Raw genomic sequence first — 57671 nt, 5'->3', positions numbered from 1 at the left:
GGCCAGCTCGGCCAGCTCGTGCTGCCCGAGCATGAAGCGGGTGCCCGCCGCGTCGACCAGGTGCGCGCCCTCGCCGCGGACCGCCTCGGAGACCAGTGGCTGCTGACCCTCGGCCTCCGGCCCGAGCCAGAGCACGGTCGGGTGGAACTGGACGAACTCCAGGTCGGTGACCTCGGCGCCGGCCCGCAGCGCGAGCGCCACGCCGTCGCCGGTGGAGACCGCCGGGTTGGTGGTGGCGGAGAAGACCTGGCCCATGCCGCCGGTGGCGAGGACCACCGCGCGGGCCCGGATGGCGCCGACGCCGTCCCGCTGGCCCTCGCCCATCACGTGCAGGGTGAGTCCGGCGGCGTGCCCGTCGGCGTCGGTGAGCAGGTCGAGGACGAGGGCGTGCTCGATCAGCTCCAGGCCCGGGTCGGACCGGACGGCGGTGACCAGGGCGCGCGATATCTCGGCGCCGGTGGCGTCCCCGCCGGCGTGCGCGATCCGGCGGCGGTGGTGGCCGCCCTCGCGGGTGAGCAGGATCTCGCCGTCCTCGCCGCGGTCGAAGGCGGCGCCGGTGGCGATCAGGTGGCGGACGGCCTCCGGGCCCTCGGTGACGAGGGTGCGTACGGCGTCCTCGTCGCAGAGCCCGGCACCGGCCACCAGGGTGTCGTCCAGGTGCTGCTCGGGGGTGTCGCCCTCGCCCAGGGCGGCGGCGATGCCGCCCTGGGCCCAGCGGGTGGACCCGTCGTCGAGCATCGCCTTGGTGACCACCACGGCCCGCAGGCCGGCCTTGCGGACGTTGAGCGCGACGGTGAGTCCGGCCACGCCGGAACCGACCACGACGACGTCGGTGGTGGTCGTCCAGCCGGGGGCGGGGGCGGTGAGGCGGTGCGTGGCGGGCATGGCGTTCAGTGGCTCCTTCAGCGCGCGGCGGTCGGGGCCGCGCCGTTGCCGTCACCGTACGCCGCGTCGCCGCGGAGCAGTCCGGTGCCCTCCCCGGCCTCGGCCGGGTCGCCGCCGAGGCCGGTGATCCGGTTGTCGGCGTCCACGAAGACCACCTTCGGCAGGTAGCCCTTGGCCTCGGCGGTGTCCATCTGCCCGTAGGCGATGAGTATGACGAGGTCGCCGGGGTGGACCAGGCGCGCGGCGGCGCCGTTGATGCCGATCACGCCGGTGCCGCGCGGGCCGGCGATGGTGTACGTCTCCAGCCGGGCGCCGTTGTTGATGTCGACGATGTGGACGAGCTCGCCGGGGAGCAGGTCGGCGGCGTCGAGCAGGTCCTCGTCCACCGTGACGGAGCCGACGTAGTGCAGGTCGGCCTGGGTCACGGTGGCCCGGTGGATCTTGGACTTGAGCATGGTGCGGAGCATGGGGTCACGCCTCCTGTGAGTGCATGCCTGAAATGGGGACTGCTACCGGTTACCGAGAATTACCGAATCACCGAGTTACCGGACGATGATGCGGACGTTGTCGATCAGGCGGGTCGAGCCCACCTTCGCGGCGACGGCCAGCACCGCCTCGCCCTGGAAGTCGTCCGCCGCCTCGGTGAAGGCGTCCGGGTCGATCAGGGCGAGGTAGTCGAGGGTGACGCCTTCGGACGCGTCCAGGGCGGCCGCGGCGGCCTCGCGCACGGCCTTCGGGCCCTGCGCGGCCACGTCGCGGCCGGCGAACAGGGCCTTGGACAGGGCGAGCGCGTGCTCGCGGTCCTCGGCGGAGAGGAAGCGGTTGCGGGAGGAGAGCGCCAGCCCGTCCTCCTCGCGGACGGTCGGTACCCCGACGATCTCGACGTCGAAGTCCAGGTCGGCCACCATCCGCTGGATGACCGCCAGCTGCTGGGCGTCCTTCTCCCCGAAGAAGGCGAAGTCCGGGTCGGTGATGTGCAGCAGCTTGGCCACCACGGTCAGCACCCCGTCGAAGTGGCCGGGCCGGGTGGCACCCTCGAACCGCTCGCCCATCGGGCCGGCCGCCAGGCGCACCTGCGGCTCGCCGTTCGGGTAGACCTCCTCGACGGACGGCGCGAAGACGACGTCGGCGCCGTTCTCCTCGGCCAGCCGCACGTCCGCGTCCAGGTCGCGCGGGTAGCGGTCGAGGTCCTCGCCGGCGCCGAACTGCAACGGGTTGACGAAGACGGTGACGGCGACCCGGCCGTCCCGGCCGACCTGCTTGCGGGCGGCCCGGATCAGCGCGGCGTGGCCCTCGTGCAGCGCGCCCATGGTCATCACGACCGCGTTGTCCACCGGCTGCTCGTCCGGCCAGAAGGCCGCCTCGAAGTCGGTGACGGTCCGGGTGACGACGGCCCGGTGGACCTTCGGGGCCCGCTGTGCCTTGCCGGGCTGCTTGCCGCGTGCCATCAGTGCTTCTCCTCGTTCAGTACGTCCAGCAGCGCCGCCGCCGACGCTTCGTCGATCGTCCCGTGGGCGAGCGCCCGCTGGGCGGTGGCGCGGGCCATCGCCCGGTAGGCGGCCAGGATGTCCGGGGACACCGTACTGAGCTGCGCCAGGTGGCGCCGAACGGTGCCCGCGTCACCCCGCGCGACCGGGCCGGTGAGGGCCGCGTCGCCGGAGCGCAGGCTGTTGTCCAGGGCGGCGCCCAGCAGCGGGCCGAGCAGCCGGCCGGGCTCGGCGACGCCCGCCGTGCGCAGCAGCTCCAGCGCCTGCGAGACCAGGGTGACCAGGTGGTTGGCGCCGTGCGCGAGGGCCGTGTGGTAGAGCGGGCGGACGCCCTCCGGCACCCACTCGGGATCGCCGCCCATCTCGACCACCAGGGCCTCGGCGACGGGGCGCAGCTCGTCGGGGGCGGTCACCCCGAACGGGCAGCCGGCCAGCCGGGCGAGGTCGACCGGGGTGCCGGTGAAGGTCATCGCGGGGTGCAGCGCCAGCGGCAGCGCCCCGGCCCGGGTGGCGGGCTCCAGGACGGCGACGCCGTGCGCGCCCGAGGTGTGCACCACCAGTTGGCCGGGGCGCACCGAACCGGTCGCGACGAGGCCGGCCACCAGGTCGGCCAGCGCGTCGTCGGGAACGGTGAGCAGCACCAGGTCGGCGGCCGCGAGCACCTGCGGCGGGGAGACGATCCGCACGCCCGGCAGCAGCTGCTCGGCGCGGCGCCGGGAGGCGGCGGACACCCCGGAGGCGGCGACCACCCGGTGCCCGGCGAGCTGCAGGGCGGCGCCCAGCGCCGGGCCGACCCGGCCGGTGCCGACGACCCCGACGGCGAGGCGGGCGGGGCGGTTGCCGGGGTCGGCGGGGTCGCCGAAACCGTCGGCGAGGGGGGTGAAGTCGGCGTTGTCGGACGTGCTCACGCGCGCACCTCCGCGCCGTTCCCGGGCCGGGGGCGGCCCCGGCGCTCGGCGGGGGCAGTCGCCATGGCGCACCTCTCGACGGTGAGCCCGGTTCGCTCGCTCACAGCTCGGCCCTGGTCCTCACTCTTACCGTTCCGGTCCTCTGCGGGTACCGGACGCACCGGCCCATTCTACGGGCCGGTGCCGGGGGTGTCTCAATCCCCCGAGCCGGCCCGGATCAGGCCCGCCTCGTAGGCGAGGACGACGGCCTGCACCCGGTCGCGCAGGCCGAGCTTGGCCAGGATCCGGCCGACGTGGGTCTTCACGGTGGCCTCGGAGAGGACCAGCCGGGCGGCGACCTCGCTGTTCGACAGGCCCTGGGCGACCAGCAGGAACACCTCGCGCTCGCGCTCGGTGAGCGGGCCCAGGGTGTCCGGGCCGGGGGTGCTCGCGGCGGTGGGCAGCACCTCGGCGAACCGGTCGATCATCCGGCGGGTGGTGGTCGGCGCGACCACCGCGTCGCCGCCGTGCACCGCGCGGATCGCGGCCACCAGCTCGGTCGGCGGCACGTCCTTGAGCAGGAAGCCGCTGGCGCCCGCCTTGAGCGCGGCGAAGGCGTACTCGTCCAGGTCGAAGGTGGTGAGGATGAGGACGTGCGGGGCGTTCGGCAGCGGGCTGCCGTCCTCGGCGAGGCAGATCCGGCGGGTGGTCTGCACGCCGTCCAGGCGGGGCATCCGGACGTCCATCAGGATCACGTCCACCTGCGTGTGCCGCAGCCTCTCCAGGGCCTGCGCGCCGTCGCCGGCCTCGGCGACGATCTCGATGTCGCCCTGTGACTGCAGGATCATCCGGAAGCCGGTGCGCAGCAGCTCCTGGTCGTCGACGAGCATCACGCGGATGGTCAAGGTGGCTCCTAGTTCGTGGGCGGCAACGTGGTCAGTGGGCTGCCTTGAGCGGCAGGACGGCGCGGATCCGGAAGCCGCCGCCGGGCCGTGGCCCGACGTCGAGGCTGCCGCTGACCATGCCGACCCGCTCGCGCATGCCGATCAGGCCGTGGCCCTGGCCGTCCGTCCCGCCGGAGGCCAGCTGCTCGTCGGTCGAGCCGCGGCCGTCGTCCTCGATCAGGACGGCCAGCTCGCGCTCGCCGAAGTCGACCGCGACCCGGGCGTGCACATCGGGGCCGCCGTGCTTGCGGACGTTGGTCAGCGCCTCCTGGACGATCCGGTAGACGGTCAGCTCGACGCCGCGGGGCAGTTCGCGCGGGTCGCCCGAGGTGGCGAAGTCCACCTGGAGGCCGGCGGTGCGGACCTGGTCCAGCAGCTCGGGCAGCTCCTCGACGCCGGGCTGCGGCACGTACTCCTCGACGGTGTCCGCGGTGCGCAGGACGCCCAGCAGCCGGCGCATCTCGACGAGCGCCTGGCGCCCGGTGGAGGCGATCGTGCTCAGCGCCTCCTTGGCCTGCTGGGGCGAGTTGTCCAGCACGTAGGCGGCGCCGTCGGCCTGGACGATCATGACGGAGACGTTGTGCGCGACCACGTCGTGCAGCTCGCGGGCGATCCGGGCCCGCTCGGCGGCGACCGCCACCTTGGCCTGGGCGTCGCGCTCGCGCTCCAGCCGGGCGGCGCGGTCCTCCAGCTCGACCAGATAGGCCCGGCGCACCCGGGTGAGCCGGCCCCACGCCCAGCAGAGGATGAAGGGGCTGGTCATCAGCCCCATGATCAGGAGCGTTTCGCCGATGCCGTAGGAGTGGAAGGTGGTCGTGCCGGTCTCCGGGTGGTACTGGCTCTTGAGGAGCTTCTGCTCCCAGAAGACCAGTGGTCCGGCGGACAGGCCGGCGGCGAGCGCGAGCCGGGAGATCCAGGTGGAGCCGAAGGCGGCTCCGGTGTACGCGAAGACCAGGTAGGCGATGCTGGATCCGCCCGGGTCGACGTTCAGCGCGACCTGGGTGAGTCCGACCACGACGGCGGCGGCCACCGTGAGGTCGGGCAGGCGCCGCCGGAAGACCATCAGCAGCGGCAGGATGATCGCGACCGCGAACTGGACGCCCCCGTGCCATCCGACCTCGCCGGCGTCGCTGGGGAGCAACCCGAGGAACAGCACGATCGCCGCCCAGGCGGAGTCGACCACCATGGGGTGACGGCGGAGCCAGGCGTTGAGTCGTTGCACGTCTCAAGCGTAGGCAGTCGCGGAGCGTGGTCAGGTCCGCCGGGAGGGCGATCCGTCCTACTCCCTAGGTCGGAGAAGCCCCGGCTCCGGTTGGGAGGGGCGCCGCGCCGCGGGTAGCGTCCCGCCGCATGACTTGGATGCGGTGGCGGCCCGCCATGGAACAGGCCCTCTACGCCCCGGAGGGCGGCTTCTACCGCAGGCCGGAGGGGCCGGCCGGGCACTTCCGCACCTCGGTGCACGCCTCCCCGCTGTTCGCCCGTGCGGTGGCCCGGTTGCTGCTGGAGGTGGACACGGCCCTCGGCCGTCCGGATGAGCTGGCCCTCGTGGACGTCGGGGCCGGCCGGGGTGAGCTGCTGGCCGGCGTGCTGGCCGCGCTGCCGGACGACGTGCTGGCCCGGCTGCGGCCGTACGGGGTGGAGATCGCGGCGGACCGCCCCGCGGGACTTCCGTCCACAGCCCTGTGGACGGACGAGGTGCCGCGCGGCGTCAGCGGCCTGCTGTTCGCCAACGAGTGGTTGGACAACGTGCCGCTGGACCTCGGCGCGGTGGACGAGGACGGGGCGCTGCGCTACGTCGAGGTGGACACCGCGACCGGCGACGAGCGCCTCGGCGACGCGGTGGACGAGGGCGACGCCGCCTGGGCCGCCCGCTGGTGGCCGGCCTCCGCGCCGGGCGACCTCGTGGAGTTCGGCGCACCGCGCGACGCGGCCTGGGCCTCGGCCGTCGCCGGGCTGGAGCGCGGTCTCGCGGTCGCGGCGGACTACGGGCACACCGCCGCCCGCCGCCCGCTCCTCACCACCCTGACCGGCTTCCGGGCGGGCCGCGAGGTGCGCCCGGTGCCGGACGGCACCTGCGACCTCACCGCGCACGTGGCGCTGGACGCGGTGGCCGCGCCCGCCCTCCACAGCCTGTGGACAACCCAGCGGGAGGCGCTGCGGGCGCTCGGCGTGAGCGGTGCCCGCCCGCCGCTGGCGCTGGCCTCCTCCGACCCGGCGGGTTACCTGCGGGCGCTCGGCGGCGCCGGGGAGGGCGCCGAGCTGACCGATCCGGCGGGCCTGGGCGCGTTCGGCTGGCTCGCGCAGGCCGTCCGCATGCCGGTACCGGAGACCCTCGCCGGCCTCGGGGGATGGCAGACTCTCGGGTCATGAGGGAGACCACGGTCGGCATCGGGGCGGGAGCCGAGAACTTCACCGGCGGGGCGGACAGCACCGACATGGTGCTCAACATCGGCCCGCAGCACCCGGCGACCCACGGCGTGCTGCGGCTGAAGCTGGTGCTGGACGGCGAGCGGATCGTCACCGCCGAGCCGGTGATCGGCTACATGCACCGCGGCGCGGAGAAGCTCTTCGAAGCCCGCGACTACCGGCAGATCATCATGCTGGCCAACCGGCACGACTGGCTCTCCGCGTTCGCCAACGAGCTGGGCGTGGTGCTCGGCGTCGAGCGGATGCTCGGCATGGAGGTGCCCGAGCGCGCGGTCTGGATCCGCACCATGCTCGCGGAGCTGAACCGCGTCCTCAACCACCTGATGTTCCTCGGCTCCTACCCGCTGGAGCTGGGCGGGATCACCCCGATCTTCCACGCCTTCTCCGGCCGCGAGGACCTCCAGCACGTGCTGGAGGAGGCCTCCGGCGGCCGGATGCACTACATGTTCAACCGGGTCGGCGGCCTCAAGGAGGACCTGCCGGCCGGCTGGCTCGGCCGGGTCCGGGCGGCGATCGCCACCGTCCGCTCGCAGCTGCCGGTCTTCGAGGAGCTCGTCCTCGGCAACGAGATCTTCCGGGCCCGCACCGCCGGCGTCGGCATCCTCACCAAGGCGCAGGCCGAGGCGTACGGGGTCAGCGGCCCGATCGCGCGGGCCAGCGGGCTCGACTTCGACCTGCGCCGCGACGAGCCCTACCTGGCGTACGGCTCGGACGAGCTGCGCGCGGTGCTGACCGTGGTCACCCGCGAGGAGGGCGACTGCCTGGCCCGGTTCGAGTGCCTGCTGGAGCAGACGGTCAACTCGCTGGACCTCGCGGACGCCTGCCTGGACAAGCTGGCCACGCTGGCGCCCGGGCCGGTCAACCTGCGGCTGCCCAAGGTGCTCAAGGCCCCCGAGGGCAGCACCTACGCCTGGACGGAGAACCCGCTCGGCGTCAACGGCTACTACCTGGTCTCGCGCGGCGACAAGACGCCGTGGCGGCTGAAGCTGCGCTCGGCGTCCTTCAACAACATCCAGGCGCTGACCGAGCTGCTGCCCGGCACCCTGGTCGCCGACATGGTGGCCATCCTGGGCTCGATGTTCTTCGTCGTCGGCGACATCGACAAGTAGTGCGGGCGGGCCCGGCTACTTCTTGCCGGCCTTCTTCGCCGGGTCGGCCGGGTGCGGGGCCACCTTGCGGTCGCCCTTGGTGGCGATCCGCTGCTCGCAGAGGCCGGCCAGCACCTCGTAGCCGGCCCTGCCCATCAGCTCGGTGAGTTCGGGGCGGTAGCTGATGTAGACCGGGTCCGGGCCGGTGTGGGCGTCCGGGCTCCCGGTGCACCACCAGTGCAGGTCGTGGCCGCCCGGGCCCCAGCCCCGGCGGTCGTACTCGCCGATGGTGACCTGGAGGTAGCGGGTGTCGTCCGGGCGGTCGATCCAGTCGTAGGTGCGGCGCACCGGGAGCTGCCAGCAGACGTCCGGCTTGGTCTCCAGCGGCTCCTTGCCCTCCTTGAGGGCGAGGGTGTGCAGGGCGCAGCCGGCCCCGCCGGGGAAGCCGGGGCTGTTGAGGAAGAGGCAGGCGCCGTCGACCCGGCGGGTCTGCCGGTCGCCGTCCTCGTCGAACATGGTGATGCCGCCGTCGAGCCTGATCCGGCCCTTGTCGTCGGTGCCGTGCGCGAAGTTCTCCCAGATCTCGGGCGTCAGCCGGGCCGCGTGGCCGGCCACGCGCTTCTCGTCGTCCTCGTCCGAGTAGTGCGCGCCGAGCGTGCAGCAGCCGTCCGACTCGCCCCGGCCCTCGCGGATGCCCTGGCAGCCGCGGCCGAAGATGCACGTCCAGCGGGAGGTCAGCCAGGTGAGGTCGCAGCGGAAGACCTGCTCCTCGTCGTCGGGGTCGGCGAACTCGACCCAGGCCCGCGGGAAGTCGAGCGGGACCTCGGGGCGCGGGTCGAGCGGGACCTCGGTGCGCAGGGTCGGCATCGCGAGGTCGACCGGGGTCGCGCCGGACTTGGGCTTCTTCTTGGACGTCTCTGCTGCCACCCGGCAAGGGTAGAGCCTTCACAGCGGTGCGAACCGCCTGCGGCCGGGGCATTTGCGGCGATTTCGCCGAGCGGTGGCGGCCGGAGCCGCCGGCGGGCGAGGTGAAGGCGGGGTGAAGAGGTCCCCGGCGCGCTGCGGCCCGGCCCGGCGGCACCCCTAGGATGGCGGCCGGTCCGCTACGGGGAGGTACGGGGATGGCCAGCGGCAGCAGCAGCGGCGACGCCGGAAGCGGCAGGTTCGCCATCAAGCCGTGGGAACTGCACGGCGAAGGGCGCGAGTTCGAGAAGATCTCGGAGGACTTCGGGAAGGCCGCCGCCACCCTGGAGCAGTCGCTCGCCGGGCTCGGCAGCCCGTGGGGGCTGGACAAGCCGGGCAGCGGTTTCGCCGCCGTCTACAAGGACGCGCGCGGCGGGCTGCTCGGCGGGCTGCGCGGCCTGGCCGGGCAGCTCGGGCAGGTCGGCTCCGGGCTGCACACCATGGCCGAGCGCACCGTCGACGCCGAGACGACGGCCGCCGCCGGCTTCGGCGCCACCGCGGCCCCGGGCGCTCCCGGCGCCGCGGCACCGGGCGGGAAGCCCGGGAAACCGGCAACCCCGGTGGCCGCGGCGAGCGTCCCCAAGGACAGATCGGCCTGACGGCCCGGCCGTCCGCGCCGCCGAACCCGGCGGCGGGGTCAGTCCGGCGATGCCGGAACGTCGCGGCCGGCGCGCCGCCGTCCGTCCGTCGCGGTCCGCACGCGGGCCGTCCGTGCGACGCGGTCCGCCGTCCGCACGGCGAAGTCCGCATGCCGTGATCCGCACGCCGTGATCCGCATGCCGAAGTCCGTACGTCGAAGGGGGAAGCGCATGTCCCGGAAGCTGCCCGAGGAGCTGGCGCCGGTGCTGGCCAGGACCGGCCACCAGTGGCCGCAGGCCGACGAGGACGGGCTGCGCAGGGCGGCCGGCCACTGGCGCGAGTTCGGCACCGAGGCCGAGCGCCTGGGCAAGCGCGGCGGGGACTCCGCCAAGCGCGTCACCGGGGAGAACTCCGGCCGCGCGGTGGAGGCCTTCGGCGAGTACTGGCGGGCGTTCAGCGGCAGCGGCACGGGCCACCTGGACGACGCGCACGCCGCCACCGCCCTGGTGGCCGGCGCCTTCGACAAGGCCGCCCGGGCCGTCGACAGCTGCAAGGCCGACCTCGTCGCCACCCTCACCGAGCTGGCCGCCGAACTGAAGAAGGCCGAGGAACAGGCGGCCCACGCCAAGGCGGCCGCGGCCGAGGTCGCCGCCGCCACCCGCGGCGGCGAGGCCGCGTCCGGCGGGGTCTTCGGGGGGCTGCGGCAGAGCGTCGGCGCGGTGGCGAGCGGAGTGCAGAACGCCGCCACCGAGCAGGTCGCCGAGGCGATGGCGGCGATCGCCGTCGAGACCGCCGGGCTGAAGATCGGCGGCCTGCTGGACGAGCTCGGCCGGGCCATGAAGGACGCGCTGAACGGCACGCTCAAGGAGCCCGCCGTCGTCGCGCTGCTGCGCCTCGCGCCGGGCGGCGGCCCGGGCGTGCGCCCGGCGTCGTTCACCGGCGGCGTCTTCGACCCGCTCGCCGCCGGGCTGCCCGCGGCGCTCGGCGAGCCGGGCGTGCTGGGGGCGGACGGCGCCGGCCTGGCGGTGGTGCTCGGCCAGGACGGCAGGCCCGTGGTCGGGGTGCCGGGTCTGACGGTCAAGCTCGACGAGGCCGGCCGGCCGGTGCTGGACGAGCACGGCGAACCGGTCATCGTCCGGGCCGACGGCACGCCGGTGGCGGACGCGAGCGGGCTGCTCGTCGTGCGCGGCCCGGACGGCCGACCCCTGGTCGGGGTCGAGGACCTCGCCGTGAAGCTGGACGAGCAGGGGCGGCCGGTGCTGGGCAAGGACGGCCAACCGGTGCTGACCGACAAGGACGGCAAGGTGGTCCGCGGCGTACCGCTGACCGACCTCGCGGCGGGAGGCGACCGGAACGGCCACGGGCTGGACGGCAGGCCGGGCGGCCCGCTCGCCGACGGCCCGGGCGCCGTGCTGCCCGGGACACCCGGGACACCCGGGGCGCCCGGCGTGCCCGGGGCCGGTACGCCCGGGGTCGGGCCGGACAGCGTGGTCGTGATGGCCGGGTCGGACTCCGCCGGACACCCGGGCGCGGGCGGTCCGGCGGGTCGCCCGGACGCGGACGGCGGCGGCGCGGGGCCGGTGCGGACCGGTTCGGCGGGCGGGGGCGGCGGGGACTGGGCGCCGTCCGGCCACCCGGACGGCGCGGGCCGTCCGGTCGCCGCGGCCGCTCCGGCGCACAACGGCGGTGGCGGTGGAGGGGGCGGCGTGGCCGGTTCCGGCGGTCCGGCGGACGGCGACTACCACCTGCCGCCCGCCCACCCAGGGGGCGGCGGCGAGCCCGTGACCGTGCGGACCGACTCCGTACTCGCCCCGCCCGCACCGTCGGCCCCCGCCGCGCCCGCGCACCACCCGACGGCGCCCGACGGACCGTCCGGCGGCGGATCCGCCCAGGGCAACCCGTACGGCAGCTCCTACGGCACCCCGTTCGCCGTGCCGGTCGGCACCGGGCCGACCGGCCCCGGCCCGCTCGCGGGCCTGCCCGGCAGCTCCTACACCGGTCCGGTGGCGGTCGGGCACGGCCCGGCGCCGTTCGGCAGCGGGATCGGTGCCGGTCCGCCCGCCGGGGGTGGCGCCGGCCCGGTCGCCGTCCCCGGCCCGGGCGCCCCGGCGGCCGGTGCGCCGGGCACGCCGGGTGTGCCGGGTACCGCCGTCCCCGGACAGCAGGCCCCGGCCGAGACCCGGCCGGGCCTCGGCGCGGGCGGACCGCGGGCGGCCACCGGCACCCCGCACCCCGTCACCGCGCCCGTCCCGCTGCCCGTCCCGGCGCCGCCGTCGGCCCCGCCGGTGGTCGGCCCCGGCGCCGGCCGCCCCGAATCCCACCAGGACGACCACCGGCGCCGCCCCGACGGCCCTCCGGCCGAGGGCGGGAACACCCTCGCCTGGGCCGCCGTCCCGGTCGCCACCGCACACGCCCTGGCGCTCCAGCTCGCCCGGCGCGCCCTGCGCGGCAGCGGTCCCGAGGAGCACGCGGTCCGGCTGCGGACCATCGCCGACAGCCGCCCGTACGGTCTGCCCGGCGGGCTGGCCCCGGTCGACCCCGAGCACCAGCGCGAGGTCGAACGCCGGGCACCCCGGGACGGCGACGGCCTGCCCGTCCGTCACCCCGACCCGGCGGCCGGCGGCTGGGCGGAGGTCGTCAACGCCGACGGCCCGCAGGCCCCGGGCCGGGCCAACAGCAGCCTGGAGATCGCGCTCTCCGCCGTCGACACCTTCACCGGCCGCCCGACCTGCGCCGCGCCCCGCATCCCCACCGAGGGCGACGCCGGGGAACGCGGCGGCCGCGACCGCGCCGAGCGCGAACTCGGCGCCCCGTTCCGCGACCTCGGCGACGGCGAGCCGGCCTTCGGCCGCCTGACCGGCGAACTGCGGCGGGCCGGCCACGGCGCCCAGGCCGTGCTGATCACCCTGGACGGCTTCGGCCGCCCGCACGCCTGGAACGCCGTCAACCACCAGGACACCGTCAGCTACCTCGACCACCAGGTCGGCCGCCGGGGGGAGGACCCCCTGCACGACGCCGGCCGCGGCCTCTGGGCCATCGCCCTCGATCCGGACGGCCGGCCGCTCGACCTCGCCGCCCGCCGCCCCGAACCCGCGGCGAGCGGCGCCCGGTGACACCCCGCCCGCCCGCGCGACCCACCGGCCGGTCCGCCGCCCGCGCGCCGTTCTCCACCCGCGCCCATGCAAGGAGCACCCCCCTGTGACCACCCGCGCGCAGGCGATCGAGGCCGCCCACCGCTGGATCAACGGCGAGCTGCCGAGGGCCTCGGCCGACGGCTCGACCGGGAGCCGGCGGGTGCACTCGCACGAGTTCGACCTCGGGTGGGTGGTCTGGGCGGAGCCCTCGCCGGTGGGGGTGGACCCCCTGACGGGGGAGCGGCGCGCGCCCGAGGAGGTGGGGGCGGCCTGCGCCGTGGTGGACCGGGCGACCGGGCGGTTCACCGTCTGGCCGTCCGTGCCGGTGGACGAAGTGACCGTGCTCTACCGGGACTTCCTCGGTGCCGGCGCCCACGACCCCGCCGCGCCGCCGACCACCGGGCGGGGCACCCGGGCCGAGCTGACCTACCGCGACGAGTTCGGCGAGGTGCGGTCGCTGGTGCTGCGCTCGGCGCCCGGCCTGCCGCACCCGGCGCTGCGCGGCTGGTGGTGGCTGCGCGAGCGGGGCGTCCGGGCGCAGGACGTGCTGGCCGTCCACACCGATCTACGGCTGAGCGCGCTGCCCGGCGGCTACTGGGCGTACGCGCTGGCCGCCGAGCTGCCGGGCGCCCGGGTGGACTCCGACCTGCCGTACGGGCCGCGCTTCGACCACCGGGCGGCGGCCGTCCGCGCGCTGCCGGCCGAACCCGGCGGGCCGGCCCGCAACCGGCTGCCCTTCCCGCGCCCCGCCCCGGCCCCGGCCGCCGAGCCGGACCGGGAACTGCCGGCCCTGCTGGTGGAACGGTTCGGCGCCGCCGGCGTCAAGCGCTTCGACCCGGCCGACGTCGCCCGGGCCGACCTGCCGGAGGCCACCGCCCGGGTACTGGTGGCGGTCGGCGTGCCGGTCGCCGTCGAGGGGTTCTTCGCACTGCACCACCCGCAGCCGGACGCCATCGCCGACGGCACCCGGCCCGGCACGGTGCTGCCGCCGCTCGCCGCCCACCTGGCGGAGATCGGCCGCGGCACCCGGGTGGCCGAGCGGGAGCGCCTCGCGATGGCCCCGCAGCTGGTGCTGGGCACCGACGGCTGGGCGCTGATCACCCTGGACACCGCCTGCGGCGCCGTCCGAGCCGTCGACCCCGACTACGCCACCGCCCGGCACTGCAACGCCGGGCCGGAGGCCTTCGTCCGCGGCCTGGCCCTGTTCGCCCGGTGGCTGCCCGGCCTGCCAGGGCTCGACCCGCGGGCCGCCGGCGCCGCCGTCGCCGAGCTCCAGAACGGCCTGGCGGCGCTCGACCCGACGGTCTTCGACGATCCGGAGAACTGGTGGGCCGTCATCGTCGAGCAGCTGTGGGACGGTCTGCTGTGACGGCGCGCCGGCCGGGCGTCCGGGTGACCCGCGGTGCGCCGCGGCCGGGACGCGCCGGGCGGCGGGCGCACGCTGGGGGGAGTCGACGCCACGGTCGGGTGGTCGGACCGGTGCGTTGATCCGTCGCCGCCCCGTCGAGGATTCCCCGGACACCCCCACCCTCCCGGGGACCCGCACCCTCCCGGCGTCCGAACCAGAGCTGGAGCCCGAGCCGTGACCGCCTCGCCCCGCGCCGCCCACGCGGCCGTCCTCGCCGCCCTCGCGGTCCTGGCCGCCGGCTGCGCCGCCGCATCGGGACTCCGCGCCGGCCCGGTCGCGGCCCAGCGGGTCTGCGACGCACCGGTGGTGATCGGCCATCGGGGCTCGCCGCTCGACGCCCCCGAGAACACCATGGCCTCCTTCGAGAAGGCCCTGGAACAGGGCGCCGACTGGCTGGAGACCGACGTCCAGACCACCCGGGACGGCGTTCCGGTGCTGATGCACGACCCCACCGTGGACCGCACCACCGACGGCAGGGGCGCCGTCGCCGACCTGACCGCCGCTCAGCTCGCCGGCCTGCGGGTGACCGTCGGCCCCGGACCGGCCGAGCCCGTGCCGACGCTGGACCAGCTGCTGGGGCGGCTCGCCGGCAGCCCCGTCACGCTGCTGATGGAGATCAAGTGGCAGCGCGCCGAGGACGTCGCCCGGATCGCCCGGGCCGCGGCCGGCAGCGGCGCCCGGGTCTTCCTCTACTCCTTCTCCGCCGAGCACCTGCGCCAGGCCCACGCGGCCGCCCCCGCCCTGCCGGTCGTCCTCATCCAGGGCGCCTCGCTCGCCGACGACCCCGGTGACCTGCCGCTGCACGGCATCGCGCTGGACGCGACACTGGCCACCGCCGCCCGGATCGCCGCCGAACGCTCGGCCGGCCGCGAGGTCTACGTCTGGACGCTGGACGACGAGGAGTCCTGGCAGCTGATGACCGACCGGAACGCCGACGGCCTGATCACCGACGCCCCCGGCAGGGCCCGCCGCCGGGTCGACGCCGGCTGCCGCACCCCTCGCCCGGCCGCTCCGGGCGCCGCCCACGGGCGCTGAGTCACGGGTGGTCCGGACCAACCCGCCGGACCAGCACGAATACCGACGTGCCAGGTCTGCCGCGAGGCGGCATCGCGTAGCGTGGAGAGTTATGCGACTCGGTGTTCTCGACGTAGGTTCCAACACGGTCCACTTCCTCGTGGTGGACGCCCACCCCGGGGCCGCCCCGGTGCCCGCCTACTCCCACAAGGCCGAGCTGCGGCTCGCCGAACTCCTCGACGACCAGGGCGCGATAAGCGAGCCGGGGGTGGCGAAGCTGGTCGGCATGGTCGCCTCCTCGCTGCGGGTCGCCGAGGACAAGGGCGTGCTCGACATCCTGCCGTTCGCCACCTCCGCCGTCCGGGAGGCCGCCAACGGCGAGGAGGTGCTGCGCCGGGTCGCCGCGGAGACCGGCGTCGAACTGCGGGTGCTCTCGGGGCAGGACGAGGCGCGGCTCACCTTCCTCGCCGTCCGCCGCTGGTTCGGCTGGTCCTCCGGCCGGCTGCTCAACCTGGACATCGGCGGCGGATCGCTGGAGATCGCCTGCGGCCTGGACGAACAGCCCGACGTCGCCTGCTCGCTGCCGCTCGGCGCCGGCCGGCTGACCGGCCGCTGGCTGCCCGGGGACGTGGCCGACCCGGACGGCCTGCGGGAGCTCAGACGCCACATCCGGGCCGAGATGGCCACCGTCGTCGGCGAGATCGCCCGGCTCGGCACCCCGGACCACGCGGTCGCCACCTCCAAGACCTTCAAGCAGCTCGCCCGGATGACCGGCGCCGCCCCCGCCGACGCCGGCCCGTACGCAGACCGCCGGCTCACCCGCAGCAACCTCTCCGCCTGGCTGCCTCGGCTCTCCACGATGACCGTCGCCGAACGGGCCCGGATCCCCGGCGTCTCCGAAGGGCGCGCCAAGCAGCTGCTGGCCGGAGCCCTGGTCGCCGACGCCGCGATGGACCTCTTCGGCCTGGACGAGCTCGACGTCTGTCCGTGGGCGCTGCGCGAGGGCATCATCCTGCGCCGCCTGGACACCATGGACGGCACGGTCGACCGCCGCCGGCCGGCTCTCGCCACCTGAGGCCCGTCCCGGGGGCGGTCCGGCCGGGCGCGATCGATCGACCTGACCGAGCCCGGGGTCGGTCCGGCCGGGCGCACCGGGAGGGCCGCTCCCCGTTCCGGGCGCGGTCCGCTTACGCTGTCTCCCGTGGCGCAACCAGCGGGCGAGGACGGGACGCAGGAGGGCCGCGCTCCCGGGGACGGGCAGCCGCGGCCGGACGCCCCGCGTCGCACGGACCGGCCGCCCGTGGCGGTCGGAGGCGAGCCGGCGCCGGCCGCCGGGACCGGCCGCACCCGCAAGCTCGGCAAGGCCGTGAAGGGCGCGAAGAGCGTCAAGGCGGCCGAGACGGCCAAGGCGGCCACCGCCGCGAAGACCACCCGGTCGGCCCGGAAGGCCACCGGTGGCACGGCGAAGGCGGCCGCGACGAAGGCGGAGAAGAAGCCCGCGACGAAGGCGGCGAAGAAGGCGGCCAAGACGCCCGCCAAGACGCCCACCAAGGCGCCCGCCGCAGCGGCGCCCCGCGACACCCGGACGGCGCGCGCCGCCGGCGCCGCCAAGGCCGCCGTCCAGTCGGTGAAGTCCGTCAAGGCCGCCCGACAGGCCGCCGCCCGCCCGGCCCCGCTGCTGCGCACCACTGACCGCCTCGTCCTGCCCCCGCACCCCGGCCTGCACATCCCCGACACCAAGGTCGCCCTCTCGACCGCCTCGGTCTACCCGGCCAACACCGCGATCGCCTTCGAACTGGCCGAGCGGCTCGGCTACGACGGCGTGGAGGTGATGGTCTGGAACGACCCGGTCAGCCAGGACATCGAGGCGCTGCGCCGGCTCTCCGACGCCCATCGGATGCCGATCCTGGCTGTGCACGCGCCCTGTCTGCTGATCACCCAGCGGGTCTGGACCAGCGACCCGTGGACCAAGCTCGTCCGGGCCCGTGCGGCGGCCGAGAAGCTCGGCGCCAGCGCCGTCGTCGTCCACCCGCCGTTCCGCTGGCAGCGCCAGTACGCCCGCGAGTTCGTCGAGGGCATCAACCGGATGGCGGGCGAGACCGACGTCCGCTTCGCCGTCGAGAACATGTACCCCTGGCGCTACCGCGACCGCGAGATGCTGGCGTACGCGCCCGGCTGGGACGTCACCGAGGAGGAGTACCGGCACTTCACCATCGACCTCTCGCACGCCGCCACCTCCCGGATCGACGCCCTCGCCATGGTCGAGCGGATGGGCGACCGGCTCGCCCACATCCACCTGGCCGACGGCAGCGGCTCCGGCAAGGACGAGCACCTGATCCCCGGCCGGGGCAAGCAGCCCTGCGCCGAACTGCTGGAGCACCTCGCCCGGACCGGTTTCGACGGCCACGTGGTGCTGGAGGTCAACACCCGGCGCTCCGCGTCCCCCGCCGAACGCGAGGCCGATCTCGCCGAGGCGCTCGCCTTCACCCGTCTTCACCTGGCCACCCCCGCCCGCGTACGCTGATCATGAACTGCCTTACCGAGGGGGAGAGATGAAGGACTACCGGGAGCTCGCAGGATCGTTCGGCGGGGTGGCCGCGGAGTACGACCTGGCCCGTCCCTCCTACCCCGACGAGCTCTTCGACGAGCTGGAGCGGCTGGCCGGCCGCAGCCTCAAGGGCGCCCGGGTGCTGGACGTCGGCGCCGGCACCGGCATCGCCACCCGGCTGCTGGCCGCCCGCGGCGCGGACGTCGTCGCCGTCGAGCCCACCCCCGGCATGGGCGCCCAGTTCCTGACCTCCTCGCCGGGTCTGCCCCTGGTCAAGGGCAGCGGCGACGAGCTGCCCTTCCACGACCACTCGGCCGACTTCGTCACCTACGCCCAGGCCTTCCACTGGACCCGCCCCGAGCTCTCCGTCCCCGAGGCGATTCGCGTGCTGCGCCCCGGCGGCGCGCTCGCCACCTGGTGGAACGTGAAGGACAGCAGCGTCGGCTGGGTGCGCGCGATGGGTGAGCGGTTCGCGGCCGCGCTGCCCGGGGTCTACCACGGCTACGGCGCGGTGAACGAGATCGCCCGCCACCTCGCTCCCTACGACCTGCGGACCGGCACCGCCGTACTGCGCTGGGAGCGCCGGGTCGCCGTCGACCACGTGATCACCGACCTCACCTCCCGCTCGTACGTCGCCTCGCTCACCCCCGAGGAGCGCGCGCCGCTGCTGGCCGTCGAGCGCGAGGCGCTGCTGGCCGAGTTCCCGGACGGCTGGGTGATCGAGCCGTACGTGCTGGACCTCACCGTCGCGATCGCCCCGGGCGGCGCGGCCTGACCGCATGGCGGACGCGGTGTCCGCCGGCCGGACGGCGGGCGTAGGCTCGAAAGACACAGCGTCCGCCGCACCTTCCCTACCGGCGGCGCCGCCACAGCCTCCGAAGGAGTGGAGCACAGTGCCCGAGCTGAAGTCCCGTACGGTCACCCACGGTCGCAACATGGCAGGCGCCCGGGCGCTTCTCCGGGCCGCCGGCGTAGCCCGCGAGGACTTCGGCAAGCCGATCATCGCGGTGGCCAACTCCTTCACCGAGTTCGTGCCGGGCCACACCCACCTGCAGCCCGTCGGCCGGATCGTCTCCGAGGCGATCCAGGCGGCCGGCGGCATCCCGCGCGAGTTCAACACCATCGCGGTGGACGACGGCATCGCGATGGGCCACGCGGGCATGCTCTACTCCCTCCCCTCGCGCGACCTGATCGCCGACTCGGTCGAGTACATGGTCAACGCGCACTGCGCGGACGCGCTGATCTGCATCTCCAACTGCGACAAGATCACCCCCGGCATGCTGATGGCCGCGCTGCGCCTCAACATCCCCACCGTGTTCGTCTCCGGCGGCCCGATGGAGGCCGGCCAGGCCGTCCTGGTGGACGGCACCGTCCGCAAGCTCGACCTGGTCAACGCGATCTCCGACGCCGTCAACGAGAACGTCTCGGACGAGGACATCGCGATCATCGAGGAGAACGCCTGTCCGACCTGCGGGTCCTGCTCGGGCATGTTCACCGCCAACTCGATGAACTGCCTCACCGAGGCGATCGGCCTCTCGCTGCCCGCCAACGGCTCGGTGCTCGCCACCCACACCGCCCGCAAGGCCCTCTACGAGGACGCCGGCCGGAACATCGTGGAGATCACCAAGCGGCACTACCACCAGGACGACGACTCGGTCCTGCCGCGCAACATCGCCACCCGCGCCGCGTTCGAGAACGCGATGGCGCTGGACATCGCGATGGGCGGCTCCACCAACACGATCCTGCACCTGCTGGCCGCCGCCCAGGAGGCCGAGGTGGACTTCGACATGCGGGCCATCGACGCCATCTCGCGCCGCGTCCCGTGCCTCTCCAAGGTCGCGCCCAACGGCAAGTACTACATGGAGGACGTCCACCGGGCCGGTGGCGTCCCCGCCATCCTCGGTGAGCTCTACCGCGGCGGGCTGCTGAACGAGGACGTGCACACCGTGCACTCCGACTCGCTCGCCGAGTGGCTGAAGACCTGGGACATCCGGGGCGGCTCCCCGTCCCCCGAGGCCGTCGAGCTGTTCCACGCGGCCCCCGGCTGCGTCCGCTCCGCGACCGCCTTCTCGCAGTCCGAGCGCTGGGACACCCTGGACACCGACGCCGCCGGCGGCTGCATCCGCAGCGTCGAGCACGCCTACTCGGTCGAGGGCGGGCTGGCGGTGCTCTACGGCAACCTGGCCGAGGACGGCTGCATCGTGAAGACGGCCGGCGTCGACGAGTCGATCTGGACCTTCAGCGGACCCGCCGTGGTGCTGGAGTCCCAGGAGGACGCGGTCGACGCGATCCTCACCAAGCGGGTCAAGGAGGGCGACGTCGTCGTCATCCGCTACGAGGGCCCCAAGGGCGGCCCCGGCATGCAGGAGATGCTCTACCCGACCTCGTTCCTCAAGGGCCGGGGCCTCGGCAAGGCCTGCGCCCTGATCACCGACGGCCGCTTCTCCGGCGGCACCTCGGGCCTGTCGATCGGCCACGCCTCCCCGGAGGCCGCCTCCGGCGGCACGATCGCCCTGGTCGAGGACGGCGACGTCATCGCCATCGACATCCCCGGCCGGACGATCTCCCTGGAGGTCTCCTTCGAGGAGCTGCACGAGCGCCGGCTGAAGCTGGAGGCCGAGGGCGGCTACCGCCCGAAGAACCGCGAGCGCCAGGTCAGCCAGGCCCTGCGCGCCTACGCCGCGATGGCCACCTCCGCCGACAAGGGCGCCGTCCGCGACGTCTCCAAGCTCGGCTGACACCCCGCAGCACTCCGAGGAGCCGTCCCGCCCGGTGGGACGGCTCCTCCGCGTTCGGGGGCCGTCGGGTGATAATCGGCCGTGTGACCGAGGACCCCACCCCCGCCCCCAAGCCCGCCGGCGCCCCCGAGCCGGAACCGATCCGCTGGTTCGGCACCAGCTGGGTCGGCCGCGGCACCGACTACCGGCTGCGCCGGGTCGTCGTGCCGATCGGCGCCCTGCTCGCGGCCGCGGCCGGGGCGTTCGTCCTGCGCTTCGCCGTCGAGGGCGTCCAGCTCTCCGACAACGGCGGCTTCGTCAACGGCCTGCTGGTCGCCGCCGTGGCGATCTGCTCCTGCCTGGCCGGGCTGCGCAACTGGAAGCTGCTCAGCGAGGGCAGGGACCAGCTGACCGGCTGGATGGCCGAGGACAAGTCGCTCGGCGTGGTCTGGATCATCGGCGGGGTCGGCGCGCTGTTCGCCTACTTCCTGCGCGGCCTGGTCGAGGCGCCCGGTGAGGCCGTCAAGCGCGCCCGGTACGAGCGGGCCACCGCCCGGTACGGTCGGCGGCAGAGCGGGCGCAGCGGCCGGCCCGACGCGAGGACGCCGGGCCGGGGCAAGCGCGGGCGCTGAGCCCCCGCGGGGCGGTCAGCTGCGGCTGACCGTGCCGCACTCCTCGGAGTCCGTCAGGTTCTTGGAGCGGTCGTACGGGTCGATGAGCGGCCCGGTCTGCTCCGGGCGCGGTCGGGCGAACTGGTCGAACTGCGGGTGGAAGTAGCCGTCGTAGACGTTGCAGGCGGAGTTGCCGGACTCCGACCGGCGCTTGCCGAAGTTGATCTTCTTCGGGTTGTTCTGGTACTTGCCCGGGTCGTAGAAGCGGAAGTCCTCCGTCCTGCGCACCACGGTGCGGGCGGTCCAGGTGTCCCCCGGAACGTCGGCCGCCGGCACCACCAGGCCCACCGGCTTGGCCGTCCCGTCCTTGGGCGCCGACGGGGCCGGCGTCGGCGGGGCACTCGCCGTCGGGTGCTGCGCGAGGGCCCGCTGAGCGGCCTCCGGGCCCGGGCGAAGGGCGTAGACGTAGGTGAAGTCGGTGTGCACCACGACGCCCCGCTCCCCGTCGCCCTCGACGCTGATCAGGCCCTGCAGCTTGACCGTGTCGGTGACCTGGATCGCCTCGCGCGGATCGAAGCGACTGAACGAGCCGAGGGGGTCGCTCTCCTTCGAGGGGTGGGACAGCGTGGCCTCCAGGTGGTCCCTGGTCTCCCGCTCCAGCATCGCGAGCGCCGCGTCCGGCCGCCCGCCGGCGATCACCTTCGGGTCCAGGTTGGCGGCCGCCAGGTACTCCTTGACCAGCTTGACCTGGGCGGCGACCTGGTCGGCGCTGAACACCCCGATCGCGCCCGGGGCCTGCGGCAGGTCGAAGGCGTCCAGCGTGGTCGGCCAGCCCTCGGCGGGGGAGCCGGCCCACGGGCGATCGACGGTCGGCTGCTTCTCGTCGGTCCTCGGCGGGGCGGTGGTCGGGCGGGCGGTCTCGGGACCGACGGTGGGTACGGCCGAGCCGGAGGCCGGAGAGCGGTCCTCGCCCCGGTACCAGCTCCGCAGGCCGTCCACGTTCAGCGCCGCGAGCAGCACCGCCACGGTCAGCACCACGTACAGCGGGGTGCGCCACTCGGGCCGGCGGCGCGGGCGGGAGCCGCCCCACGGGTCGACCGGCTTCGGCCTGCGACCGAACCGTCCGGCCTTCCTCGGGCCGTCGTTCACCGACCGCCGGCCGCCCGGGTCGACCGGCGGGGTGTGCTGCCACCGGGCGCTGAGCATCCGGGTGCGGCCGGACTGCTCCTTCACGGTGGCGCCGCGGACGAACTCGTCGTCCAGGACGAGGTCGGCGAACGGGTCCTTCCCGTCCGTTCCGGACGGGTCCGCCCCGTCCGGGGCCCGGTCCTCGGACGGGCGCGGTTCTGGATCTTCGGCTATCGGCATCGCGCCAGTATGCCGACGGGGTGTGACGATCCATCGATCGGGGGCGCACCGTGTGGTGAAAGCGTGTGGGATGTGCTCCGATCGGCCCTTTTTGTCCGCCCGGACGGGTCGTCACCCCTTGCCGCGGGCCTGCTTCACCGAGCCGACCACGCCCGCGACGGCCAGCAGGAGGCCGGCCGGAAGCAGCGAGAGGAAGAACGCGCCGATCAGGCCGGCGTCCCCGAGGACCGTCTGCGCCAGCGTGTTCAGCACCAGCAGTCCGCCCGCCGCCGGCAGCGCCGACTTCCACGGGTGCGCGTCCGCCCACCTGCGCAGCCGCCGGTCGGCGGTGTCCCCGCGCAGTCGGCCCCCCACCGTGCCGACCAGGAAGAAGAAGAACAGTGCCCAGCCGGCCGGACCGGCCAGCATGCTCAGCGACCAGTCGCCGGTGATCGCGTCGATCCCCAGGGCGGTCGCCCCCACCACCGCACCGACTCCCGCGGCCGTCCGCCACGGGCCCAGCGTCGCGGCGGCGACGGCGGCTTGCCGGTTCTCACGTCGGGACATCTCTCCGTGTGCCATGCCTCCACGGTGCGCCTGCGTACAGCCCGAAGCCATAGGGGAGAACCCCGAGTTTCTCCCTAGGGCCTGGCGTCGCCCCGCGGGCGGAAGTCCGACGACACGCCTCGGGGTCCGGCGTGCCCGGCGACCTGCCGCCCGGGGCCCTTCCGCAGGGTGGACGGTCCCGTTGCGGGCGGGGGAGCGGTGCGAGGATGGCGGCAGGAACGGATGCAAGGAGCGGGCATGGGCAGCGGCGCGGCGCACGGGCAGAAGATCGCCTTCCTCGGGACGGGCAAGATCGGGGAGGCCCTCCTCTCCGGTCTGCTGCGGGCCGGGAAGGACCCGGCGGACGTCCTGGTGACCGCCCGCCGGCCGGAGCGGGCCGCCGAGCTGGCCGCGAAGTACGGCGTCGCCGTGGTGGGCAACCACGAGGCCGCCAAGCTCGCCGACACCCTGATCCTCGCGGTGAAGCCGCAGGACATGGGCACCCTGCTGGACGAACTGGCGCCGCACGTCGGCGCGGACCGGCTGGTGATCTCGGCCGCGGCCGGCATCCCCACCGCCTGGTTCGAGGCGCGGCTCGCGGCCGGCACCCCGGTGGTCCGGGTCATGCCCAACACGCCCGTCCTGGTGGACGAGGGCATGAGCGTGATCTCCGGGGGCTCGCACGCCACCGAGGCGCACCTGGAGCGGGCCGAGGAGATCTTCCGTTCGGTCGGCAAGGCGCTGCGGCTGCCCGAGGCCCAGCAGGACGCGGCGACCGCGCTCTCCGGCTCGGGCCCGGCGTACTTCTACTTCCTGGTCGAGGCGATGACGGACGCCGGCATCCTGCTCGGCCTGCCCCGGCACGTGGCGCACGACCTGATCGTGCAGTCGGCGATCGGCGCCTCGGTGATGCTGCGGGACTCCGGCGAGCACCCGGTGAAGCTGCGCGAGGCGGTCACCTCGCCGGCCGGCACCACCATCGCGGCCATCCGCGAGCTGGAGAACCACGGGGTGCGGGCCGCGCTGCTGGGCGCCCTGGAGGCGGCCCGGGACCGCTCGCGGGAGCTGGCCTCCGGCGGCAAGTAGGCCGCCCAGTAGGCTCGGCCGCATGGCCTACGACCTGGTGATCTTCGACAACGACGGTGTGCTGGTGGACAGCGAGCCGCTCTCCAACCGGCTGCTCGCCGAGTACCTCACGGAACTCGGCTACCCGACCACGATCGAGGACTCCTACCGGGACTTCATGGGCACCGCGGCCCACCGGATCCACGACGTGATCGCCGAGCGGCACGACGGCGCGAAGCTGCCGGAGGGCTTCGACGAGCTGTTCCACGCCCGGGTGTTCGCCACGTTCGGGGCCGAACTCACCGCGGTACGGGGCGCGGAGACACTGCTGAAGGAGCTCGGGCAGCGCTCCGTGCCGTTCTGCCTGGCCTCCTCGGCGCACCACGAGTGGATCCGCACCGCCCTCGACGTCACCGGTCTGCGCGGCTGCTTCGCCGAGGAGCGGATCTTCAGCGCGCAGGACGTCGGCATCGGCAAGCCCGCACCCGACCTCTTCCTGCACGCCGCCCGCACCCTCGGCGTCGACCCGGCCCGCTGCCTGGTGCTGGAGGACAGCGTCAACGGTGTGCTGGCCGCCCGGGCCGCCGGGATGGACGTGTACGGCTACACCGCGCTCACCGACCCGGCGAGGCTGACGGCCGCGGGCGCCACCGGCCTGATCGGGGACCTCGCCGAGGCCCTCGCGCTGCTCGGCTAGGTCCTGCCCGGCGTCGTGCCGGCAAGACCGGCCGGACAGGGGACCCCGGTCCGGCCGCCGCTTCCAGGCTGCGCACCCCCTCCCCAAAAGCCGCGCCACCCCCTACGCTCTCGCCAACATCGTCGTACCGGCCAGTAGCGGGGTGTGCGTGAGGATCGGGACAGCGCCGGGTACCGGGGCACCACCACGGCTGCGGGCGGGCCGGGCCGCGCTCGCCGCGAGCTTCCTGCTCCAGGGCGTCACCTTCGCGCTGCTGGTCACCTGCATCCCCGAGCTCCAGGACCAGTACGGGTTGAGCGACGCGCTGCTGCCGGTCTTCCTGGCCGCCGTGCCGATCCTGGCCGGGGCGGGGTCGATCGTCTCCGAGCAGCTGGTGCGGCGGACCGGGGCGCGGGCGGTGCTGCGGGTCGTCCAGCCCGCCGTCTGCCTCAGCCTGGCCGGCGCGGGCTTCGGCCGCACGCTCTGGCAACTCGCCCTCGCACTGGGCGTGTTCGGACTGCTGGTCGGGGCGCTGGACGCCAGTATGAACATGCTCGGGGTCGGCCTGCAGCGCCGCTACGGCCGCTCGATCATGCTCGGCTTCCATGCCGCCTTCAGCCTCGGTGGCATCCTCGGCACGGTCGTCACCGGCCTCGGCTCGCACTACCACCTCGGTCTGCCGGTGCTGTTCGGGACGGCCGCCGCGGTGATCGCCCCGCTCGCGGTGCTGGCCGGCACCCTCCCCCAGCCTTCGGCCGGGGGGACCCCCACCGCCGGGCCCGCCGAACTCGGCGACGCCGTCCGGGAGGCCGCCGAGGCCGCGGCCCGGGCCGTCCCGTGGCGGCCGCTGCTGCCGCTCTGCCTGGCGATGGCCTTCGCCTACATCGCGGACGCCTCGGTCTCCAACTACAGCGTCAAGTACCTCACCGACGGTCTGGGCAGCCCCGAGGACGTCGCCAAGCTCTCCTACCTCGGCTACATGGTGGCGATGCTGCTCGGCCGCGCGCTGGGCGACCGCGCGGTGCAGCGCTGGGGCGCCGTCCCGGTGGTCCGCGGCGGCGCGGCGCTGGCCGCGCTGGGCTTCGCGATCGCCGCCGCCGCGCCCGCCGCGTGGGCCGGGATCACCGGGTTCACCGTGCTGGGCTTCGGGATCTGCGCGATCATCCCGCAGGTCTTCGCGGCCGGCGGGCGGCTCCTCCCGGCCGACTCGGACGCCGCCGTGGCCCGGCTCAACCTCTTCAACTACGTGGGCTTCCTGATCGGTTCGCCGCTGGTGGGCGCGATCGCCGACGCGAGCTCGTACCGCTGGGCGCTGCTCGCCCCGATGCTCCTGGTGCTCGCCGTCCTCCCGTTGGCCGACCGCTTCGCCCCGGCCCCGGCGCTCGTCCCGGCGCGGGCCCGACGGCCGGGCCTGACGGCTGACGGCTGACGGCGGACTCGGCGCGGGCCCGACGCTCAGGCTTCGCGGATCTCGTCCAGCGACTCCCGCATCAGGGCCTTCGCGCGGGTGAACCAGTCCGTGAGCACGGCGATCTCGTCCGGGGTGTAGTCGGCGAACAGGTGGCCGAGCCGCTCGTACATCGGGCCGTAGACCTGGAGGATGCGCGCCTGGGCGGAGTCCGCCATCACCACCCGCACCCGGCGCCGGTCGGACGGGTCGGCCTCGCGACCGGCGTACCCGGCCTTCTCCAGCCGGTTGAGCACGCCCGTCACCGCGCCGGTGGTCAGCTGCGCCCGCTCGGCGAGGTCGCCGGCGGCGAGCTGTTCCCCGGCCATGGCCGCCTCGATGATGAAGCCGAGGCAGGTGAGGTCGGTGACGTTGAGCCCGAGCCGTGCGGCGATGTCCTGCTGTCCGAACTGGGCGAGCGCGATCATCCGGTCCATCGCGTACTGCGCCTGTTCGGCCGTCGCCTGCGGGCGCGGCTTGCCCTCCACGGGAAGTCTCCTTAGTATCTAAGTTACTTAGCTCGCGAGATAAATCATCGATGCGATGCCCCCGTCATGCGGTCGGCCGTTCGCCAACCCCATCACAGCTGAGCCCCATCACACCAAAGAGGGAGACATGGGCGCACACGACGCACACGACATGGGCCACACCGTCGCCGGCTGGACGGGTGCGGCGCTCGCCGTCGCCGGCAGCGCCCTTGCCGGGGTGGCCTTCGCGGCGGGCTCGGCCGTCGCGCTCTGGGGCGGCCTCGCGGTCACCGGGTCGGGGGCGCTCGCCGCCTGGCTGCTGCACCTCGCGGGCTGGGGCAAGGCCACCGGGCCCCGCCCGGACGGCCGCCGGCACTGGCGCACCCGGGACACCGCCGCCCGGGACGGCCACCCCGACTGCCTCGGCTGCCGCCTGGTGGGCCGTACCGGCACCGCGGCCGCCCCCGCGCCCGGCCCGGCCGCCCGGCTCTCCCGGGGGTAGCGCCCGGGCCGCCCCGGGGTGCGACCTGGCGGCCGTGGTGCCGCGCGCACGCACTACCGTGGACGCCATGCCCGAAGCCGAGCGTGACACCCCCTGCGGCCTGCACCTCTTCTGGGACGAGGCGGTCACCGCCTACGACTTTGGTCCCGGCCACCCGATGGACCCGGCCCGGCTGGCGCTCACCATGCGCCTGGTGGAGTCCCTCGGGCTGAACGCCGGGCCGGGCGTCACCGTCCGGTCCGCGCCGGCCGCCGGCGACTCCACTCTCCACCTGGTGCACACCCGCGCGTACGTCGAGGCGGTGAAGCACGCCGCCGCCCACCCCGACGAGGTGGACCGGCGGCACGGGCTCGGCACCGACGACAACTGGGCCTTCCCCGCCGTGCACTCCGCCTCCGCGCTGATCGCCGGGCAGTCGGTCGCCGCCGCCGAGGCCGTCTGGCGCGGTGAGACCCCGCACGCCGTCAACTTCGCCGGCGGGCTGCACCACGCGATGCCCGGCCGGGCGTCCGGCTTCTGCATCTACAACGACCCCGCGCTCGCCATCGCCCGGCTGCTGGAGCTCGGCGCCGAGCGGGTCGCCTACGTCGACGTGGACGTCCACCACGGTGACGGCGTCCAGCAGGCGTTCTGGAACGACCCCCGGGTGCTCACCGTCTCGCTGCACGAGCACCCCGCCACCCTCTTCCCGCAGACCGGCTGGGCCACCGAGACCGGGGGGCCTGCCGCGCCCGGCTCCGCCGCCAACCTGCCGCTGCCCGCCGGTACCGGCGACTCCGGCTGGCTGCGCGCCTTCCACGCCCTGGTGCCCGAACTGCTGGCCGCCTTCCGCCCGCAGGTCCTGGTCACCCAGCACGGCGCGGACACCCATCTGGAGGACCCGCTCGCCCACCTCGCCGTCACCGTGGACGCCCAGCGGCTGATCGCCGAGGAGCTGCACGCCCTGGCCCACGAGCACGCCGACGGCCGCTGGATCGGCCTGGGCGGCGGTGGCTACGCCGTCGTGGACGTCGTCCCGCGGACCTGGACCCACCTGGTCGCGACCGCCGCCGGGCGGCCCGTCGACCCGGCCACCGAGACGCCGCAGGCCTGGCGGGCCGAGGTCCACCGGCGCACCCGCCGCCCGGCCCCGCTGCGGATGACCGACGGAGCCCGGCCCGTCTGGCGGGACTTCGGCGCGGGATACGATCCGGCCGACCGCCTCGACCAGGCGATCCTGGCCACCCGCCGCGCCGTCCTGCCGCACCACGGCCTGCTGCCCTGAGTCCCGGCCCGGCCGTGGAGGCGCGCGGCGGTGCGCACGTCGACTGCTACAGATCGCGGAGTGACTACGTACTGCAACAGGAGTATCTCTCACCGTACGAGGACTGGGCTTCCCCCTCTTCCCACTGGTACCACCCATAACTACTCTGGGGATACACGTGTGCCGGTGGAGTCACCGGAGGGGAAGCCGGTGCCTTGCACACGGGTAAGGGTCGGGTGATGGTCATGAGTTCCGGCGAACGCCCCCTGCAGGAAGTCGTCTTCCTGACCGTGGCCGAGGTGGCTGCGGTCATGCGGGTGTCCAAGATGACGGTGTACCGGTTGGTGCACAGCGGAGAACTGCCGGCCATCCGGGTCGGTCGGTCCTTCCGGGTGCCCCAGCAGGCGGTGCACGAGTACCTGAAGGAGTCCTACGTGCGGCTCGAAAGCGCGTAGGGCGGGCTGACGGGGGCGGGGTCCACAGCCGGTGGACCCCGCGCTCGTTTGCCGCGGATTTCCCGCGAGTTTCCCGGTCCGGGGAGCACGATTACGGCCCTGGCCGCGTGGACGGTAGGCTTAGGCCCTCCGTCAGTCGTATGGACTCCGTCTCTCACGGACGGGAGTCTCAGTGAGCGAGGGTTGTTCCGTGGGCTCTGTCATCAAGAAGCGTCGCAAGCGTATGGCCAAGAAGAAGCACCGCAAGCTTCTGAAGCGGACCCGCGTGCAGCGTCGCAACAAGAAGTAAGCCCGCCGCGCGGTTGCGCGCCCGGCGCTTCCACCGCCCGCCCAGGCCCCCGTGGCCTGGGCGGGCGGTGTCGTTTCACGGCCCGATGTGGCGGCGCGGTACGGTGCACGCAGGGCCGTTCCAGGCCGAGGAATGGGGTGCAGCACTGTGGGCATGGTCGTGCTCGTCACCGGCGTGGCCCGCCACCTCGGGGCCCGGTTCGTCGCGGAGGTCCGCCGCCTGCCCGGCGTCGACCTGGTGGTCGGCGTGGACGTGCAGCCGCCCCGGCGCCCCGTCGAGGATCCGGAGGGGGCCGCCGCCCCCTACCGCTTCCACCAGCTGGACCTGCGGCGCCCGGCGGTCGCCCGGGTGATCGCCGAGCACGGGGTCGACACCGTCGTCCACCTCGCCGTCAGCGCCACCGGACTGGGCTCCACGAACCGCTCCTCGGTCAAGGAGTCCAACGTCATCGGCACCATGCAGCTGCTCGGCGCCTGCCAGAAGGCACCCGGCGTGCGCCGGCTGGTGGTGAAGTCGACCACCGGCGTGTACGGCTCGGCGCCGCGCGACCCGGCCGTGTTCACCGAGCGGACCCAGCCCAAGAACCTGCCGGGCGGCGGCTTCGCCAAGGACGCGGTGGAGGTCGAGGGCTACGTCCGCGGCTTCGCCCGGCGCCGCCCCGACGTCGCGGTGACCGTCCTGCGGTTCGCCAACATCGTCGGCCCGGGCGCGGACACCCCGCTCTGCGAGTACTTCGCCCTGCCGGTCCTGCCCACCGTCCTCGGCTACGACCCCCGGCTGCAGTTCGCCCACGAGGACGACGTCCTCGCGGTGCTCTGCCGGGCGGCGCTGCCCCCGGAGCCGGACACCGTCAACACCGGCACCTTCAACGTGGCGGGGGAGGGTGTCCTGTTGCTCTCCCAGTGCGCCCGCCGGCTCGGCCGGCCGACCCTGCCGCTGCTGCTGCCCGCGATCAGCTGGATGGCGGCGCTGGCCCGGCAGACCAGGATGGTCGACTTCTCGCCCGAGCAGTTGCGTCTGCTGACCCACGGCCGGGTCGTGGACACCACCCGGCTGCGCGAGACCTTCGGGTACCGGCCGCGGTTCACCACCCCGGAGGCCTTCGCCGACTTCGCCGCCGCGCAGTCCGCCGGCCTGCTGCCGCCCGCGCGGCTCGCCGCCGTCACCGACGGGCTGGCCGCGCTCCTCGGGCCGGAGTACGCGCCGGCCGCCCGTTCGCACCCAAGCCGACCCAGGAGCTGAACCCGCGATGAGTGCCGCTGCCGAGAACGCGCCGGGCGAGGCCAAGGTCATCCCGATCGAGTCCGCGCCGAGCTGGAGCGAGCCCGACCGGCCCGCCGGCCTGGCCGACCAGCTCGCCGACGCCGTCGGCGGGGCGCTGACCGGGCGGCTCGGCCCGGCCGCCACCCGGCTGTTCGGCAAGGGCTGGGAGGGCCGGGCCGCCGAGGGCCTCGCCTTCCTGCGCCGCCGGATCACCGGCGACTACGAGGTGGACGAGTTCGGCTTCGACCGCGAGCTCACCGACGAGGTGCTGCTCGCGGTGCTGCGTCCGCTCGCCGAGAAGTACTTCCGGGTCGAGGTGCGCGGGATCGAGAACATCCCCGCCGAGGGCGGCGCGCTGATCGTCGCCAACCACTCCGGGACGATCCCGCTGGACGCCCTGATGACCCAGGTCGCCATCCACGACCACCACCCGAGCCGACGGCACCTGCGGATGCTCGCCGCCGACCTGGTGTTCGTCCTGCCCGGCGTCAACGAGCTGGCCCGCAAGGCCGGCCACACGCTGGCCTGCAACGAGGACGCCCGGGCGCTGCTGGAGCGCGGCGAGCTGGTCGGGGTCTGGCCGGAGGGCTTCAAGGGCATCGGCAAGCCCTTCTCCGAGCGCTACAAGCTGCAGCGGTTCGGGCGGGGCGGCTTCGTCTCCTCGGCCCTGCGGGCCCGGGTGCCGATCGTCCCGTGCTCGATCGTCGGGGCGGAGGAGACCTACCCGATGATCGGCAACTTCCGGACGCTGGCCCGGCTGCTGGGGCTGCCGTACGTGCCGGTCACGCCGACCTTCCCGTGGCTCGGGCCGCTCGGGGCGCTGCCGCTGCCGACCAAGTGGACGATCCAGTTCGGCGAGCCGATCGCCACCGACGGGCACCCGGTGGAGGCGGCGGACGATCCGATGCTGGTCTTCGACCTCGCCGACGAGGTGCGGGAGACCATCCAGCACACCCTCTACAAGCTGCTGGTGCAGCGGCGCTCGGTGTTCTTCTGAGCCCGTCGGTCTTCTGAGCACGGTCCGTCCGACTTCCGAGCCCGTCGTTCTTCCGAGCCCGGCCGACTTCCGAGCTCGGCCGAGCAGGGCGAAGGGCCCGGGCGGATCCGCCCGGGCCCTTCGCGTGCCACCGTCCCGGCGGGCTCAGCCGCCGAGGATCCGCAGGCCGGGCAGCAGCCCGGGGACCAGCGGCGGCACCTCGACGCCCTGCGGCGCGGTGCCGGGAGCCGTGCTCGGCGAGCTCGACGGCTGCGGGGCCGCCTGGTCCGGCGCGAGGTCGGCGCTCGGCGAGGGCTTCGGGCCGGTCAGCCCGCTGGTGAGGTTGTCGACCAGCCCGCCGACCGCGTCCGCCGCGTTGCTCGGTGCGCTGTTGGGCGCGCCGCCGTTGCCGCCGGTACCGGGCGTGCTCGCCCCGGCGGACGGCGCCCGCTCGGTGCTGCCGGCCTTGCCGCCGTTCGCGCTGCCCGCGCCGCCCTGGGCCGACCCGGCGCCCGGTGCGGCGTTGCCGCCGACGGCCGGGGTGCCGGCCGGTGAGGTGCCGTCGGCCGGGGCGCCCGCGCCGCCGCCCGCCCCGCTGCCGGCCGGTCCACCGCTCTTGGCGGGGGGCTGGGCCAGCCGCAGGGGCGCGACGTCCTCGCTTATGTCGTCGAACAGCTGGTCCACCAGGTGCGCCTGCGAGGTCAGCTGGACGGGCAGCCTGCTCTGCAGCTCGGTCCAGTGGCCGTCCTCGTCCTGGGCGAAACCGGCCAGGACGCGCATCGGGTCCAGCGAGCCGTTGCCGCGGTAGACCGAGCGCAGCAGGTCGCGGCCCCTGAGGGCGTCGGCATGCATGTCGTCGAGCGCCTTGCGGACCTGGTCGACGGTGCCCGGGCTGAGCGAGCCGGCCGGGTCCGTCCGGCCGACCAGGCTCTTCGCCTCACCGAGCCTGGTGGCGGCGTTGTCCAGCAGCAGCGTGCCGCGCTCGCTGTCGGAGTCCGCGAGGTCCAGCCGGAGCCCTTCCAGGCCGCGCTTCATGCCGTACAGCGTGTCCCCGGGGAGGGCGTTGGCGCTGGCGGCGGCCGCGCCGGCGAGGCTGCCGACGGCGAGCCCGGCGACCAGGCCGCCGATCGCGAAGCGGCGGCTCCAGCGGCCGCGCGGGGCGGTCCGGACCGCCCGGTGCCCACGCTGGCGGGGCACCGCAGCGCCCGGTCCGCCGGCGAAGGCCTGCTCGAACGCGGCCATCAGCTGGGCGCGTTGGACCGTTCGGACCCCCTGGTCCAGCGCCGGTCCGGGCAGCGCGCCGAGCGCGCCGACCATGCCGACCAGCTCCGCCATCGCGGCCGAACCGGCGCCGGTGGAAGCGGCGTTGGCCGCCCCGTCACTGGCGGCGCCGCGTTCCTCTGCCTGGTGGGCCTCCAGCGCCTCGGCGAAGGCCTTCGCCCGCCGGTGCTCCAGCACGTTTGCCGTCACGGGCCACACCTCCCTTCGTCGTTGTCGACACCCCGGCCTGCCGGACGGTTGCCTCGGCGGGCCAAAGCCACTCCATCGGGTGAGAGGTCGCAATTCGACTTGACCGTACGCCTGGTGGAGGCTTGCACGCTGGCCAACGAGTGGTGCGGGCGGTCGGTTACGCACGGCTGATCATCGGATCGACCGTTCACCCGGACGTGTCGGGCCGCCACCGTCGGTGACGGGCCGCCGGATATCTCGCCGGCGCCGTCCGCGCCGCCGCCCCCGGGCACCGGGCCGCTCACCGTGCGTCGGGCGGCAGCAGGCGGGCCAGGGTCCGCACCGCGCGGTACTGGAGGGTCTTGATGGCGCCCTCGTTCTTGCCCATGATCCGGGCCGTCTCGGCCACCGAGAGCCCCTGCAGGAAGCGGAGCGTGACGCACTCCTGCTGCTGCGGGTTGAGCCGCCGCACCGCGTCCAGCAGGGCCGCGTTGGAGAGCGACTCCAGGACCGAGTCCTCCGGACTGCGTTCGCACTCGTTGGAGTCGAGCATCTCCCCGGTGGTGACCTCCAGCCGGAACCGGCTGGACTTGAAGTGGTCGGCCACCAGGTTGCGGGCGATGGTCACCAGCCAGGCGCCGAAGTCGCGGCCCTGCCAGGTGAACGTGCCGATCCGGCGCAGCGCGCGCAGGAAGGTCTCGCTGGTGAGGTCCTCGGCGGTGGCCCGGCTGCCCACCCGGTAGTAGATGTAGCGGTAGACGGTGTCCGCGTAGTGGTCGTAGAGACTGCCGAAGGCGTCGCTCTCGCCGGCCTGGGCCCGCTCGACCAGCTCCATGATCGGGTTGTGCTCGGTCTCGAAGCCGGGGGCCGGGGCCGTCCGCGCCCGACTGCGGCCGCTGCTGCCGGCGGCTCCGGTGCGCCCGCGCGAGCCGGTTCCGGCGGAGCCGGCCGCGGTGGTGCGCAGGGCCGGACCGGCCGGCTGTGGCTGCTGGCTGCCGAACGGGGCCCCGGCGGGGACCAGTTGGGGGGAGGTGACGAGTTGGCTGCGGAGCAAGGTGCGCAACAGCTCCAGGCCGGTGGAGATCTGGCGGGCCGAGGCCGGGCGGCCGCGCAGGCTGGTGCGGGAGCGCAGGGGGGCGGGCGACGGGCGGGAGGGTGCAGGCGCGTCGTTCCGGACGGGTGGGTACACGGGACTCCCAGAGGCAGAACTGTGGACGGATCACCTCCGCCTGCGCGGAGAGCACACCCGCACCGCCCGTTCGAGCGGGGCGCGTGGGGACGTGCATCCAGGAGAGAATAACGCTTTGTGCAATGACGGCTACACCGTGTGGTCGAAGTGGTCGTTTGGGATCCACATGGCGTGCATATTCGGCTGACACTGACCGAACGTGTCATCGTTCATCCGGCTCAACGTGATCGAACAGGTGCACCGAGTGACCAATTCGGCGGTCAGGCGGCCGGTTTCCCCGGGGTTGGCCTCGGTAACCCCTGACTTTCCCCGTCTGACGAACGATCAGAACCGGTCACCGGGTGACAAGTTCGTTCAGGCGCGCCGGACTCTCCGCCGGAGGAGGGGAGTTAGCCCGTATGGGCGCCCTGTTCGGTGTACGGATTGACGGTCGGTCACCCGCTCGGGGGTCACCGGCCCGGGTGTGGCGCCGGGCGTGGCCTCAGGTGCGGTGGCGGCGGTGCAGGGCGATCCCGGCGGCCGTCGCCCCGGCGGCCACGCCGAGCGCGGCGGCGGCCGGGAGGCCCACCCGGGCCGCCTTCCGCCCGGTCCGGAAGTCCCGGACCCGCCACCCCTGGGCCCGCGCGTGCCGGCGCAGCGCGCCGTCCGGGTTCACCACGTACGGGTGGCCGACCAGCGAGAGCATCGGGATGTCGTTGGCCGAGTCGCTGTACGCGGCGCAGCGGCCCAGGTCGAGCCGCTCACGGCGGGCCAGCGAGCCGACGGCGGCCGCCTTGGCGGGCCCGTGCAGCAGTTCGCCGACCAGCCGGCCGGTGTACAGGCCGCCCCGGGCCTCGGCGACGGTGCCGAGCGCGCCGGTCATGCCGAGCCGCCGGGCGATGATCCGGGCCACCTCCAGCGGGGCGGCGGTGACGAGCCAGACCCGCTGGCCGGCCTCCAGGTGCATCTGGACCAGGGCGCGGGTGCCGGGCCAGATCTTGTCGGCGATGACCTCCTCGAAGACCTCCTCGCAGATGGCCTCCAGATCGGCGGTGCACTTGCCGGCGACCAGGCCGAGCGCGGTGTGCTGGGCGTCGGCCATGTGGTCCGGGTCCTCGGCGCCGTGCAACCGGAACCAGGCCTGCTGCCAGGCGAACCGGGCGATGTCGCGGCGGGTGAGGAAGCCGCGGCGGTAGAGGCCGACCCCGAGGTAGAAGATCGCGGCGCCGCGCAGGATGGTGTTGTCGCAGTCGAAGAAGGCGGCGGCGCGCGGATCGTCCCGCTCGGGGGTGTGGTTCCCGGCGGGCGCCTTGGGGGCCTTCGCGGCCCGGTCGGGCGCGGCGGCCGTCGCGACCTGCTCGCCGACGGCGCCCGGGGTGCGAGCGTCGGTCGGCGTACCCGGGGCGGCCGGCGTGGCCCGCAGGGCGGCCTCCGCGGCCTCGGCCGCAGCCTCGCCGGCCAGGGCGCTCCGCTCGGTGGTGGAACGCCTTGACTGGGTGAGCCTTCGGAGCACGGCCATGCCACCGAGCATAGCCAGCCGGGCGGGGAGGGGCCGTGACGGCGGGGTGCCCACCGGGTGAACAGCGCACTGCCCGGCGCCGGCGGCCGGACGGCGGCCCGGCGGCCCCGAGGCGGGACGGCGCACTGCCCGGCCGCCGGGACGGCCGGCCGCGGGGCGGGCGCACAATGGCCGGGTGAGCCCACTGCTGCGACGTGACAAGAACCAGAGCCCGAAGCCGGCCGACCGCACCGTGACCCTGGTCGGCAAGCCGGGCTGCCACCTCTGCGACGACGCCCGGGAGGTGATCGTCCGGGTGACCGGCGAGCTGGGCGCGACCTTCGAGGAGAAGGACATCACACAGGACGAGGAGCTGTACCGCACGTACTGGGAGCAGATTCCGGTCACCCTGATCGACGGCCGCCAGCACGACTTCTGGCGGGTCGACGAGCGCCGCCTGCGTGCCGCCCTCGGGGCCTGAGGCCACCGGCCGGGGCCGCGCACCCCGGCGTCACCGCCCCCGCCGACCGGCGGGGCGGTTCGCCGAATCGTTGTGAAGAATCCCGGACCGGCCCTGGGAGCGGCGCCGTTCGTCGGCTTACGATCGAACCCGTTTGCGCCCATGGGGGGCTGAGCACGCGAGGAGTGCCGCCATGCTTCCCGGCCCGACCCCAGGGATGCCCGCCGCCGCGCCGGCGGCCGGGGGCTTCGCGGTGGTGGACGTGGAGACGACCGGTCGCAGCCCGTGGCGGCACCGGGTGGTCGAGGTCGCCGTCGTGCTGCTGGACGAGCGGCTCCGGCCCGAGGCCGAGTTCTGCACCCTGCTGGATCCGGCCGGCCCGGTCGGCCCCACCCATGTGCACCGGATATCCCAGACCGACGTCGAGGGCGCCCCCCGGTTCCGCGAGATCGCGCCGCGGCTGCTGGAGCTGCTGGCGGGCCGGGTGCTGGTCGGCCACCACGTCACCTGTGACCACGCCTTCCTCGATCGCGAGTTCGCCCGGATCGGGGTGGTGCTGCCGTCCGTACCGCTGCTCTGCACGATGCGGCTGGCGCGGGCGCACCTCTCGGAGGCGGGCGGCTTCGGCCTGGCGGCCTGTGCGGAGGCGGCCGGGCTCGGCCGGTTCCCCGCCCACACCGCGCTGGGGGACGCCCGGGCCACCGCCGGGCTGCTCCGGCACTGCCTGGGAGCCCCGTCCTGCCCGCCCGACGACTGGGCGGCGCCGCTGCGCGAGGCGGCCCGGGTGCCGTGGCCGAGGCTGGGCCGGGCCCGCTCGCACGCGTCCGGGGCGGCCGTCCCGCTGCTCCCCCGGGAGTCGTTGTACGCGCCGCGGCCACCCGGCGCACAGCCCCCGGGCGTGGTGCCGTCGGGGGCCGGTGCTATGGACTCGTCGGCGTGATGCGCATCACTGTGCGGGGACAAAACGGACACCATCTTTGTGCACACGTTCACAAACGCATAGCCTGGCTGCCAAAGCCCAGCTTCACCCACAGGAGCACCGTGGCAATCGGCCGATCACCACAGAGCAGTTCGCAGACGCCCGACCAGGGCGCCGCGCGCCGACCCTCGCGTGCCCGGGGCATCCCGGAGGCGACCGTCGCCCGCCTTCCCCTCTACCTGCGGGCACTCACCGCGCTCTCCGAGCGTTCCGTGCCGACCGTCTCCTCGGAGGAGCTGGCGGCCGCCGCCGGCGTGAACTCCGCGAAGCTGCGCAAGGACTTCTCCTACCTGGGCTCGTACGGGACCCGCGGCGTCGGCTACGACGTCGAGTACCTCGTCTACCAGATCTCCCGCGAGCTGGGCCTGACCCAGGACTGGCCCGTGGTCATCGTGGGCATCGGGAACCTCGGCCACGCGCTCGCCAACTACGGCGGCTTCGCCTCCCGGGGATTCCGGGTGGCGGCCCTGCTGGACGCCGACCCGGCCGTGGTCGGCAGCAGTGCGGCCGGCCTGCCGGTGCGCCACATGGACGAACTGGAGTCCATCGTGGAGAACCAGCACGTCTCCATCGGTGTCATCACCACCCCGCCCGGCGCCGCCCAGCAGGTCTGCGACCGCCTGGTCGAGGCCGGCGTCACCAGCATCCTTAACTTCGCCCCGACGGTGCTCACCGTCCCGGACGGCGTGGACGTGCGCAAGGTGGACCTCTCCATCGAGCTGCAGATCCTGGCCTTCCACGAGCAGCGCAAGGCGGGCGAGGAGCCGGACCGCACCGAGTCGGTGCTGGACCGCGCCCCGGGCCCGGTCCGCGCGGCCGCGGCCAAGCTGCGCCGCGCCGCCGCCGGCGGCAGCGGCAAGGCCCGTCCGGCCGCCGAGCCGGCCAAGGACGGCGAGGCGCCGGCCAAGACCAAGCCCGGCAAGGCCGGCGGCGAGGGCGAGCTCTCCGCGGTGATGCCGGCGTGAGCGGGCGAACCATCGGGGAGGAACGCGTGGAGCGAAGCGGCCGTCCGGCGCGGCGGGCCGAGCGCACGAGGTCCGGGATCCGTGGCAGCTGGGGGCGGGCATGAGCCTTCTCGTCGTAGGACTGAGCCATCGCACCGCCCCGGTCGGCGTGCTGGAGCGCGCCGCCCTGACCGGTGACGTCCCGACCCGGCTGCTGCACGACGCGGCGGCCACCGCGACCGTCGCCGAGGCCGCGCTGCTGAACACCTGCAACCGGATCGAGCTGTACGCGGACGTGGACAAGTTCCACGCCGGCGTCGCCGAGCTGTCGCTGCTGCTCGCCCACCACAGCGGGGTGGACCTGGAGGAGCTGACCTCCCACCTCTACGTCCACTACGAGGACCGTGCCGTCCACCACCTCTTCTCGGTGGCCTGCGGCCTGGACTCGATGGTGGTCGGCGAGGGGCAGATCCTCGGCCAGCTGCGTGACGCGCTGGCCAAGGCCCAGGAGGAGCACACCGCCGGGCGCGGCCTGAACGAGCTGTTCCAGCAGGCGCTGCGGGTCGGCAAGCGGGCGCACAGCGAGACCGGCATCGACAAGGCCGGCCAGTCGCTGGTGACCTTCGGCCTGGAGCAGGTCGCGGTCGGCGCGGGCGAGATCGCGGGCAAGCGCGCCCTGGTGGTCGGCGCCGGCTCGATGAGCTCGCTGGCCGCCGCCACGCTGGTCCGCTCCGGCGTCACCGATCTGCTGGTCGCCAACCGGACGCCCGAGCGCGCCGAGCGCCTGGTCGAGATCCTCGGCGCCGACGTGGCCCGGACGCTCGACCTGGCCAAGGTGCCCGAGGCGCTGGCCGACGTCGACCTGGTGATCTCCTGCACCGGCGCGGCCGGCGTGGTGATCAGGGCCGAGGACGTGGCCGCCGCGGTCGCCGCACGGGCCGGCGGGACCCCGCTGGCGCTGCTCGACCTGGCCATGCCGCGCGACGTCGACCACGCCGTGCACGAGCTGCCCGGCGCGCTCCTGGTCGACCTGGAGAGCCTCTCGCACGCCCACGCCGCCACCCCCGGCGCCGGGGACGTCGACGCCGTGTCCGGCATCGTCGCCGACGAGGTCACTGCCTTCGCGGCCGCCCAGCGGGCCGCCCGGATCGCCCCGACCGTGGTGGCGCTGCGGGCGATGGCCTCCGACGTGGTGGCCGCCGAGCTGGGCCGCCTCGACTCGCGGCTGCCCGCCCTGGACGAGCGCTCCCGCGCCGAGATCACCCAGACCGTCCGCCGTGTCGTCGACAAGCTGCTGCACGCCCCGACCGTACGGGTGAAGCAGCTTGCCGCCGAGCCGGGCGGCGCCTCCTACGCGGACGCGCTGCGCGAGCTGTTCGACCTCGACCCGGCGGCCGTGCACGCGGTCTCGGGCACCCCGATCGGCACCCAGCAGCCTTCGGGCGGGGGCGCCAGATGAACCGTCAGCCATCCCACGAGTACCACCGGGACGATCACCTCATGAATGGTCAACCGCTCACCGACCGGGCCCCGGCCGCCACCGCGGCGCTGCGGCTCGGCACCCGGCGCAGCGCGCTCGCCACGGCCCAGTCGGGCATGGTCGCCCGCGAGGTGACCAGGGTCACCGGGCGCCCCGTCGAGCTGGTGGAGATCACCACCTACGGCGACACCTCCAAGGAGGCGCTGGCGCAGATCGGCGGCACCGGCGTGTTCGTCTCCGCCCTGCGGGACGCGCTGCTGGAGGGCCGGATCGACTTCGCCGTGCACTCGCTGAAGGACCTGCCCACCGCCGAGCCCGAGGGCCTGGTGCTGGCCGCCGTCCCCGTACGCGAGGACGTCCGTGACGCCCTGGTGGCGCGCGAGGGCCTCGCCCTGGGCGAGCTGGTGGAGAAGCTGGCCGGCACCGGCCGCGCCGCCCGGATCGGCACCGGCTCCCCGCGCCGGATGGCCCAGCTCAACGCGTGGGCCCGCAGCCGGGGGGCCCGGATCGAGACGGTCGCGATCCGCGGCAACGTGGACACCCGGATCGGCTTCGTGTCCTCCGGCGAGCTGGACGCGGTGGTGCTGGCCACCGCCGGCCTGAACCGGCTCGGCCGCGCCGCCGAGATCACCGAGCACCTCGACCCCGAGCTGATGCTCCCGGCCCCCGGCCAGGGTGCGCTCGCCATCGAGTGCACCACCGCCGACGGTGAGCTGGCCGCCGCGCTGTCGGCCCTCGACCACGCCCCCACCCGGGTCGCGGTGGCCGCCGAGCGTGCCCTGCTCGCCACCCTGGAGGCCGGCTGCTCCGCACCGGTCGCCGCGCTGGCCACCTGGGGCCACGAGTACGAACTGCAGCTGGAGGGCGTGGTCGGCACGGTCGACGGCGCCACCCTGCTGAAGATGTCCGCCAACGGTCCGATCGTCCTCGACGAGACCGCCGAGCGGCAGGCGGTGGCCCTCGGCCGCGCCCTGGCCGCCCGGCTGCTCGACGCGGGCGCGGCCGCCCTGATGGGGGAGCGAGCCCGATGAGCCCCACCGCCGCCACCGAGACGCCGTTCCCGGCCGACAGCCCCTTCCCGGGCGGGACGCCCGCCGCGGGCCGGTGCACCTTCCTGGGCGCGGGCCCCGGGGACCCGGGCCTGCTGACCCTGCGCGCCGTCGAGGTGCTGGCCTCGGCCGACATCCTGGTCGCCGACCCGCTCACCGCCGCCGCCGTGCGCAGCCACTGTCCGGCCGGTGTGCAGGTGCACACCCCGGGCGCCGAGGGCCCCGAGTTCGACCTGGCCGAGCTGGTCGCCGAGGCGGTCCGCTCGGGCAAGCACGTGGTCCGCACCGTCGACGGCGACCCTGGCCTGGACGGCTGCGCCGCCGAGGAGATGCTCGGCTGCGCGGGCCACGGCATCCACTTCGAGGTGATCCCGGGCGTCGCCCAGTCGGTCGGCGTCCCCGCCTACGCGGGCGTCCCGCTGCGCGGCGTGGGCGGCACCGACGTCCGGTTCGTGGACGGCGCGGCCCTGCTCGCCGGCAGTCCGGTGGACCTGGGCGCGCCGGAGACCACCCTGGTGGTGCGCACCACCCTGGGCCAGCTGCCGGCCACCGCCAACGCGCTGGTCTCCAACGGCCGCAAGCCGGAGTCGGCGCTCAGCGCGACGCTCTCCGGAACCACCACCCGCCAGCGCACCTTCACCGCCACCCTGGCCACCATCGCGGCCGACCTCAAGGTGGCCCGGGTGCTGCCCTCGCCGGTCTCCGCCCCGGTGGACCCGGCGACCTCCGTGATAGCCGTGGTGGGCGAGCAGGTCGCGCACCGCGCCTCGCACTCGTGGTTCGAGACCAAGCCGCTGTTCGGCTGGAACGTGCTGGTGCCGCGCACCAAGGAGCAGGCCACCGGCCTCTCCGAGCAGCTGCGCTCGTACGGCGCGGTGCCGCAGGAGGTGCCGACCATCGCGGTCGAGCCGCCGCGCACCCCGCAGCAGATGGAGCGGGCGATCAAGGGCCTGGTCACCGGCCGCTACGAGTGGATCGCCTTCACCTCGGTGAACGCGGTGCGCGCCGTCCGCGAGAAGTTCGAGGAGTACGGCCTGGACGCCCGGGCGTTCGCCGGGATCAAGGTCGCGGCGGTCGGCGAGACCACCGCGCAGGCCCTGGTGGACTTCGGCGTGAAGCCGGACCTCGTCCCGTCCGGCGAGCAGTCCGCCGCCGGACTGCTGGAGGACTGGCCGCCGTACGACCCGGTGTTCGACCCGATCGACCGGGTGCTGCTGCCGCGCGCCGACATCGCCACCGAGACCCTGGTGGCCGGCCTGGTCGAGCTCGGCTGGGAGGTCGACGACGTGACGGCGTACCGGACGGTGCGCGCCTCGCCGCCGCCGGCCGAGACCCGCGAGGCGATCAAGGGCGGCGGCTTCGACGCGGTGCTGTTCACCTCGTCCTCGACCGTGCGGAACCTGGTCGGCATCGCCGGCAAGCCGCACAACGTGACCGTCATCGCCTGCATCGGCCCGGCCACCGCCAAGACCGCCGAGGAGCACGGCCTGCGGGTCGACGTGATGGCCCCGGCACCGTCGGCGGCCGCGCTGGCCCAGGCCCTGGCAGACTTCGGGGCCAGGCGCCGCGACACCGCGACGGCGGCGGGCGAGCCGGTCTACCGGCCCAGCGAGCGCCGTCCCGGCTCGCGCCGCAAGGCCCGCTGAGGCTGCCACCCGGTAACCCGGGCCGGGGGCGGCGAACCGTCGCCCCCGGCGCTGCCCAACCGTTCGGAGGAGAGAAGCCGTGTCCGCTGAATTCCCGTACGTTCGCCCCCGCCGGCTGCGCTCGACCCCGGCGATGCGCCGACTGGTCGCGGAGACCCGGCTGCACCCGGCGGAGCTGATCCTGCCGCTGTTCGTCCGCGAGGGCGTCCGCGAGCCGGTCCCGGTGACGTCGATGCCGGGCGTGGTCCAGCACACCCGTGACACGCTGCGCAAGGCCGTGGTCGAGGCCGCCGAGGCGGGCCTGGGCGGCGTCATGCTGTTCGGCGTGCCCGCGGTGCAGGACGCGGTCGGCAGCGAGGGCACCAACCCGGACGGCATCCTGCAGCAGGCGATCCGGGACGTGGTCGCCGAGGTCGGCGACTCCCTGGTGGTCATGTCCGACCTCTGCCTGGACGAGTACACCGACCACGGCCACTGCGGCGTCCTGGCCGCCGACGGCAGCGTGGACAACGACGCGACGCTGGAGCGCTACGCCGAGATGGCCCGGGTGCAGGCGGACGCGGGCGTCCACCTGGTCGGCCCGTCCGGAATGATGGACGGGCAGATCGCGGTGATCCGCAGGGCGCTGGACGAGGCCGGACACCAGGACACCGGCATCCTCGCCTACACCGCCAAGTACGCCTCGGCGTTCTACGGTCCGTTCCGGGAGGCGGTCGGCTCCTCGCTGAAGGGCGACCGCAAGAGCTACCAGCAGGACCCGGCCAACGCCCGTGAGGCGCTGCGCGAGCTGGAGCAGGACCTCGCCGAGGGTGCCGACCTGGTGATGGTGAAGCCGGCCATGGCATACCTGGACATCCTGCGGCAGGTGGCCGACGCCTCGCCGGTGCCGGTGGCGGCGTACCAGGTCTCCGGCGAGTACGCGATGGTCGAGGCCGCCGCGGCGAACGGCTGGATCGACCGGGAGCGGATGATCATGGAGACGCTGACCTCGATCCGCCGGGCCGGTGCCGGGCAGATCCTCACCTACTGGGCGCTCGAGGCGGCCCGCCTTCTGGCGCGCGACTGAGCGGGACGCCCCTCGGCCCGCCTCCTTCTCCGATCCGGTCCCGGAACACGTCGCAGCCACGGTCGCGTGTCCGGCGGGTTCCGGGCCGGGGCCGGGCGGCGCCTGCCAGGTGGTGATCACCCTCGACCGGCCCGTCGTCAGCACGGGCCGGTCGCCGTCGGGCAGGGCGACTCAGGCCCGCCCGCCCCCCCGATGCCCGGGCGTGAGTGCAGGGCCAGGGTCGAGGCCGCTCTGCCGAATGGGTGAAGTTGGGTGAGGTGTCGACGCCTCCTCAGGTTGCCGTCGTTAGTCCGGTGTCCGCGGAATCTGCGGAGAAGACCCACACGGAGGCTTTAATGAACGTTGGCAAGAAGGCGGCCTTTCTGACGGCGGCTGCGGGTGCGCTGGTTCTCGTCGGTGCGGGTGGCGCCAGTGCCCACGGGTTCGGCCACCTGTTCGGCCAGGAGGGTGTCGAGCAGAGCAACACCTGCTCCACCGCCCCGGGCGTCCTCGCCCTGACCGGTCTCGCCCCCGACATCGAGTACGACACCAACTGCCTCAACGTCGACGCGAGCGGTGGCGGCGCCTCGGAGCAGAGCAACAACTGCTCCACGGCGCCGCAGGCCGCCACCCTCACCGGGCTACTCGCCCCGGCGCCCGAGATCGAGTACAACACCAGCTGCGTCAACCTGGCCGGCGACTTCCACCACGGTCACTGACGACGAGTCGCTGACCCACCCCCTCCTGTCCTGTTCGGCGGGCTGGAGACGGGCGAATTAAGAATTCTCCTCCTGGTCGAGGTTGCGGCCCCTGGAAGCATTCCCAGGGGCCGCTTCCGCGTGCGGGCTCGACGACGGGCGGCGGGAACCCGATCACCCGAGTGCAATGCGTGATCCGGACGGGTGAACCTGGGTGTCCTCCCGAAGATATGACGGCCTCCGTTGGTATGCCTGAATTCTCCGTCGACATTCGCGGAGAACCCCACACGGAGGCTTTTGATGAACGTAGGCAAGAGGGCGGCCCTTCTGATGGCGGCTGCGGGCGCGCTGGTTCTCGTCGGTGCGGGTGGCGCCAGTGCCCGCGGGATCGGTGACCTGTTCGGCAGCGGGGTCGAGCAGAGCAACGCCTGCTCCACGGCCCCGGGCATCCTCGCCTCGGCCGGCCCGCTCGACGCCGAGTACGACACCAACTGCATCAACATCGATGTGAGCGGTCACGGCGCTTCGGAGCAGAGCAACAACTGTTCCACGGCCCCGGCGGCCGCCACCCTCACCGGGCTGGTCGGGACCAGCTCGCTCAAGTACCACACCAATTGCATCAACTTTGCAGGCCGACCGCACCACTCGCACTGAGTCGCTGAGCCACCGGGCCGACCTCCGTCCCGTCCGGAGGATCGGAACGGGGCGAAGCGTGACGCTCGGTCAAGAATGCGGTCTCTGGAAGTATTCCTCCAGAGGCCGCGTCTGCGTTGCGGGGATTGGCGGCGGAGTTATGCCCTGGGTTCGAGGGCCCGATAACCGGGTGTCGGATTACTCGAGCGGCGCGCGTGGTCCGGACGAGTGAATGTTGGTGCGTTCCCGAAGCCTTCGTGGGCCGCCGTCGTTAGTCGGATGTCTGCGGATGTCCGCGGTAGAGATTCCCTACGGAGGCTTTAATGAACGTTGGCAAGAAGGCGGCCTTTCTGACGGCGGCTGCGGGTGCGCTGGTTCTCGTCGGTGCGGGTGGCGCCAGTGCCCACGGGTTCGGCCACCTGTTCGGCCAGGAGGGTGTCGAGCAGAGCAACGCCTGCTCCACCGCCCCGGGCGTCCTCGGTGTGACCGGCCTCGCCCCCGACATCGAGTACGACACCAACTGCCTCAACGTCGACGCGAGCGGTGGCGGCGCCTCGGAGCAGAGCAACAAGTGCTCCACGGCCCCGGAGGCCGCCACCCTCACCGGGCTGCTCGCCCCGGCGCCCGAGATCGAGTACAAGACCAACTGCGTCAACGTCGCGTTCTAGAAATCTGCCGAAGATCTTGCTGATGGAGGGGCTGTCCCGGTTGGGGACAGCCCCTCCCGGGCTATGTGGTCGCGGGGGCGATGGCCCAGGTGTGGCCCGTGCGGGTGAGCCCGAGGTTGATCAGGCGGCGGCGGTTGAGGAGCCAGGTGTTGTTCTTCAGGACGCCTCGGTAGGGGACCCGGCGGTTGCCCCGGACGACGATCCAGGTCATGGCGCGCTCGACGGGTGGCCGCCAGCGGCGGTACTCGGCCTGCCAGTTCGGGTCGGCAGCCTGCCGGCAGGGGGCTTTGGGGCGGTCGTAGTGGGCGTGGGCCTGGAAGGCCCGGCCGGTCTTGGAGCGGGTGCACCGCCCGCGCAGGTGGCCAGCAGCGACGGGTCGAACGCGGTGTCGTTGAGGCCGAGCCCGCAGGCGGCCCTCCACCGCAGATCGCAGCGCAGCTCCTGGGCCGTGTCGAAGTCCGAGGCCCGTGCAGGCTCTGCGGGACCACGGTCGCCGCTCCTGCTCGGCATGCGGTCCCTGGAGGATTCTTCCGCGGACCGCATGCCGTGGCGGAGACGACCGCGGCTCGGCTGGTCGGCCGGCCTGTTCCGCGGTCCGTTGACCTGGCCGGTACCCCCGGCCGCTGAGCCGCTGACGAACGTGCGCCGACCCTGACGGGCCGGGAACAGGCGACGCCGCTCCCCCGGTCAGGAATGCAGCCCTTGGAAGCCTCTCGTCCCGGGGCTTCGTCCGTCCGTATGCGCGGGGCAGATCGCCAGGTCCAGAAGGTGGCGGCCTTCGGCGCACCCGCGACTTCCGGAAACCGGCTCCGAGTCAGCGGGTGAATCCCGGTCCCGTCGGCATCCAAGGAGAGGATTCACCGGAACCCGGTGCCGGCCGGATTCGGTAGCGTGGTCCGGACGAGTGAATATGCGTGTGTTCCCGAAGCCTTCGTGGGCTGCCGTCGTTAGTCGGATGTCCGCGGATGTCCGCGGTAGAGATTCCCTACGGAGGCTTCAAATGAACGTTGGCAAGAAGGCGGCGTTTCTGGCGGCGGCTGCGGGTGCGCTGGTTCTCGTCGGCGCGGGTGGCGCCAGTGCGGACGGCATCGGTCACCTGACGGGCCACAAGGGTGTCGAGCAGAGCAACGAGTGCAGCACGCGGCCGCTCGTCGGTGATGTGGTGGTCGCTACGCCGTTGACGCCGGCGTCGGACATCACCCACGAAACCACCTGTGTCAACGTCAGCGAGAACGGGGCCGAGTCCCAGAGCAACCACTGCGACACGAGTCCCGTCCTCGGCTCGGTCGTGGTTCCCGTGCTCGTCCCCGCGCCTCACATCACCTACACCACGACCTGTGTGAACGTCGCCGGAGCCGGTACCCCCGGCCGCTGAGCCACTATCGATCCGGCTCGGCGGCGCCGTGCAGAGTGTGGGCAAGGTGCTGCGCGATGACCGCGATGTGGGGCGGATCGATCAGTGACAGGTGATCGCCCGGCACCGGGACGACCTCGAGGGAGGGGCACAGTGGCGCCCACCCCAGATCGGCCTCGTCCCGGAGGTAGCGGGGATCGAGCGCAGTGATCATGACCTGGGGCTCCTGGGCGCGGTAGAGGGTGACGTGCCCCGGATACGGACGCGGCCGGTAGCGCTCGCCGATCCGGGCGTCGACGTACGAGGTTCGCTGGTGCTCCAGGATTCCCGGGCTCATGGACAGTCCGGTCTCGGCAACCAGGCGCATGACCGTCATGATCTGGTCGTCGTCCGTCATGCTCGGCAACTCCTCGTACGGCAACGGCAAGTGATGGCCGAACGTGGTCTCCACGTAGTCGGCGAACCGTCTGAACCGCTCCAGCACGATCTCTTGCGAGTCCGAGCCGGGCAGGGCTGCCGGCAGGATGGTGTCGATGAGGCCGAGATAGCCGGCGTCCTCGCCTCGGTCGCGCAGTTGCACGGCGATCTCGTACGCCTGGCAGCCACCGAAGGACCAGCCGAGCAGCTGGTACGGGCCCCGGGGCTGGATGCGTCGCATCAGGTCGAGGTAGTACTCGGCCTTCTCCTCCATGGACGCCAACTCGTCGACGCGCTCGCAGCCGTAGACGGGCTGGTCGGCGGGAAGCAGCCGCACCAGCGGCCGGTACACGGACGTCGGTCCGCCGGCGGGGTGGAAGACGAACAGCGGGGCGCGGGTGGTGGTGCCGCCGGGATCGCGCAGCACGCGCAGGGGAGTCGCTCCGTCACCGTTCACAGCGGGGCGGATCAGGTCGGCTATGGACTCCACGGTAGGCCGGGCGAGGATCTGCTCCGGGGTTAGGGCATGCGGCGGCTCGTCGAGCCGGGCGTGGATACCGAGGGCCAGGGCACGGGCGGTCGCGTCGTCGCCGCCTGCGGACCGGAGGTTCTGGAGAACGCCGTCGGGGCGCCGGCCGAGCACCTGCTCCCACACTCCCGCGACCAGCCGCTCGGCGGCGTCCCGGGGGGCGATGGTCGTCGGCAGGGGTGCCCGCCCGCTTGGACCCGGGGCGTTCGCGAGCAGTGTCGTCCGGCTCGGCTCGGGGCCGCTCTGCGACGGGGAGCAGGTGCGGTCGCCCACGCCGACCGACTCCGGTGCGCCGGGCAGGTCGAGTGTGCTCAGAAGCTCGTCCGTGAGGTCATCGAGGCTGGCGCCGCGCATCAGCAGCTTGTTCGGCAGTACGACGCCGAAGTCGTGCTTGACCGCGTTCCGGATGCGAACGGCCATCAGGGAGTCGAGCCCCAACCTGGTGAGCGGGACGGAACTGTCGAGGTCCTCGGTGCGATAGCCCATGACGGCCGCTGCACGGACGGCGAGACGTCGGCGCACCGCTGCCGGGGCCTGGGCGCCGAGGGCGGACAGCTGATCGGGGCCGCCCCAGTGGTCCGTCTCGCGGGCGATGTCGTGCAGCAGGCTCGTGAAGAAGGGGACGGTCTCCATGCCCGGATACGCCTCGACGACCCGTCGGGCGTCCAGCCGTACGACGCCCGTGTGGGGTCGTCCGTCGGCGAGGAGCAGTTGGAGGGCATCCAGCCCCTGGGCCGGCATGAGGGGTTCCAGCGCCATGGCCGCGGTGTTCGGGGCGCCTCCGATCCGAGCCCATGGGCCCCAGGCGATGGATGTCGCGGGCAGACCGTCGGCATGACGGCGCTGCACCAGCGCGTCGAGCCAGGCGTTGGCCGCGGCGTAGGCAGCCTGGCCGGGGGAACCGAGAAGGGCGGCGGCGGAGCTGAACACCAGCCACCAGTCGAGGCTGTGCCCCGCGACGGCCTCCTCCAGGCGCAGGGCGCCGTCGACCTTGGGCCGGAACACGGTCTCGACGTCGTCCGGTTCCAGGTCGGTGATGATGCGGTCGTGCAGCACCCCTGCCGCGTGGGCGACGCCGCGCAGCGCGTGACCCCCGGCCAGGGCGGCGTCGAGAAGGCGTGCCGCGAGGTCGGGCTCGGCGATATCGCCCTGCACGACCTCCACCGACGTCCCGAGGGCGCGCAGGTCGTCCAGGACGGCCCGAGTGTCCTCGGCCGGCGGGCGGCGCCCGTTCAGCACGAGCCGGCCGGCACCGTGCTCGGCGAGTCGGCGGGCGGTGGCCAGTCCCAGCCCGCCGAGACCGCCGGTGACGATGTAGGCGCCGTCCGGGCGTGCGAAGCGGATCTCGGCGGCGTCCCGGTCCGGGGCGGCGGCGGCCAGGCGGGCGACGAAGCGGGTGCCGTCGCGCCAGGCGACCTCGTCGGCCTCGGAGTCGCCGAGGAGCTCCTGGACGAGGTCGTCGGCGAGACCGGGCGCGCGGTCGACGTCGACCGCGCAGGCCCTGAGCTGGGGTTGCTCCAGGGCCAGCACGCGGACCAGGCCCCGGAGGCAGGCGCGGTCGGGATCGCAGGCGTCTCCGGCGGCCACCGGCACGGCCCGCTCGGTCACCAGCCACAGGCGCGGGCCGGCGCCGGCTCCGGGGGCGGCGGCGAGCCGGCGGGCCACCTCGGTGGCCGCGAGGACGGCCCCACGGACTCCGGAGCCGTCAGCGGGCCCGGTGCAGAGCAGAACGACCGAGCCGGGAGCACTCGCGGTCTCCTTGCGCCAGGCGTCCAGGATCCGTCCGGTGGAGCCGTTGCGGCAGTGTCCGACCGCCACCTTCGCTCCCCGGCGCTCGAGGGCCGAACTGAGCGGTGGGACGAACCGGTTCCTCCTGCCGGACGTGTCGTCGGATCCGGTGGTGAGCAGCAGCCAGTTGGCCGGAATGCGGTCGGCGGCGGGGGGTGTGGTGACCTCGTCCCAGAGGATTTCGTAGCTGGTTTCCGCCAGGGCCAGTGGTATCTCGGCCCGCTCGGGGGTGCGCAGAGCCACGCCCTGCGCCTCGATGACGGTGCCGCCGTCGCGGTCGTCCAGGCGGACGGTCCAGCGCTCGGGCGGAGGTGGCTGACCGTTGTCGCCGGCCCGGGTTCCGGCGGCCTGCTCGAGGCGGCGGTGCAGGCGGCACGGGCCCGGCGTCGTGCGGAGCCTCACCCGCAGGGCGGCGAGCGAGAAGGGGAGTGCCGCGGGGGACGGATTGGCCGACGGGTCGCCGTCCGGATCCGATTGTGCGGCCTCGACTGTGCTCCGGGGCAGGGAGGTCGCGTGCAGGCCGGCATCGAGCAGCGCGCCCAGCGCCTCCGACTGTGGCGTGTCCGGCCCAGTGGCGTGGGGCAGGGTGACGTCGACGGCCGGGAGGTCGTCGTCGCGGGTGCCGGGAATGCGGGGTTCGTCGGGCAGCCCGGTCACCACCGTGGCCGAGGCATGGCGCAGCCAGGTCCCGGCGGGGGACCGCGTCTGGATGCTCACGGCGGCGGCCCTGTCCGGGCCGGCCGGGTCCCAGACGGTGGTGACCGGCGTGCTGTCCGACAGCGGAAGGAGATGATCCAGTGTCAGATCGCGGACCAGGACGGCGTCCGGCGGGACGCCGGTGACCTCGGTTGCCGCGGCGAGAACGATCTGCGCGCACGCCGCGAGCGTCAGGACCGCCGTGCCGTGTACGCGCCGTTCGATGTGGTTCCACCCGCCGGTGCCGGCGTCGCCCTGCCACAGCACGCGGTTGGTGCCGGGGAGGTCCACCCGCAGGCCGAGGAGGGGGTGTCCGTCAGCGCGGGGCGGACGCCAGCGCGTCACGCCGTCGACCCAGTGGCGTACATGCCGCCAGGGTGCGGCGGGCAGGGCGGTCCGCCGGCCGGTCGGCCACAGCAGCTCGCGCCGGTGTTGGGCTCCGGCCAGGTGCAGCTCGGCCAGGGAGGTGCGCAGGACCACGGACTCGTCGTCGTCCCGGCGCAGCGTGGGCAGCACGAGGGCTTTCCCGTCGGGTGCCTCGTCGAGCGTCTCGCGGATGGGCAGGGCGGCGATCGGGTGGGGTGAGACCTCCAGGAAGACGGTGTGGCCGTCGGCCGCCGCCGCGGCCACCGCGTGTCGCAGCCGGACCGGGCGGCGCAGGTTGGCGCACCAGTACGCGGCATCGGGATCGGGCGTGTCGCGTGGGTCGTCGTACACCGTTCCGTACCAGGCGATGGCGGGCGCCTTGCCCCGGAGGCCGGTGAGGGCCTCGCGCAAGGCGGGCAGGACGACGTCCACGGCGGCCGAATGGCCGGCGCCGTGGACGTCGAGCAGGCGGGCGTCGAGGCCCGCTTCCTCCAGCTCGGCGACCAGGTGGGCCACCGGTTGCGCCGGGCCGGTGACCGTGCATCGGCGTGGCGAGGAGTGTACGGCGACCACCACGCCGGGGAACCGCGCCAGCGTTGCGGCGCGGGTGTCCTCGGGCAGCCCAACGGAGGCCATGGCGCCGGCGCGGGCGCCCTCGACGGTGGCGAGCAGGGCCGAGCGGCGCAGGATCACGCGCAGTCCGTCGCGTGCGTCAAGGGTTCCGGCGACCACGGCTGCGGCCACCTCCCCCATGGAGTGGCCGATGACGGCACGGGGTTCGACGCCGTAGGCCTGCCAGGTACGGGCGAGTGCCAGTTGAACGCCGTACAGCAGGGACTGGGTGCCGTGGACGGCGGTGGTCGGCACGCCCTGGGCGATCATGCGGCTCAGGGCCGTGCCGGCCACGTCGGCGAACGCCGCGTCGAGGTCGTCCACCGCTGCGGCGAACGCGGTGTCATCCGCGAGAAGGCCGCGGCCCATGCCGTACCACTGGGAGCCGTATCCGGAGAAGACGAACACCGGTCCTCGGCCCGGGACCGCCGCGGTGTCCCCGGCGTCGGCAGCGCGCACGACGCCGGGCGAGGGCTGGTCGTCCGCCAGCGCGAGGAGCCCGGCCGCGAGGGCCTGGTGCCCGCGGCCCACGACGGCGGCGCTGACGGCGCCCCGTCGACCGTGTCCGAGGGTGTGCCCGACGTCGCACAGGGGCGTGCGTCGGCCGGCCGCGGTCGTCAGCCAGCCGGCGAGACCACGGGCGGCGTCACCGAGCCGGTCCGCTGAGCGGGCGGTGACCACCAGGACGTGCGGGCCGGCGTCCGGCGCAGGGGCTTCCCCAGCGCCCGGAGCAGCGCTCTCCTGCGGCGCCGGTGACCCGGCCGGAGACCACTGCTCGAGCACGGCGTGCGCGTTGGTGCCCCCGAATCCGAAGGCGGACACTCCCGCCAACGCCGGCCGATGGCCCGCCCGGGGCCACTCGGTGGCCGCGCTGACGACACGTAGGCGCTTTGCGGTGAAGTCGATGTGCGGGTTGGGCGTGCGGAAGTGGAGACTGGCGGGAAGTGTGCCGTGGTGCAGGGAAAGCACCGTCTTGATGAGACCCACGATGCCCGCCGCACCTTCGAGGTGCCCGAGGTTGGTCTTCACGGAACCGATGAGCAGCGGCCGGCCGGCCGGCCGGCCGAGTCCCAGGACGGCACCCAGGGCGCCCGCCTCGATCGGATCGCCGAGCAGTGTGCCGGTACCGTGCGCCTCGACGTAGTCGATGTCGGCCGCGTCCACGTCGGCGTCACGGAGGGCATCGCGCAGCAGCGCCTCCTGAGCGGCGGGATTGGGCGCCATGATCCCGGACGAGCGGCCGTCGGAGTTGACCGCCGTGCCCCGGATGACGGCGAGGATCGTGTCGCCGGCCCGCCGTGCGTCGTCCAATGGCTTCAGGACGACGACGCCGCACCCCTCACCACGGACGATCCCGTCGGCTGCGGCGTCGAAGGCCTTGCACCTGCCGTCCGGTGCCAGGGCGCCGGCCTGGTCGAAGTTCGCCGTGATCACCGGCGAGAGCAGGACGTTGACCCCTGCGGCCAGGGCGGTGTCGCACTCGCCGGCGGCCAGGCTCCGGCACGCCTGGTGCACCGCGACGAGCGACGAGGAGCAGGCGGTGTCGATCGTCATGCTCGGGCCGTGCAGATCGAGCATGTAGGACAGGCGGTTGGCGGCGATGCTCCCCGCCGCGCCGGTGCTGGTCCAGGCGGCCACACCCTCGAGGCCCGCCATGGTCAGGTGGCTGTAGTCGAGGGAGCTGAGACCGACGAACACCCCTGTGGCAGTGCCGTGCAGCTCTGACGGCGGGACACCGGCGTGGCAGAGTGCCTCCCACGTCACCTCCAGCAGCAGGCGCTGCTGGGGGTCCATCAGCTCTGCCTCGCGGGGCGTGATCCCGAAGAAGTCGGCGTCGAACCCCGCGATGTCGCCCAGGAATCCGCCCCACCGGCTGGTGCGGGCGAGGGCAGCCGCCGTGCCGTTCGAGCCGTCCTCGAAGTCCTGCCAGCGGTCCTCGGGCACCTCGCGCGCGGCGTTGCCGCCGGCGAGCAGGTAGTCCCAGAACGCCTCCGGCCCCTCGACACCGCCGGGCAGACGGCAGCCGATGCCCACGACCGCGACGGGCCGGCTGCGGAGACGTGCGTCCGGCCCGGACGTGCGCGCCGCGTCCCGGCCGGGCACGACCCCCTCGGGCGCTCCGGGCTCCGCCGCTCCGCGGGCGAGGCGGCGGACCAGCCGGTCGACGGTGGAGTCCTCCCACAGCAGGGTGGCAGGCAGGACCGCGTCGAGCGCGTTCTCCAGATCCCCCGAGACGGCGACGGCGTCACGGGACGTCAGGCCGTACTCCGCCAGCGGTCTGTCGTCGTCGATCTCGTCCGGGGGCACGTCGGACCTCTCCGAGATCAGCTGCCGCAGCAGTCGGCGGATCTCCGCCTCACCCCATGCCGCCCCCGGCGCACCACCCGGGCGGGCGTCGGATTGCGCACCGCCCGGCGTGGTTCCGCCAGGGCCTTCGACTCTCCTCATGACGCCGTCCCTTCGGATCCTGCCCCGGGCCTGCGGGCACTGCTCCAGCTGCCGTTCAGATAGCGGTCATGGCTGGCGCGGCGGGCGACCTTGCCGCTCGTGGTGCGGGGCACGGTGTTGCGCGGGACAAGGACGAAGTCCCGTACGGCCAGGGCGTGGACGGTCGAAACGGCCCGGCGCACCGAGCGGGTGACGCTGTGGTGGTCCGCCGCGGGACCGGTGGCGGGCGGGGAGTACTCGGCGACGATGACGAGCTCCTCACCCGCCTCGGTGGACACGGCGAAGGCAGCCACGTGGTCCTTGCGAATGGCCGGATGCGCGTTCTGCACGGTCAGTTCGATGTCCTGGGGGTAGTGGTTGACGCCGTCGATGATGATCAGGTCCTTGATGCGGCCGGTGATGTACAGCTGGCCGTCGTGCCACACGCCCAGGTCGGCCGTACGCAGCCACTGCCTGGCACCCTCAGCGGACCGGTCCTCGGCCAGGACCGCCCGGAAGGTCTCCGCGCTGCTCTGTGGATTGCCCCAGTAGCCGCGCCCGACGTTGGGGCCGCTGACCCAGATCTCCCCGACCGTGCCGTCCGGTTGCCGGCGGCATGTCGCCGCGTCCACGATGGCCACCTCCTGCCCCTGGGGCCGTCCGCAGGAGACGAGTTCCGTGACGGGGACGGAAGTGGTGTCCGTGGCGACTCTGGCGATGCCCCGGCCCAGCAGTTCCCGGTCGAAAGCGGTGACCTGCGGCTCTTCCTCGGTGGGGGAGGCGGAGACGATCAGCGTCGCCTCCGCCAGACCGTACGAGGGCCGCATCGCCACTCGGCGGGCTCCGTAGTCGCCGAAGGCGGCCATGAAGCGGTTCAACGTGGTGGGCCGGACCGGCTCACTGCCGTTGATCATCACAGCGACCCCGTCGAGGGTGAGGCCCTCCCGGTCCTCCTCGCGTACCCGCTGCGCGCAGTAGTCGTACGCGAAGTTCGGTGCGGCGGTGACGGCGCCCGGGTATCGGGACAGCAACCTCAGCCATCGCGCCGGCTGTTGCACGAAGGCCAGCGGATCGGTGATCACCGAGTGGACTCCGCCGACGACGGGCAGGAGGGCCATCAGCAGCAGGCCCATGTCGTGGTAGAGCGGCAGCCATCCGACCATGTGACTGCGGTCCCGATGGATGTCGTACGCCTGCACGAGGTGCCCCGCGTTGGCGACCACGTTGGCGTGGGTGATCTCCACGCCGGACGGTGCCCGTGTCGACCCCGAGGTGTACTGGAGATAGGCGCAGTCCTCGGGCCGCGGCTGGATGTCGGCCAGTTCGTCGGAGCCGTCCTCGGTGGTTCGCGCGGACACGAGATCTTCGACGGCCAGCACACGGGGTCGGTTCGGAATGCCGCTCGCGGCGCAGAACGCCGCCACGGCCGACTGCTCGGCACGGGTCGTGAGGATGTGGGTCGGCCTCGCGTCGGTCAGCGAGGCGGCGAGCTTGTCGGTATGGCGGGCGAGATCCGGCGGGAAGAGCGGCACGGCGATGGCGCCCGCGCGGATCGCTGCAAGGAAGCCGACGACGTACTCGAGGCACTGAGGGGCGACGACGGCCACGGGTTCGCCGCCGGCGCCCGCGCGGCGCAGCGCGGCCGCCGCTGCCCGCACCTGACGGTCGAGCTCTCTCCAGGTGGACACGGCGGCCTGCCCGGTCCCGCCGGCTGCGAAGTCGACGAAGGTGAAGGCAGGAGCGTCCGGGTTGCGCACGGCAGCCTCGACCAGGCGGTTGCCGAGGGTGTCTGCCTGCATCACCGTCGGCTTCGGGTCGGCACGGCGAGCGTCGTTGAGGATGGACAAGACGTACCTCCCGTGGGGTGGGCGGGGTGGCTGGTTCACCGCCCGGCCCGCACCGGACGGGACAGGGGCGACAGCTGGGGATGAGGCCACCGGCCGGCGTCGATGCCGGGACCATGGAAGGGGCGGGAACTACGGACAGGCTGTCGGCGCGGATCTCACATCGCCGTCTCCGTCCCGGAAGAGACGGAACCGGTCCTCGCCGACTCGTGCTCGGCCGACGGGGTCGGTCACGCCCAGCCCCGGCTGCGGGGCGAGGCACAGTACCCCGACCTTCCCGATGTGCTCGTTGACCTGCACGCTCCGGACAGCCGAGGCAACGTCGTCCAGGGCATAGGTCTTCGAGAGTGTGGGAACTATCCGGCCCATGTTGATGAGCCGATTCACCTCCCACTGCTCGTGCAGGTTGGCGCCGTGGCTGCCGATGAGCCGCTTGAGCTTCATCCACAGGTAGCGGTTGTCGAACATGTGCTCATATCCGGTACTGGATCCGCAGGTCACGATCGCGCCCCCACGGCGGGCGACGAAGACCGAGGCCGCGAAGGTCGCTCGGCCCACGTGCTCGAAAACGATGTGCGGATCCTCGCCCACCGCCGCGCGTATCGCTGAGCCGAGCTTCTTCCAGCCGTCAGGACGCTGGAGGACCGTGCGGTCCCCCTGCTCGATCTCCGAGCGGTCGATCACCGCCTCGCAGCCGAGCCTTCGCAAGGTGTCGGCCTTCTCCACCGAGCTCACGACACCCACCGGGATGCCACCACCGTTGCGCACGAACTGCACGGCGTATGAGCCCAGGCCGCCGGTCGCCCCCCAGATCAGTACGACGTCGCCCTGCTTCATCCGGGCGCCGCGGTCGCTGACGAGCATCCGGTACGCGGTGGCGGCACACAGCGGGTTGACGGCGGCCTCCTCCCACGTGAGCAGCGGGGACTTGCTCAGCAACTGGCTGGCCCGCACGACGGCGAAGTGGGCCAGACCACCGAAGTTGGTCTCGAAGCCCCATGCGCGCTGCTCGCTGCCCAGCATGCCGTCACTGTGGGTTGCCGGCTCCTGGCCGTCGACGTATGCCGGAGTGACGACCACGTGATCGCCGATGTTCCAACGGCGAACCGACGACCCGGTCCGCACCACGACTCCGGATGCATCGGATCCGAGGATGTGGTGAGGCAGGTCGTGGCGGGCGTCCCAGCCGCCGCTGCGTCCCAGCTGCTGGAGAAAACGGAAGGTCGGAATGGGTTCGAACATCGCCGACCAGACCGTGTTGTAGTTGACGGCACTGGCCATGACCGCGACCAGCGCCTCGTCCGGCGCCAGCTCGGGCATGGGGACTTCGTCTATCCGCAGCGACCTGCGGACGTCCTTGTCCGTTTCGCCCTGGAACATGCCGACGTCGCTGAGCCGCACCGTCGCCGCGGTGAACCGTTCGGGAAGTGGGAGACTGCCCAGCTCGTCGCCCTCGCGGCCTGCGACTACGGCTTCCAATAGAGTCATGCCCATGACATTTCTTCCTCTCGCGTCATCCGCCCGGATGGACGCATCGCGGGCCGGGACTGCGTGCCGGCGCTCGCGGTGGGGGCCTGAGTGCATCCCTTCTGCCCTCTCCCCAGAGGTGGGGATGCAGCTGCCGTCGCTTGCAACTGGCGAGTAAGCGGGGCTCTTTACAGCAGAACTCCTGCCGCACCGGCCCGCAAATCGGCGAAGCCCGACGCCTCACCGCAGCCGCCGCAGCCCCCGGATAAGGCCAGGCCAGAGGCCTGACGGGCACCTCGGCTGAGCTGCGGCGACCAGAGCCACGCTGCACGTCCTGCCGATCGAGCCGCCGGTGCTCGCGCTGGGCGAGGAGAGGGTGGCCGGCTCGGACCGCGCCATCAGCTCCAACTCGCTGCGTTGCTCGATCCTGCCGCGCTGCACCGGCGCCTGACCGTTCACAGGACGGTTCATCCGGGGAGCGGCGGAGATGGCCGGGTGCAGCAGTAAGCCAGGTGGGTGAAGTTGGGTGAGGTGTCGACGCCTCCTCAGGTTGCCGTCGTTAGTCCGGTGTCCGCGGAATCTGCGGAGAAGACCCACACGGAGGCTTTAATGAACGTTGGCAAGAAGGCGGCCTTTCTGACGGCGGCTGCGGGTGCGCTGGTTCTCGTCGGTGCGGGTGGCGCCAGTGCCCACGGGTTCGGCCACCTGTTCGGCCAGGAGGGTGTCGAGCAGAGCAACACCTGCTCCACCGCCCCGGGCGTCCTCGCGGTGACCGGCACGCTGACGCCCGAGCTCGAGTACGACACCAACTGCCTCAACGTCGACGCGAGCGGTGGCGGCGCCTCGGAGCAGAGCAACAACTGCTCCACGGCGCCGCAGGCCGCCACCTTCACCGGGCTGCTCGCGCCGGCGCCCGAGCTCGAGTACCCCACCGAGTGCACGAACGTCGCGTTCTAGGCGATCGGCCCGGCCACGACCTCTGTGGACAGTGGTCGCCGACGGCCCCGTGTCCGTCCCCGCGTGGGACGGGCACGGGGCCGAGTGCCGTCCTGATGGAGGCTCTCCTCCCAGGCGCCGCGTCGGTACGGCTGGGCCGTCCAAAGGCTGAACTCCCGTGCGGCGCAGGACGCTGCCGTCGCCCTGAGCTCAGTCCTCGTGACGAGGGCGCGTGCAGCCGGGCCGGGCGGTGAGCGGCCGGACCGGAGGGTGAAGCCGTCCAACCGGGGCGGGAAGTCGGGATGCGGCCGGTGCGAGCCCGGCCCGAGACGGCGGTCGCGAGGATTTCCGGGAGTCCCGGCTGGCCGACTCCCGCTTCACACGGGCCTTCTGCTCCGCAGTCTGCGCACTCGTCTCCTCGGTCGGGACCGACGAACGCGGTGGTGACCTTCCCGTGAAGTTCCCCCCTGATCTTGGACAGCGTGTGCTTACGCTGCGGGGGTGAAGTCGTGCTGCAGTCTGGCTCGGGTTTCGAGGGGGGTGAGGTACC

The 57671-nt window shown here is 73.9% G+C and carries 48 protein-coding genes and 1 pseudogene (1 of these 49 running past the window's edge); 32 read left to right on the top strand and 17 right to left on the bottom strand.

The genetic code is table 11. From position 1 onward, the window contains the following. From AB0J08_RS28460 to AB0J08_RS28435, 6 genes are all read right to left on the bottom strand, one after another. Window positions 1-885, bottom strand: partial view of an L-aspartate oxidase gene (locus AB0J08_RS28460; protein ID WP_360640376.1) — the 5' portion only. The gene continues 789 nt to the left of window position 1, outside the view; 885 of the gene's 1674 nt are visible here — the first part of the coding sequence; it begins with the start codon at window positions 883-885; the stop codon falls past the left edge of the window. Window positions 886-902: 17 nt separating this feature from the next. After that, on the bottom strand, window positions 903-1352 hold the full coding sequence (gene panD, locus AB0J08_RS28455; RefSeq protein ID WP_360640373.1) for an aspartate 1-decarboxylase: 450 nt from the start codon (window positions 1350-1352) through the stop codon (window positions 903-905). Window positions 1353-1427: 75 nt separating this feature from the next. Continuing rightward, window positions 1428-2333, bottom strand: coding sequence for a pantoate--beta-alanine ligase (gene panC / locus AB0J08_RS28450; RefSeq protein WP_360640370.1), 906 nt, complete (start codon window positions 2331-2333; stop codon window positions 1428-1430). Beyond that, a complete protein-coding gene (locus AB0J08_RS28445; RefSeq protein ID WP_360640367.1) occupies window positions 2333-3280 on the bottom strand; it encodes a DUF2520 domain-containing protein in 948 nt (315 codons plus the stop codon). Before AB0J08_RS28445 ends, panC begins: the two co-directional genes overlap by 1 nt. 194 nt (window positions 3281-3474) lie before the next feature. Then, window positions 3475-4164 carry a response regulator transcription factor gene (locus tag AB0J08_RS28440; RefSeq protein WP_360640365.1) on the bottom strand — a complete coding sequence of 230 codons (690 nt, stop codon included), beginning with the start codon at window positions 4162-4164 and terminating at the stop codon, window positions 3475-3477. A 31-nt stretch (window positions 4165-4195) separates the two neighbouring features. After that, window positions 4196-5425, bottom strand: coding sequence for a sensor histidine kinase (locus AB0J08_RS28435; RefSeq protein ID WP_360640362.1), 1230 nt, complete (start codon window positions 5423-5425; stop codon window positions 4196-4198). A 128-nt stretch (window positions 5426-5553) separates the two neighbouring features. Between AB0J08_RS28435 and AB0J08_RS28430 the strand changes: the two genes are divergently transcribed. Further along, the gene (locus AB0J08_RS28430; RefSeq protein WP_360640359.1) at window positions 5554-6573 is read left to right on the top strand and encodes an SAM-dependent methyltransferase; all 1020 of its coding nucleotides are present in this window, start codon (window positions 5554-5556) and stop codon (window positions 6571-6573) included. Further along, a complete protein-coding gene (locus AB0J08_RS28425; RefSeq protein WP_360640356.1) occupies window positions 6570-7739 on the top strand; it encodes an NADH-quinone oxidoreductase subunit D in 1170 nt (389 codons plus the stop codon). The genes AB0J08_RS28430 and AB0J08_RS28425 overlap by 4 nt, the downstream gene beginning before the upstream one ends. Window positions 7740-7754: 15 nt before the next feature. On the opposite strand, the gene AB0J08_RS28420 is transcribed toward AB0J08_RS28425, so the two are convergent. After that, on the bottom strand, window positions 7755-8585 hold the full coding sequence (locus AB0J08_RS28420) for a hypothetical protein (RefSeq protein ID WP_360640404.1): 831 nt from the start codon (window positions 8583-8585) through the stop codon (window positions 7755-7757). A gap of 254 nt (window positions 8586-8839) precedes the next feature. On the opposite strand from AB0J08_RS28420, the gene AB0J08_RS28415 reads away from it, so the two are divergent. From AB0J08_RS28415 to AB0J08_RS28375, 9 genes are all read left to right on the top strand, one after another. Continuing rightward, complete coding sequence (locus AB0J08_RS28415; RefSeq protein WP_360640353.1) at window positions 8840-9280, top strand: hypothetical protein; 441 nt, start codon at window positions 8840-8842, stop codon at window positions 9278-9280. Between the two features lie 210 nt (window positions 9281-9490). Continuing rightward, on the top strand, window positions 9491-12373 hold the full coding sequence (locus AB0J08_RS28410) for a toxin glutamine deamidase domain-containing protein (protein ID WP_360640350.1): 2883 nt from the start codon (window positions 9491-9493) through the stop codon (window positions 12371-12373). A gap of 85 nt (window positions 12374-12458) precedes the next feature. Next, window positions 12459-13763 carry an SUKH-4 family immunity protein gene (locus tag AB0J08_RS28405; protein ID WP_360640347.1) on the top strand — a complete coding sequence of 435 codons (1305 nt, stop codon included), beginning with the start codon at window positions 12459-12461 and terminating at the stop codon, window positions 13761-13763. A gap of 213 nt (window positions 13764-13976) precedes the next feature. Beyond that, on the top strand, window positions 13977-14837 hold the full coding sequence (locus tag AB0J08_RS28400) for a glycerophosphodiester phosphodiesterase (RefSeq protein WP_360640344.1): 861 nt from the start codon (window positions 13977-13979) through the stop codon (window positions 14835-14837). A 91-nt stretch (window positions 14838-14928) separates the two neighbouring features. Beyond that, window positions 14929-15891, top strand: coding sequence for a Ppx/GppA phosphatase family protein (locus tag AB0J08_RS28395; protein ID WP_360640341.1), 963 nt, complete (start codon window positions 14929-14931; stop codon window positions 15889-15891). Window positions 15892-16536: 645 nt separating this feature from the next. Then, window positions 16537-17340 (top strand): sugar phosphate isomerase/epimerase, encoded by an 804-nt coding sequence (locus AB0J08_RS28390; RefSeq protein ID WP_360640402.1) that lies wholly within the window; start codon window positions 16537-16539, stop codon window positions 17338-17340. A gap of 28 nt (window positions 17341-17368) precedes the next feature. Continuing rightward, window positions 17369-18139, top strand: a complete 771-nt coding sequence (locus AB0J08_RS28385) for a class I SAM-dependent methyltransferase (protein ID WP_360640338.1) — start codon at window positions 17369-17371, stop codon at window positions 18137-18139. 118 nt (window positions 18140-18257) lie between these two features. Then, window positions 18258-20102, top strand: a complete 1845-nt coding sequence (gene ilvD, locus AB0J08_RS28380) for a dihydroxy-acid dehydratase (protein WP_360640335.1) — start codon at window positions 18258-18260, stop codon at window positions 20100-20102. A gap of 83 nt (window positions 20103-20185) precedes the next feature. Continuing rightward, window positions 20186-20713, top strand: a complete 528-nt coding sequence (locus AB0J08_RS28375) for a hypothetical protein (protein WP_360640332.1) — start codon at window positions 20186-20188, stop codon at window positions 20711-20713. A 15-nt stretch (window positions 20714-20728) separates the two neighbouring features. On the opposite strand, the gene AB0J08_RS28370 is transcribed toward AB0J08_RS28375, so the two are convergent. Further along, window positions 20729-22060, bottom strand: a complete 1332-nt coding sequence (locus AB0J08_RS28370; RefSeq protein ID WP_360640329.1) for a hypothetical protein — start codon at window positions 22058-22060, stop codon at window positions 20729-20731. 111 nt (window positions 22061-22171) lie between these two features. After that, window positions 22172-22621 (bottom strand): hypothetical protein, encoded by a 450-nt coding sequence (locus AB0J08_RS28365; RefSeq protein ID WP_360640326.1) that lies wholly within the window; start codon window positions 22619-22621, stop codon window positions 22172-22174. A gap of 222 nt (window positions 22622-22843) precedes the next feature. Between AB0J08_RS28365 and proC the strand changes: the two genes are divergently transcribed. From proC to AB0J08_RS28350, 3 genes are all read left to right on the top strand, one after another. Then, window positions 22844-23671 carry a pyrroline-5-carboxylate reductase gene (gene proC / locus AB0J08_RS28360; RefSeq protein WP_360640323.1) on the top strand — a complete coding sequence of 276 codons (828 nt, stop codon included), beginning with the start codon at window positions 22844-22846 and terminating at the stop codon, window positions 23669-23671. Window positions 23672-23693: 22 nt separating this feature from the next. Next, the gene (locus tag AB0J08_RS28355) at window positions 23694-24347 is read left to right on the top strand and encodes an HAD family hydrolase (RefSeq protein ID WP_360640320.1); all 654 of its coding nucleotides are present in this window, start codon (window positions 23694-23696) and stop codon (window positions 24345-24347) included. Between the two features lie 148 nt (window positions 24348-24495). Beyond that, the gene (locus AB0J08_RS28350) at window positions 24496-25755 is read left to right on the top strand and encodes an MFS transporter (RefSeq protein WP_360640317.1); all 1260 of its coding nucleotides are present in this window, start codon (window positions 24496-24498) and stop codon (window positions 25753-25755) included. A 26-nt stretch (window positions 25756-25781) separates the two neighbouring features. Here AB0J08_RS28350 and AB0J08_RS28345 read toward each other — a convergent pair whose 3' ends face one another. After that, window positions 25782-26261, bottom strand: coding sequence for a MarR family transcriptional regulator (locus AB0J08_RS28345; protein ID WP_360640314.1), 480 nt, complete (start codon window positions 26259-26261; stop codon window positions 25782-25784). A 127-nt stretch (window positions 26262-26388) separates the two neighbouring features. Between AB0J08_RS28345 and AB0J08_RS28340 the strand changes: the two genes are divergently transcribed. The 6 genes from AB0J08_RS28340 (at window position 26389) to AB0J08_RS28315 (ending at window position 30989) form a co-directional block, all read left to right on the top strand. After that, window positions 26389-26742 carry an HGxxPAAW family protein gene (locus AB0J08_RS28340; protein WP_360640311.1) on the top strand — a complete coding sequence of 118 codons (354 nt, stop codon included), beginning with the start codon at window positions 26389-26391 and terminating at the stop codon, window positions 26740-26742. 67 nt (window positions 26743-26809) lie between these two features. Then, entirely contained in the window at window positions 26810-28006 is a 1197-nt protein-coding gene (locus AB0J08_RS28335; protein WP_360640308.1) for an acetoin utilization protein AcuC, read from the top strand. A 224-nt stretch (window positions 28007-28230) separates the two neighbouring features. Further along, window positions 28231-28440, top strand: coding sequence for a helix-turn-helix domain-containing protein (locus AB0J08_RS28330; protein ID WP_148644250.1), 210 nt, complete (start codon window positions 28231-28233; stop codon window positions 28438-28440). Window positions 28441-28630: 190 nt separating this feature from the next. Beyond that, window positions 28631-28729: an AURKAIP1/COX24 domain-containing protein gene (locus tag AB0J08_RS28325; RefSeq protein ID WP_003948845.1), complete on the top strand. Its 99-nt coding sequence runs from the start codon at window positions 28631-28633 to the stop codon at window positions 28727-28729. Between the two features lie 147 nt (window positions 28730-28876). Next, on the top strand, window positions 28877-29971 hold the full coding sequence (locus tag AB0J08_RS28320; protein ID WP_360640305.1) for an NAD-dependent epimerase/dehydratase family protein: 1095 nt from the start codon (window positions 28877-28879) through the stop codon (window positions 29969-29971). Between the two features lie 7 nt (window positions 29972-29978). After that, entirely contained in the window at window positions 29979-30989 is a 1011-nt protein-coding gene (locus tag AB0J08_RS28315) for a lysophospholipid acyltransferase family protein (protein ID WP_360640302.1), read from the top strand. Window positions 30990-31133: 144 nt separating this feature from the next. Here the strand turns inward: AB0J08_RS28315 and AB0J08_RS28310 are convergent, their stop codons facing one another. The 3 genes from AB0J08_RS28310 to AB0J08_RS28300 form a co-directional block, all read right to left on the bottom strand. After that, window positions 31134-32438: a DUF5667 domain-containing protein gene (locus AB0J08_RS28310; RefSeq protein WP_360640299.1), complete on the bottom strand. Its 1305-nt coding sequence runs from the start codon at window positions 32436-32438 to the stop codon at window positions 31134-31136. Between the two features lie 280 nt (window positions 32439-32718). After that, complete coding sequence (locus AB0J08_RS28305) at window positions 32719-33438, bottom strand: ECF subfamily RNA polymerase sigma factor, BldN family (protein WP_360640399.1); 720 nt, start codon at window positions 33436-33438, stop codon at window positions 32719-32721. Window positions 33439-34087: 649 nt separating this feature from the next. Further along, a complete protein-coding gene (locus AB0J08_RS28300) occupies window positions 34088-35104 on the bottom strand; it encodes an HAD-IB family hydrolase (RefSeq protein WP_360640296.1) in 1017 nt (338 codons plus the stop codon). A 175-nt stretch (window positions 35105-35279) separates the two neighbouring features. Between AB0J08_RS28300 and AB0J08_RS28295 the strand changes: the two genes are divergently transcribed. The 10 genes from AB0J08_RS28295 (at window position 35280) to AB0J08_RS28250 (ending at window position 44685) form a co-directional block, all read left to right on the top strand. Next, window positions 35280-35564, top strand: coding sequence for a glutaredoxin family protein (locus tag AB0J08_RS28295; RefSeq protein WP_360640293.1), 285 nt, complete (start codon window positions 35280-35282; stop codon window positions 35562-35564). 172 nt (window positions 35565-35736) lie between these two features. After that, the gene (locus AB0J08_RS28290; RefSeq protein WP_360640290.1) at window positions 35737-36483 is read left to right on the top strand and encodes a 3'-5' exonuclease; all 747 of its coding nucleotides are present in this window, start codon (window positions 35737-35739) and stop codon (window positions 36481-36483) included. Window positions 36484-36584: 101 nt separating this feature from the next. Beyond that, entirely contained in the window at window positions 36585-37487 is a 903-nt protein-coding gene (locus AB0J08_RS28285; RefSeq protein WP_360640287.1) for a redox-sensing transcriptional repressor Rex, read from the top strand. 100 nt (window positions 37488-37587) lie between these two features. Beyond that, a complete protein-coding gene (locus AB0J08_RS28280; protein WP_360640284.1) occupies window positions 37588-38925 on the top strand; it encodes a glutamyl-tRNA reductase in 1338 nt (445 codons plus the stop codon). A gap of 41 nt (window positions 38926-38966) precedes the next feature. Then, the gene (gene hemC, locus AB0J08_RS28275) at window positions 38967-39977 is read left to right on the top strand and encodes a hydroxymethylbilane synthase (protein ID WP_360640281.1); all 1011 of its coding nucleotides are present in this window, start codon (window positions 38967-38969) and stop codon (window positions 39975-39977) included. Beyond that, complete coding sequence (locus tag AB0J08_RS28270) at window positions 39974-41641, top strand: uroporphyrinogen-III synthase (RefSeq protein ID WP_360640278.1); 1668 nt, start codon at window positions 39974-39976, stop codon at window positions 41639-41641. The genes hemC and AB0J08_RS28270 overlap by 4 nt, the downstream gene beginning before the upstream one ends. A gap of 79 nt (window positions 41642-41720) precedes the next feature. Further along, window positions 41721-42707 (top strand): porphobilinogen synthase, encoded by a 987-nt coding sequence (hemB, locus tag AB0J08_RS28265; RefSeq protein ID WP_360640275.1) that lies wholly within the window; start codon window positions 41721-41723, stop codon window positions 42705-42707. Between the two features lie 335 nt (window positions 42708-43042). Beyond that, on the top strand, window positions 43043-43405 hold the full coding sequence (locus AB0J08_RS28260) for a hypothetical protein (RefSeq protein WP_360640272.1): 363 nt from the start codon (window positions 43043-43045) through the stop codon (window positions 43403-43405). 279 nt (window positions 43406-43684) lie between these two features. Beyond that, the gene (locus AB0J08_RS28255) at window positions 43685-44038 is read left to right on the top strand and encodes a hypothetical protein (protein ID WP_360640269.1); all 354 of its coding nucleotides are present in this window, start codon (window positions 43685-43687) and stop codon (window positions 44036-44038) included. Between the two features lie 302 nt (window positions 44039-44340). Further along, window positions 44341-44685, top strand: a complete 345-nt coding sequence (locus AB0J08_RS28250) for a hypothetical protein (protein WP_360640266.1) — start codon at window positions 44341-44343, stop codon at window positions 44683-44685. 61 nt (window positions 44686-44746) lie between these two features. On the opposite strand, the pseudogene AB0J08_RS28245 reads toward AB0J08_RS28250, so the two are convergent. After that, a pseudogene (locus AB0J08_RS28245) lies at window positions 44747-45043 on the bottom strand (transposase); the annotation flags it as partial. Window positions 45044-45685: 642 nt separating this feature from the next. On the opposite strand from AB0J08_RS28245, the gene AB0J08_RS28240 reads away from it, so the two are divergent. Next, entirely contained in the window at window positions 45686-46060 is a 375-nt protein-coding gene (locus AB0J08_RS28240; RefSeq protein ID WP_360640263.1) for a hypothetical protein, read from the top strand. Window positions 46061-46064: 4 nt separating this feature from the next. On the opposite strand, the gene AB0J08_RS28235 is transcribed toward AB0J08_RS28240, so the two are convergent. The 3 genes from AB0J08_RS28235 to ccrA all read right to left on the bottom strand — a co-directional run bounded on the left by AB0J08_RS28235 (window position 46065) and on the right by ccrA (window position 56212). Beyond that, entirely contained in the window at window positions 46065-52895 is a 6831-nt protein-coding gene (locus AB0J08_RS28235; protein WP_360640260.1) for an SDR family NAD(P)-dependent oxidoreductase, read from the bottom strand. Beyond that, on the bottom strand, window positions 52892-54721 hold the full coding sequence (locus AB0J08_RS28230; RefSeq protein ID WP_360640257.1) for a fatty acyl-AMP ligase: 1830 nt from the start codon (window positions 54719-54721) through the stop codon (window positions 52892-52894). The genes AB0J08_RS28235 and AB0J08_RS28230 overlap by 4 nt, the downstream gene beginning before the upstream one ends. A 129-nt stretch (window positions 54722-54850) precedes the next feature. Continuing rightward, on the bottom strand, window positions 54851-56212 hold the full coding sequence (gene ccrA, locus AB0J08_RS28225) for a crotonyl-CoA carboxylase/reductase (RefSeq protein WP_360640254.1): 1362 nt from the start codon (window positions 56210-56212) through the stop codon (window positions 54851-54853). Between the two features lie 582 nt (window positions 56213-56794). On the opposite strand from ccrA, the gene AB0J08_RS28220 reads away from it, so the two are divergent. Continuing rightward, entirely contained in the window at window positions 56795-57142 is a 348-nt protein-coding gene (locus tag AB0J08_RS28220; protein ID WP_360640251.1) for a hypothetical protein, read from the top strand. Window positions 57143-57671 lie beyond the last annotated feature (529 nt).

Source organism: Kitasatospora sp. NPDC050463 (assembly GCF_040655255.1).
Classification (GTDB): Bacteria; Actinomycetota; Actinomycetes; order Streptomycetales; family Streptomycetaceae; genus Kitasatospora.
Note: the sequence above shows the minus strand (reverse complement) of the source record. Positions and strands in the feature narration are given on the sequence as shown.

Bases quoted from the DNA above. Each gene is read 5' to 3' on its own strand.
- panD (WP_360640373.1), bottom strand. From the start codon at position 1,352: ATGCTCCGCACCATGCTCAAGTCCAAGATCCACCGGGCCACCGTGACC.
- panC (WP_360640370.1), bottom strand. From the start codon at position 2,333: ATGGCACGCGGCAAGCAGCCCGGCAAGGCACAGCGGGCCCCGAAGGTC.
- AB0J08_RS28430 (WP_360640359.1), top strand. From the start codon at position 5,554: ATGACTTGGATGCGGTGGCGGCCCGCCATGGAACAGGCCCTCTACGCC.
- AB0J08_RS28425 (WP_360640356.1), top strand. From the start codon at position 6,570: ATGAGGGAGACCACGGTCGGCATCGGGGCGGGAGCCGAGAACTTCACC.
- AB0J08_RS28420 (WP_360640404.1), bottom strand. From the start codon at position 8,585: ATGCCGACCCTGCGCACCGAGGTCCCGCTCGACCCGCGCCCCGAGGTC.
- AB0J08_RS28415 (WP_360640353.1), top strand. From the start codon at position 8,840: ATGGCCAGCGGCAGCAGCAGCGGCGACGCCGGAAGCGGCAGGTTCGCC.
- AB0J08_RS28410 (WP_360640350.1), top strand. From the start codon at position 9,491: ATGTCCCGGAAGCTGCCCGAGGAGCTGGCGCCGGTGCTGGCCAGGACC.
- AB0J08_RS28395 (WP_360640341.1), top strand. From the start codon at position 14,929: ATGCGACTCGGTGTTCTCGACGTAGGTTCCAACACGGTCCACTTCCTC.
- AB0J08_RS28385 (WP_360640338.1), top strand. From the start codon at position 17,369: ATGAAGGACTACCGGGAGCTCGCAGGATCGTTCGGCGGGGTGGCCGCG.
- AB0J08_RS28370 (WP_360640329.1), bottom strand. From the start codon at position 22,060: ATGCCGATAGCCGAAGATCCAGAACCGCGCCCGTCCGAGGACCGGGCC.
- AB0J08_RS28365 (WP_360640326.1), bottom strand. From the start codon at position 22,621: ATGGCACACGGAGAGATGTCCCGACGTGAGAACCGGCAAGCCGCCGTC.
- proC (WP_360640323.1), top strand. From the start codon at position 22,844: ATGGGCAGCGGCGCGGCGCACGGGCAGAAGATCGCCTTCCTCGGGACG.
- AB0J08_RS28355 (WP_360640320.1), top strand. From the start codon at position 23,694: ATGGCCTACGACCTGGTGATCTTCGACAACGACGGTGTGCTGGTGGAC.
- AB0J08_RS28340 (WP_360640311.1), top strand. From the start codon at position 26,389: ATGGGCGCACACGACGCACACGACATGGGCCACACCGTCGCCGGCTGG.
- AB0J08_RS28335 (WP_360640308.1), top strand. From the start codon at position 26,810: ATGCCCGAAGCCGAGCGTGACACCCCCTGCGGCCTGCACCTCTTCTGG.
- AB0J08_RS28330 (WP_148644250.1), top strand. From the start codon at position 28,231: ATGAGTTCCGGCGAACGCCCCCTGCAGGAAGTCGTCTTCCTGACCGTG.
- AB0J08_RS28315 (WP_360640302.1), top strand. From the start codon at position 29,979: ATGAGTGCCGCTGCCGAGAACGCGCCGGGCGAGGCCAAGGTCATCCCG.
- AB0J08_RS28300 (WP_360640296.1), bottom strand. From the start codon at position 35,104: ATGGCCGTGCTCCGAAGGCTCACCCAGTCAAGGCGTTCCACCACCGAG.
- AB0J08_RS28290 (WP_360640290.1), top strand. From the start codon at position 35,737: ATGCTTCCCGGCCCGACCCCAGGGATGCCCGCCGCCGCGCCGGCGGCC.
- AB0J08_RS28280 (WP_360640284.1), top strand. From the start codon at position 37,588: ATGAGCCTTCTCGTCGTAGGACTGAGCCATCGCACCGCCCCGGTCGGC.
- hemC (WP_360640281.1), top strand. From the start codon at position 38,967: ATGAATGGTCAACCGCTCACCGACCGGGCCCCGGCCGCCACCGCGGCG.
- AB0J08_RS28270 (WP_360640278.1), top strand. From the start codon at position 39,974: ATGAGCCCCACCGCCGCCACCGAGACGCCGTTCCCGGCCGACAGCCCC.
- AB0J08_RS28260 (WP_360640272.1), top strand. From the start codon at position 43,043: ATGAACGTTGGCAAGAAGGCGGCCTTTCTGACGGCGGCTGCGGGTGCG.
- AB0J08_RS28255 (WP_360640269.1), top strand. From the start codon at position 43,685: ATGAACGTAGGCAAGAGGGCGGCCCTTCTGATGGCGGCTGCGGGCGCG.
- AB0J08_RS28250 (WP_360640266.1), top strand. From the start codon at position 44,341: ATGAACGTTGGCAAGAAGGCGGCCTTTCTGACGGCGGCTGCGGGTGCG.
- AB0J08_RS28240 (WP_360640263.1), top strand. From the start codon at position 45,686: ATGAACGTTGGCAAGAAGGCGGCGTTTCTGGCGGCGGCTGCGGGTGCG.
- AB0J08_RS28235 (WP_360640260.1), bottom strand. From the start codon at position 52,895: ATGAGGAGAGTCGAAGGCCCTGGCGGAACCACGCCGGGCGGTGCGCAA.
- ccrA (WP_360640254.1), bottom strand. From the start codon at position 56,212: ATGGGCATGACTCTATTGGAAGCCGTAGTCGCAGGCCGCGAGGGCGAC.
- AB0J08_RS28220 (WP_360640251.1), top strand. From the start codon at position 56,795: ATGAACGTTGGCAAGAAGGCGGCCTTTCTGACGGCGGCTGCGGGTGCG.